At 76.3% G+C, this 57,671-nt stretch carries 6 protein-coding genes (2 of these 6 cut by a window edge); all 6 read left to right on the top strand.

The window, feature by feature from the left end; genetic code table 11:
- A protein-coding gene (locus OG989_RS19940) for a type I polyketide synthase (protein WP_327028047.1) crosses the window boundary here: on the top strand, positions 1-6,891 show its 3' portion. Its footprint begins 7,725 nt before the window's first position; 6,891 of the gene's 14,616 nt are visible here — the last part of the coding sequence; its start codon lies off the left edge, out of view; the stop codon is at positions 6,889-6,891.
- 41 nt (positions 6,892-6,932) lie between these two features.
- Complete coding sequence (locus OG989_RS19945) at positions 6,933-18,122, top strand: type I polyketide synthase (protein WP_327028048.1); 11,190 nt, start codon at positions 6,933-6,935, stop codon at positions 18,120-18,122.
- Between the two features lie 61 nt (positions 18,123-18,183).
- Complete coding sequence (locus tag OG989_RS19950; protein ID WP_327028049.1) at positions 18,184-32,310, top strand: type I polyketide synthase; 14,127 nt, start codon at positions 18,184-18,186, stop codon at positions 32,308-32,310.
- A gap of 47 nt (positions 32,311-32,357) precedes the next feature.
- Positions 32,358-43,304, top strand: coding sequence for a type I polyketide synthase (locus tag OG989_RS19955; protein WP_327028050.1), 10,947 nt, complete (start codon positions 32,358-32,360; stop codon positions 43,302-43,304).
- A 36-nt stretch (positions 43,305-43,340) separates the two neighbouring features.
- Positions 43,341-48,341, top strand: coding sequence for a type I polyketide synthase (locus OG989_RS19960; protein ID WP_327028051.1), 5,001 nt, complete (start codon positions 43,341-43,343; stop codon positions 48,339-48,341).
- A 49-nt stretch (positions 48,342-48,390) separates the two neighbouring features.
- Positions 48,391-57,671, top strand: partial view of a type I polyketide synthase gene (locus OG989_RS19965; RefSeq protein ID WP_327028052.1) — the 5' portion only. Its footprint extends 226 nt past the window's final position; 9,281 of the gene's 9,507 nt are visible here — the first part of the coding sequence; its start codon is at positions 48,391-48,393; the stop codon falls past the right edge of the window.

Below are 57,671 nucleotides of genomic sequence, written 5' to 3' on the forward strand. Positions count from 1 at the left end.
GGGCTGCACGTGCACGGCGTGCCCGTGGACTGGACGGCCGTCCTGGGCGCCCGCACCGGCCCGCCGGTGGAACTGCCGACGTACGCCTTCCAGCGCCAGCGGTACTGGCCGCAGGCGCAGGTCACGACCGGCCCCGCCCTTGCCGGCCAGGACGAGGCGGACCGGCACTTCTGGGAGGCCGTGGAACGCGCCGACCCGCAGGCGTTGGCCGCCGCCATGCGGATCGACGAGACGGCGGCCCGGTCCCTCGACCCCGCGCTGCCGCTGCTCTCCTCGTGGCGCCGACGCCGCCGCGACGAGTCCACGGTGGACTCGTGGCGCTACCGGGTGACCTGGAAGCCGGTGACCGTCGCGCCGGAGGCCACCCTGTCCGGCGCCTGGCTGCTGCTGGTGCCGGCGGACGGCGCCGCGCGCCCCCTGGTCGACGGCGTCGCCCGGGCCCTCACCGAGGGCGGGGCCGAGGTCGTCCGGATCGACGTGCCGGGGACGGACCGGCAGGCGCTGGCCGAGCGGCTGGCGCGCACCGGCGCCGTCGCCGGCGTGCTCTCCCTGCTCGGCCTGGACGACGTCGCGCACCCGACCCACCCGGTGGTGCCGGCGGGACTCGCCGGCACGTACGCCCTGGTCCAGGCCCTCGGCGACGCCGGGATCACCGCCCCCCTGTGGTGCGCCACCACCGGCGCGGTCTCCACCGGCCGGGCCGACCCGCTCGACCGCCCCCGCCAGGCGATGCTCTGGGGCCTCGGCCGGGTGGTCGCCCTCGAACACCCGGACCGCTGGGGCGGCCTCGTCGACCTGCCCACCGAGCTGGACCCCCGGGACCGGGGCCGCCTCGTGGCGGTGCTGGCCGGCGTCGACGCCGAGGACCAGCTGGCGCTGCGCCCCTCCGGGGTGTTCGCCCGGCGACTGGTCCGGGCCCGCGCCGAGCGCACCGCGACGGGGGACTGGCGTCCCGCCAGCGGCGCCGTCCTGGTCACCGGCGGCCTCGGGTCGATCGGGGCCCAGGTGGCGCGCTGGCTGGCCCGCGAGGGCGTCGGCGAGCTGGTGCTGACCGGCCGCCAGGGCCCCGCCACGCCCGGCGCCGACGAGCTGGCGGACGAACTGCGCGCCGCCGGCGCCACCGTCACCGTGGCCGCCTGCGACGTCGCCGACCCCGCCGCCGTGCGGGCCCTCGTCGAGCGGCTCGCCGGGCAGGGCACCCGCATCGGGGCCGTGTTCCACACCGCTGGCGTCGCCCACGCCGCACCGGTCGCGGCCACCGACGTGGCCGACCTCGCCGACGCCCTGCGGGCCAAGGTGGCCGGCGCGGTCAACCTCGACGAGGTGTGCGGCGACGAGCTGTCGGCGTTCGTGCTCTTCTCCTCCGGCGCGGGCGTCTGGGGCGGCGGACACCAGGGCGGCTACGCCGCGGCCAACGCCTTCCTCGACGCGCTCGCCGAGGACCGGCGCCGGCGCGGCCGGGCCGCCACCGCCGTCGCCTGGGGCGCCTGGGACGGCGGCGGCATGGTCGACGCCGAGGGCGCCGCCGACCAGATGTTCCGCTCGGGCGTGCGGGCCATGCGCCCCGACCTCGCGGTCTCCGTCCTGGCCGAGGCGTTGGACCACGGCGACACCACGCTCACCGTGGCGGACATCGCCTGGGACCGGTTCCTCCAGACCTACACGCTGGCCCGCCCCCGGCCGCTGATCGCCGACGTCCCGGAGGTGGCGCGGCTGCTCGCCGCCGGGCAGCGCGACGGCGACGGGCCCGACGCGGCCTCGCCGCTGCGCGGCCGGCTGGCCGGACTCGCCGCACCGGAACGGCGCCGCGTCCTGCTCGACCTCGTCCGGGTCCACGCGGCGGCGGTGCTGCGACTGTCCTCGCCGCAGGCGCTCGCGGCGGACCGGTCGTTCCGGGAGATCGGCTTCGACTCGCTCAGCGCCGTCGAGATGCGCAACCGGCTCGCCGAGGCGGTGGGGCTGAACCTGCCGGCGACCCTGGTCTTCGACCGCCCGACGCCCGACGCCCTCGCCGAGCACCTGGCGACCCGGCTCACCGGCGACGACACCCCGGCGGCCGAGCCCGTGCGGGCCGCCACCGCGCTGGACGAGCCGATCGCCATCGTCTCGATGAGCTGCCGCTACCCCGGCGGCGTCGCCGGCCCGGAGGACCTGTGGCGACTCGTCGCCGAGGGGCGCGACGGCATCGCGGAGTTCCCGGCCGACCGGGGCTGGGACCTAGCGGCGATCTACGACCCCGATCCCGACCGGCCCGGCACCTCGTACGTGCGGGAGGGCGGCTTCCTCACCGACGCCGCCGGCTTCGACGCCGCCCTGTTCGGCATCTCCCCGCGCGAGGCGATGGTGATGGACCCGCAGCAGCGGGTGCTGCTGGAGAGCGCCTGGGAGCTGTTCGAGCGGTCCGGCACCGCGCCGGCCGACATGCGGGAGACCAACACCGGCGTCTTCGTCGGCACCAACGGCCAGGACTACGCGACGCTGCTGATGGCCGCCCGGGTCGAGACCGAGGGCTACCAGGCCACCGGCAACGTCGCCGCCGTCATCAGCGGTCGGCTGGCATACCACTTCGGGTTGCAGGGCCCGGCCGTCAGCGTCGACACCGCCTGCTCGTCGTCGCTGGTGGCGCTGCACCTGGCCTGCCAGTCCCTGCGGCAGGGCGAGTGCGACGTCGCGGTCGCCGGCGGCGTGACGGTGATGGCCACCCCCGGCCCGTTCCTGGAGTTCGCTCGGCAGCGGGGGCTGGCCCTCGACGGCCGGTGCAAGTCGTTCGCCGGGGCCGCCGACGGCACCGGCTGGGGCGAGGGCGTCGGCCTGGTGATGTTGCAGCGGCTCTCCGACGCCCAGCGCGACGGCCGCCGGATCCTGGCCGTCGTGCGCGGCTCGGCGATGAACCAGGACGGCGCCAGCAACGGGCTGACCGCCCCCAACGGACCGGCGCAGGAGCGGGTGATCAGCCAGGCGCTGGCCAACGCGCGGCTGACCGCCGCCGACGTGGACGCCGTCGACGGGCACGGCACCGGCACCCGCCTCGGCGACCCCATCGAGGCGCAGGCGCTGCTGGCCACGTACGGGCGGAACCGGCCCGCCGACCGGCCGCTGCTGCTCGGCTCGGTCAAGTCGAACATCGGCCACACCCAGGCCGCCGCCGGCGTCTCCGGCGTGATCAAGATGGTGATGGCGCTCCAGCACGACCTGCTGCCGCCCACCCTGCACGTGGACGAGCCCTCGCCGCACGTGGACTGGTCGGCGGGCGCGGTCGCGCTGCTGACCGAGGCGCAGCCGTGGCCGGAGGCGGACCGGCCGCGCCGGGCCGGCGTGTCGTCGTTCGGGGTCAGCGGCACCAACGTGCACGTCATCCTCGAGCAGGCGCCCGCCGCCGCGCCGGCCGACACCCCGACGCCCCGGCCGGCCGACGGACCGCCGGTGCTGCCCTGGGTCGTCTCGGCCGACGCCGCCAGCGGCCTGCGGGCCCAGGCGGCCCGGCTGGCCGACTGGCTGCCGGGCACCGCGACGCCCGCCGCCGACGTGGCCCGGGGACTGGCCACCGGACGCTCCCCGCTGCGGCACCGCGCGGTGCTGCTCGCCGCGGACGCCGACGCCGCCCTCGCCGGCCTGCGGGCACTCGCCGCCGGCGAGGAGCACCCCGGACTCACCCGGGGCGTCGCCGAGCCCGGCGGCGCGCTGGCGGCGCTCTTCTCCGGCCAGGGCGCCCAGCACGCCGGGATGGGCCGTCGCCTGTACGAGACGTTCCCGGTCTTCGCCGCGACGGTCGACGAGACGTGCCAGCACCTGGACGCGTACCTGCCACGGCCGCTGCGCACGGTGCTCTTCGCCGAGCCCGGCACCGCCGAGGCCGACCTGCTCGACCAGACGGCCTTCACCCAGGCCGGGCTCTTCGCCGTCGAGGTGGCGCTGTTCCGGCTGCTCGAACACTGGGGGATCCGGCCCGACTTCGTGGCCGGGCACTCCGTCGGGGAGATCAGCGCGGCCCACGTGGCCGGGGTGCTCGACCTGCCCGACGCCTGCGCGCTCGTCGGCAACCGGGGCCGGCTGATGCAGGCCCTGCCCGCCGGCGGCGGGATGCTCGCCGTCGCCGCGCCCGAGGTCGACGTGCTGCGGGCGCTGGACGGCACGTCGGGACAGGTCGCCGTCGCCGCCGTGAACGGGCCGGCCGCCGTCGTCGTCGCCGGGGCGCAGGACGCGCTGACCGAGCTGGCCGACCACTTCGCCGGCCTCGGCGTGCGTACGAAGCGGCTGCGGGTCAGCCACGCCTTCCACAGCCCGCTGATGGAGCCGATGCTCGCCGACTTCGCGGCCGTGGCGGCGAGCCTGTCGTACGCCCCGCCGACGGTGCCGCTGGTGTCGAACCTGACCGGCGCGGTCATCGACGCCGAGCAGCTCTGCACCCCCGACTACTGGGTCCGGCACGTCCGCGAGGCGGTCCGCTTCGCCGACACCGTCACCCACCTGCACGCCCACGGGGTGACCCGGTTCCTGGAGATCGGGCCGGACACCGTGCTGACCGCCCTGACCGCCGACGCGCTGCCGGCGGACGCCCCGGTCATGGTGACCGGCGTGCAGCGGCCCGGCCAGGACGAGGTGGCCACCCTGCTCGGCGCGGTGGCCCGACTGCACTGCCACGGCGTGGCCGTCCGCTGGTCGCGGCTGCTGCCCGGCGTCGGCCCCGTGGACCTGCCCACGTACGCGTTCGACCACCAGCGGTTCTGGCCGACCCTCGACGCGGCGCCGGCGCACACCCCCGCCGCCGCGCCCGACGACGTCGACTCGGCGTTCTGGCGGGCCGTGGCGTCGGGCGACGGCGACGCGCTCGCCGGGCGGCTCGGCCTCGACGCGGACCGGCCGCTGCGCGAACTGCTGCCGGACCTGGACCGGTGGCGGCGCCAGCAGCAGGAGGACACCCTCGCCGGCGGCTGGCGCTACCGGGTCACCTGGCGTCCGCAGGCCCTCGCCCCGGGTGCCGTCGACGGCACGTGGACCCTGGTCCACAGCGGCACGGACCAGCCGGTCGTCGACCGGCTCGCCGAGCTCGTCACCGCCCGGGGCGGCACCGTGCGGCAGCTCGCCGTCGACCCGGCCACGACCGACCGCACGGCGCTCGCCGCGCAGCTGGCCGGCGCCGCGCCGACCCGGATCGTGTCGCTGCTCGCCCTCGACGAGCGACCGCAGCCCGACCGGCCCGCCGTGCCGCTGGGCCTGACCGCGAACCTCGCCCTGGTGCAGGCGGTCACGGACGCCCTGCCCCCGGTGCCACTCTGGCTGCTCACCCGGCAGGCCGTCGCCACCGCCGACGGCGACCCCGTCGTCCGCCCCGCCCAGGCCACCACGTGGGGCCTCGGCCTGGTGACCGCGCTGGAACACCCCCGGCACTGGGGTGGCCTGCTGGACCTGCCCGAGACCCTGACCCCGGCCGCCGCCGAGCACGTCCTGGCGGCGCTCACCGCCGCCGGGCACGAGGACCAGCTCGCGGTGCGCGACTCCGGGACGTACCTGCGCCGGCTGGCCCGCGCGCCCCGCGCCGAGGCGGCGGCCGACTGGCAGGCGCCGGGCACCGTCCTGGTCACCGGCGGCACGGGCGCCGTCGGCCGGTACGCCGCCGCCTGGCTCGCCCGGCACGGCGCGCGGCGACTGCTGCTGGTCAGCCGGCGCGGCGCGGCGGCCCCCGGCGCGGACGAGGCGGTGGCGGAACTGGCCGCGCTGGGCGCCGAGGCCCGGGTGCTGGCCTGCGACCTGGCCGACCGGGACGCGGTCGCCGAGCTGGTCCGTGGCCTGCGCGCCGACGGCGAGACCGTGCACGCGGTGGTGCACGCCGCCGGGGTGGGCCGGCTCAACCCGGTCGCCGCGGTGACCGGGGCGGAACTCGCCGACGTCGTCTCCGGCAAGATCGCCGGCGCCCGGCACCTCGACGAGTTCCTCGACCCGGAGCCGCTCGACCTGGTCGTGCACTTCTCCTCCATCGCGGCCGTCTGGGGCGTCGGCGACCACGGCGCGTACGCCGCCGGCAACGCCTTCCTGGACGCCTGGGCGCAGTCCCGGCCGGCCGGGGGTCCCCGGCACCTCTCGGTGAACTGGGGGCCGTGGGCCGGCGGCGGCATGGTGACCGACGCGCACGCGGCGGCCATGAGCCGGCGCGGGGTGTCCCTGCTGGACCGGGAACCGGCGATGGCCGCCCTGCGCGCCGGCCTCGACGGCGACGACACCGCCCTCACCGTCGCCGACATCGACTGGGACCGCTTCGCGCCGGTGTTCGCCTCCGCCCGGCCCCGGCCGCTGATCAGCGAGATCGCCGAGGTGGCCGCCCAGGCCGCGGCGGCGCGGGCCGACGCCGAGGACGGCGACCAGGTCGCCGGCGAGCTGCGCAAGCGGCTCGGCGAGCTGTCGCAGGCCGAACAGGCGCGGCTGCTGGTGGACCTCATCCGCACCGCCGCCGGCGAGGTCATCGGCCACGACAGCCCGTACGCCGTCGAGGCCGGCCGGCCCTTCCGGGACCTCGGCTTCGACTCGCTCACCGCCGTGGAGCTGCGGGGCCGGCTGGCCCGCTCGACGGGGCTGAGCCTGCCCAGCTCGGTGGTGTTCGACTACCCGACGCCGCAGGCGCTGGCCGAGCACCTGCGGGCCGAACTGCTCAGCGAGGCCTCGGTGGAGGCCCTGCCGACGCTGGCGGAGCTGGACCAGTTGGAGAGCGCCCTCGCGCTGCGCGACCCGGACGACATCGGCCGGGTGCGGATCACGATGCGGCTGCACAGCCTGCTCGAACGGCTCGGCACCGCCGAGGAACGCCGGGAGGAGACCGCCGAGGTCGCCGACCGGCTGCGGGTGGCCAGCAACCAGGAGCTGTTCGACCTCATCGACCAGGACCTCGGGCTCTCCTGAGCCGCCCGGGGACCTGTGGTGTCACGAGAAAGCGAGATGTCATGGCGGACGAAGAGCGGCTGCGCGAATACCTGACGCGGGTCGTCGCCGAACTTCAGCAGACCCGCCAACGGCTGCGCGAGGTCACCGCCGAGGAGTCCGAGCCGGTGGCGATCGTGGCGATGAGCTGCCGCTACCCGGGCGGCATCAGCTCGCCCGAACAGCTGTGGGAGTTCGTCTCGTCCGGCGGGGACGCCATCGGCGACTTCCCCATTGACCGGGGCTGGGACCTGGAGCGGCTCTACCACGCCGACCCGGACAACGCCGGCACCTCGTACACCACCTCCGGCGGGTTCCTGCACGACGCGGGGCGCTTCGACGCCGCGCTGTTCGGCATCTCGCCGCGCGAGGCGGTCGCCATGGACCCGCAGCAGCGGCTGCTGCTGGAGACCACCTGGGAGCTGTTCGAGCGGGCCGGCATCGCCCCGCTGTCGCTGCGCGGCAGCCGCTCCGGCGTCTTCGTCGGCACCTCCGGGCAGGACTACGCCGCCGTGCTGCACCGGGCCCCCGGCGTCGAGGGGTACGTGCTGACCGGCACCGCCGCCAGCGTGGTCTCCGGCCGGCTGGCGTACACGTTCGGCCTCGAAGGCCCGTCGGTCACCGTCGACACCGCCTGCTCGTCGGCGTCGGTCGCCATCCACCTCGCCTGCCAGGCGCTGCGTCAGCGGGAGTGCGGCCTCGCCCTGGCCGGCGGCGCGACCGTGCTGGCCACCCCCGGTCCGTTCGTCGAGTTCTCCCGGCAGCGCGGCCTCGCCGCCGACGGCCGGTGCAAGTCCTTCGCCGCGTCCGCCGACGGCACCGGCTGGTCCGAGGGCGTCGGCATGCTGCTGCTGGAACGGCTCAGCGACGCCCGCCGCAACGGCCACCCGGTGCTCGGCGTCATCCGCAGCTCGGCGGTCAACTCCGACGGCGCGTCCAACGGCCTGACCGCCCCCAACGGGCCGTCCCAGCAGCGGGTCATCCGGCAGGCCCTGGCCGGCGCGAAGCTCACCCCCGACCTGGTCGACGTGGTCGAGGCGCACGGCACCGGCACCACCCTCGGCGACCCGATCGAGGCCCAGGCCCTGCTCGCCACGTACGGCCGGGAGCGCGGCGACGCCGCGCCGCTGCTGCTCGGCTCCATCAAGTCCAACATCGGCCACACCCAGGCCGCCGCCGGCATCGCCGGGGTGATCAAGATGGTGGAGGCGATGCGGCACGGCGTCGTGCCGGCCACCCTGCACGTCGACGAGCCCACCCCGCACGTGGACTGGGCCACCGGCGCGGTCACCCTGGTCACCGAGGCCACGCCGTGGCCGGCCGTGGACCGGCCGCGCCGCGCCGCCGTCTCCTCCTTCGGCATGAGCGGCACCAACACCCACCTCATCCTCGAACAGCCCGAGCCGGCCCGCGCCGAGGCCGACCGGCCGGAGCCACCCGCGCCCGCGCCGGTGCTGCTCACCGGCCGCACCCGCGCCGCGCTGCGCCACCAGGCCGGGCGCTGGTCGCGGTACGTCGCCGACGACCCGGACGTGCGCCCGGCCGACGTCGCCTGGACCTCGGTGGTCTCCCGCTCGCCCCTGGAACACCGGGCGGTCGTCCTCGCCGACGACCGCGATGGCCTGCTCGCCGCCCTGCACGCCCTCGCCGACGACCGGCCCGCCCCCGGCCTGGTCACCGGTGCCGCCGCCGAACGCGGCGGGGTCGCGTTCCTCTTCTCCGGCCAGGGCGCCCAGCGCGCCGGCGCCGGCCGGGAGCTGTACGAGACATACCCCGTCTTCGCGGAGGCGCTCGACGAGGTCTGCGCCCACCTCGACCACCGGCTGCCCCGGCCGCTGAAGCCGCTGCTGCACGCCGAACCCGGCACCGACGAGGCGGCGCTGCTCGACCAGACCGTCTTCACCCAGGCCGCGCTCTTCGCCGTCGAGGTGGCGCTGCACCGGCTGCTCGGCTCCTGGGGCCTGGCCCCGGACATGGTCGCCGGGCACTCCGTCGGCGAGCTGACCGCCGCCCACGTCGCCGGCGTGCTCACCCTCGACGACGCCTGCGCCCTCGTCGCCGCCCGGGGCCGGCTCATGCAGGCCCTGCCCGCCGGCGGCGCGATGCTCGCCGTCGCCGCCGACGAGGCCCGGGTCGCCGAGTCGATCGCCGCGCTGACCGACCGGGTCGCCGTCGCGGCCGTCAACGCCCCCGGCGCCGTCGTCGTCTCCGGCGACGGCGCGGCCATCGACGAGCTGGCCGACCTCTGGACCGGCCGGGGGGTGAAGGTGCGGCGGCTGCGGGTCAGCCACGCCTTCCACAGCCCGCTGATGGAGCCGATGCTCGCCGAGTTCGCCGCCGTCGCCGCCGGCCTCGACCTGCGCGCCCCCACCCTGCCGGTGGTGTCCAACCTGACCGGCGAGCTGGCCGACCCGGCGCAGCTCACCGACCCGAACTACTGGGTGCGCCACGTCCGGGAGGCGGTCCGCTTCGCCGACGGCGTACGCACCCTGCGCGCCCACGGCGTCGGCACCTTCGTGGAGGTCGGCCCCGACGCCGTTCTCACCGCCGGCATCCAGGAGACCCTCGCCGAGGCCGAAGCCGGCGACGCCGCCCCCGCCGTGGTGGTGCCGGTGCTGCGCCGGGACCGCCCGGACCGTCGCGCCCTGCTCGCCGCCCTCGCCCAGCTCCACGTCGCCGGCACCCCGGTGCGCTGGGCGGACCTCCTCGCCGACCGGCCCGGCCGGCTCGTCGGCCTGCCCACCTACCCGTTCGAGCGGCAGCACTACTGGGTGCCGGCCGAGGCGCCCGCCGACGAGGCCACCGCCGGCGGAGCCGGCGCGCTCGACCGGCGGTTCTGGGCGGCCGTCGAACGCGCCGACCTCGACGCGCTGCGCGACACCCTCGCCGTCACCGACACCGCCGCCGCCGAGTCGCTGCGTACCCTGCTGCCCGTCCTCGCCGACTGGCGGCGGCAGCGGCAGGAACACTCGGTGCTCGACGGCTGGCGGTACCGGGCCGACTGGCAGGTGACCGGCGAACCCGCCCCCGCCCGGCTGGCCGGCACCTGGTTGCTGGCGCTGCCCGCCGGCGGCGCCGACGACCCGGCGGTGCAGACCGTCCGGGCCGCGCTGACCGACGCCGGCGCCGACGTGCTGCCGCTGACCGTGGAGCCGGACGCCGACCGGGCCGGCCTCGCGGCGTCCCTCGCCGGCACCGACCCCGCCGGCGTCGTCTCCCTGCTCGCCGCCGAGCCGCCCGCCGCCGACAGCACCGTCCTGCCCGGCCTGGCCGCCACCCTCGCGCTCGTGCAGGCGCTCGGCGACGCCGACCTGGCCGCGCCGCTGTGGCTGGTCACCCGGGGCGCGGTCGCCGCCGCCTCGTACGACCGGCTCACCGACCCGGCGCAGGCCGCCGTCTGGGGCCTCGGCCGGGTGGTCGGCGTCGAGGCCCCGCACCGCTGGGGCGGCCTGGTCGACCTGCCGCCGGAGCCCGACGACCGGGCCGCCACCCGGCTCGCCGCGATCCTCACCGGATCGACCGGCGAGGACCAGCTCGCGGTACGCGGCCCCGGCGTCTTCGCCCGCCGCCTCGTGCGCGCCGCCCTCGGCGACCGCCCGCCGGCGCGCCGGTTCACGCCCACCGGCACCGCACTGATCACCGGCGGCACCGGCGGACTCGGCGCCCGCGCCGCCCGCTGGCTCGCCGCCGCCGGAGCCGAGCACGTCGTGCTGGTCAGCCGGCGCGGACCCGACGCCCCCGGCGCCGCCGAGCTGGAGGCCGAGCTGACCGGCCTCGGGGCCCGGGTCACCGTCGCCGCCTGCGACATCGCCGACCGGGCCGCCCTTGCCGACCTGCTCGACCGGGTCGAGGCCGACGGCCCGCCCGTGCGCACCGTCCTGCACACCGCCGGCATCGCGCAGGCCACCCCGCTGGCGGAGGTCACCCCCGCCGAGCTGGCCGAGGTGACCGTCGGCAAGACCGCCGGCGCCGCCCACCTCGCCGACCTCCTCGCCGACCGGGAACTGGACGCCTTCGTCGTCTACTCGTCCATCGCCGCCACCTGGGGCAGCGGCGGGCAGGCCGGGTACGCGGCCGGCAACGCCTACCTCGACGCGCTGGTGCAGCGGCGGCGGGCCGAGGGCCGGGCCGGCACCGCCATCGCCTGGGGACCGTGGTCCGACGGCGGCATGCACGCGGCGGACGCCGAGCGCAACCTGCGCCGCCGGGGCCTGCCCGCCATGGACCCGACCGTCGCCATGGGCGCGTTGCAACAGGCCCTCGACCACGACGACGTCACCGTGACGGTGGCCGACGTGGACTGGGCCCGGTTCGCCCCCGCGTACGCCTCCGCCCGCCGCCGGCCACTGCTGGAGGGCGTACCGGAGGCGCGGGCCGCCCTCGACGGCGGCGTCGCGGTCGACGACGGCGACGAGGGCCCGGCGGCGACCCTGCGCCGGCGGCTCGCCGGGCTGGCCCCGGCCCGCCGCGAGGAGGCCGTCGCCGACCTGGTCCGGGAACTCGCCGCCGACGTGCTCGGCCACGACGGCGGGGCGGCGGCCATCCCGGCGACCACCGCGTTCCGGGACCTCGGCTTCGACTCGCTGACCGCGGTGGAGCTGCGCAACCGGCTCGTCGCCGCCACCGGGCAGGCGCTGCCCACCACCCTGGTCTTCGACCACCCCACCCCGGTCGTGCTGGCCCGGCTCCTGCTCACCGGCCTCTTCGGCACCGACGCCGACGCCGGGCCGGCCCCCGTCGCCGCCCCGGCCGCCGTCGACGACGACGAACCGGTGGCCATCGTCGCCATGGCCTGCCGCTACCCCGGGGGCGTCGACGACCCCGAGCGGCTGTGGCGCCTCGTCGCGGACGGCATGGACGCCATCGGCGACTTCCCGACCGACCGGGGCTGGGACCTCGACCGGCTCTACGACCCCGACCCGGCCAACCCCGGCACCACCTACACCGACAAGGGCGGCTTCCTCGACGGGGCGGCGGAGTTCGACCCGGGCTTCTTCGGGATCTCGCCGCGCGAGGCGGCGGCCATGGACCCGCAGCAGCGGTTGCTGCTGGAGGTCTCGTGGGAGGCGGTCGAGCGGGCAGGGGTTGAGCCTGGGGTCCTACGGGGTTCGCGAACAGGGGTGTTCGTGGGCACGAATGGTCAGGACTATGGGGCCCTGCTCATGGCTGCGGGGGAGCAGGCCGAAGGGTTCGGGGCCACGGGCAACGCCGCCAGTGTGGTGTCGGGTCGGGTGGCGTACGCGTTGGGGTTGGAGGGGCCGGCGGTGTCGGTGGACACGGCGTGTTCGTCGTCGTTGGTGGCGTTGCACCTGGCGGTGCAGTCGCTGCGGCGCGGCGAGTGCGACATGGCCCTCGCCGGCGGCGTCACGGTCATGGCCACCCCCGGCACCTTCTTCGAGTTCTCCCGGCAGCGTGGGCTGGCCGCCGACGGCCGGTGCAAGGCGTTCGCGGCGGCTGCGGACGGCACCGGCTGGGGCGAGGGCGTCGGCATGCTGCTGGTCGAGCGGCTGTCGGACGCCCGGCGCAACGGCCACCGCGTCCTGGCGATCGTGCGGGGCAGTGCCGTCAACCAGGACGGTGCCTCCAACGGGTTGACGGCGCCGAACGGCCCGTCGCAGCAGCGGGTGATCCGGCAGGCCCTCGCGGGTGCCCGGCTGGGCACCGCCGACGTGGACGTGGTCGAGGCGCACGGCACGGGCACGACGCTGGGCGACCCGATCGAGGCGCAGGCGCTGCTGGCCACGTACGGGCAGGGCCGCGAGGGGCACGAGCCGCTGCTGCTCGGCTCGATCAAGTCGAACCTCGGCCACACCCAGGCCGCCTCGGGCGTGGCGGGTGTGATCAAGATGGTGCTGGCGATGCGCGAGGGCGTGGTCCCCGCGACGCTGCACGTGGACGAGCCGTCCCCGCACATCGACTGGAACTCCGGCGCCGTCGAGTTGGCGATCGAGTCGCGCCCGTGGCCGGCGGTGGAGCGGCCGCGCCGGGCGGCGGTGTCCTCGTTCGGCATGTCCGGCACGAACGCCCACGTGATCATCGAGCAGGCCGACGAGCCGGAGGCTGTCGCCCCCGCCGTGGCCGGCCCCGGACTGGTGGCGTCGGGCGTCGTGGCGTGGCCGGTGTCGGCGCGGTCGAAGGCCGCACTGGCGGGCCAGGCGGCCCGGCTGGCGCAGTACGTGCGTGAGCGCGGCGAGGTCGATGCGGCGGCGGTGGGCTGGTCCCTCGCCGCCACCCGGTCGGTGTTCGACCAGCGGGCCGCCGTCGTCGGGTCGAGCCTGGAGGAGCTGCTGGCGGGGCTGGACGCGCTGGTGTCGGGGGCGCCGGCTGGCAACGTCGTCGCCGGCGCCGCCACGCCCCACGGTGCGGGTCCGGTGTTCGTGTTCCCGGGTCAGGGTGCGCAGTCGGCGCGGATGGCGGCCGGTCTGGTGGGCCGTACGCCGGTGTTCGATGCGCGGCTGGCGGAGTGTCAGCGGGCCCTCGCCCCGTACCTGGACGTGGACCTGATCTCGGTGCTCACCGGTGAGGACGAGTCGTGGTTGGCGCGGGTCGAGGTCGTGCAGCCGGTGCTGTGGGCTGTCGGCATGGCGCTCGCCGCCGTGTGGCAGCACGCCGGGGTCACCCCGGCGGCGGTGGTCGGTCACTCGCAGGGTGAGATCGGTGCGGCGTGCGTGGCCGGGATCCTCAGCATCGAGGACGCGGCGAAGGCCGTGGCGCTGCGGTCGCGGGCGCTGACCGTGCTGCGGGGCACCGGCACCATGGCCTCGGTCGACCTCTCCGCAGAGGCGGTCGCGGAGCGGCTCGGGGAGTTCCCCGGCGTGGGTGTCGCGGCGGTCAACGGCCCGTCCACGGTCGTGGTGTCGGGTCCGCCGCAGCCGGTTGCCGACCTGGTGGAAGCGTGCCAGGCCGACGGGGTGCGCGCCCGACTGATCCCCGTGGACTACGCGTCGCACTCGGCGGCGGTGCAGGAGGTCGCCGAGCGGTTGCGCGCCGACCTGGCCGACGTGGCCCCGCAGCCGGGCCACACCCGGCTCGTCTCCACGCTGACGGGGGACTGGGTGGACCCGGCGTCGATGACGGCCGGCTACTGGTACGACAACCTGCGGCAGACCGTCCAGTTCGACGCCGCCGTCCGGGTGGCGGTCGCCGCCGGGCACACCACGTTCGTCGAGATCTCCCCGCACCCGGTGCTGACGATGCCGGTCACGGCCATTCTCGATGACGCCGGTGCGAGCGGGCACACGCTGGGCAGCCTGCGTCGCGGTGACGACGACGCGACGCGGCTGCTGACGAACCTCGCCACCGCCCACACGATCGGCCTGCCCGTCGACCTGACGGCCGTGCTGGCCCGCACCGACGCCGTCGCGCTGCCCACGTACGCCTTCGCGCACGGACGCTTCTGGCTGGACGCCCCCGCGCACCGGGTACGCGACGTCGGCTCCGCCGGCCTCCAGGACACCGACCACCCGCTGCTCAGCGCGGCCGTACCCGTCGCCGACGACCAGACGGTGGTGCTGACCGGGCGGCTGTCGGTGCGTACCCACCCGTGGCTCGCCGACCACGCCGTCGGCGGGGCGGTCATCGTCCCCGGCACCGGCGTGGTCGACATGGTGGTCCGGGCCGGCGACGAGGTCGACGCCGGCCAGGTGGGCGACCTGACGCTGATCAACCCGCTGGTGCTCCCGCCGGCCGGCGCGGTGCAGGTGCAGGTACGCGTGGGCCCGCCCGGCGACGCCGGCGAGCGGAGCGTCACCGTGCACTCCCGCCCCGAGGAGGACGCCGACGCCGAGTGGACCCGGCACGCCGAGGGCCTGCTGCTGCCGCACCTGCCCGCCCCGACGGCCGTAGCGGGGCAGTGGCCGCCGGCCGACGCCGTCGAGGTCGACGCCGACCTGGACGCCTGGTACGCGCAGATGGCCGAGGGCGGCCTCGGCTACGGCCCCGCCTTCCGTGGCCTGCGCCGGGTGTGGCGCGGCGACGGCGAGGTCTACGCCGAGGTGGCCCTGCCCGAGGAGGCGACCGCCGACGCGTCCCGCTTCGGCCTGCACCCGGCCCTGTTCGACGCGGCCCTCCAGGCCAGCGGGATCACCGCCCTGCTCGGCGACGCGGCGGACACCTCCGGGGCGGGCTGGATGCCGTTCGCCTTCCGCTCGGTCGCCCTGCACGCCCACGGCGCCACCCGGCTGCGGGCGCGGCTGCGGTCGCTCGGCCCGGACACCGTCGCGGTCACCCTCGCCGACACCGCCGGCCAGCCGGTCGCCACCGTCGAGTCGCTGACGTTCCGCCCGGTCGCCGCGGGCCGGGCCGACGAGGCCGCCGCCCTGCGCCGCACCTCGGTGTTCCACCTGGACTGGACGCCGCTGACGGGCACCGACGCGGCGGCCGGGGAGGCCCGCTGGGCGCTGCTCGGCGACGACACCCTCGGCCTCGCCGACGCGCTCGCCGCCGCCGGGCACCCGGTGCGGACCCACGCCGACCTGGCAACGCTGGTCGCGGCGGTCGAGGAGTCCGGGGACGTACCCGATGTGGTGCTGGATCTGCGCTCCGGCGCGGAGACGGACCCGCAGCGGGCCGGCGCGGCCGCGCACGACGCGGCCCGCGACGCGCTCGCGCTGGTGCAGCAGTGGTTGGGCGAGCCCCGGCTGGAGCGGTCCCGGCTGGTGCTGCACACCCGGGGCGCGGTCGGCGCGGCCCCGGGCGAGGCCCCCCGCGACCTGGCCCGGGCGAGCCTGTGGGGGTTGGTGCGTTCGGCGCAGTCCGAGCACCCCGGCCGGTTCACGCTGCTCGACACCGACGACGCCGCCGCCTCCCGGGCGGCCGTCCCGGCGGCCGTCGCCTCCGGCGAGCCGCAGCTCGCGCTGCGCGACGGCGTGCCGCTGGTGCCCCGACTGGCCCGGGCCCGCGACGCCGGGGTGCTGCCGCTGCCCGCCGACGAGGTGCCGTGGCGCCTCGACGTCACCGAGAAGGGCACGCTGGAGAACCTGGCCCTGCTGCCCGGCCCCGAGGTTTCCGGGGAACTGCCGGCGGGCCACGTCCTGGTGGGGATGCGCGCCTCCGGGCTGAACTTCCGCGACGTGGTGCTGGCCCTCGGCATGGTCCCCGACCAGGAGGTGCTGGGCAACGAGGGCGCCGGCGTGGTGCTCGGCGTCGGGCCGGGGGTCACCGACCTCGCCCCCGGCGACCGGGTGATGGGCATCTTCTCCGGCTCGTTCTCCTCGGCGGCGGTCACCGACCGCCGGCTGCTCACCCGCATCCCCGACGGCTGGTCCTACACCGACGCCGCCGCCGTGCCCGTGGTCTTCCTGACCGCCTGGTACGGCCTGGTGGAGCTGGCCCGGCTGCGCGCCGGGGAGTCCGTGCTCGTCCACGCGGCGGCCGGCGGCGTCGGCATGGCCGCCGTGCAGATCGCCCGCCACCTCGGCGCGGAGGTCTACGGCACGGCCAGCCCCGGTAAGTGGCCGGCGCTGCGCGCCACCGGCTTCGACGACGCGCACCTCGCCTCCTCCCGCAGCCTCGACTTCGCCGGGGAGTTCCGCGACCGCACCGGCGGGCGGGGCGTCGACGTGGTGCTCAACGCGCTCAGCGGCGAGTACGTCGACGCGTCGCTGCGGCTGCTCGCCGACGGCGGCCGGTTCGTCGAGATGGGCAAGACCGACAAGCGGGACCCGCAGCGGGTCGCCGCCGACCACCCCGGAGTCAGCTACCAGGTCTTCGACCTCATCGAGGCCGGCCCGGAGAAGATCGGCGCGATGCTGGCCGAGCTGATGGCGCTCTTCGCCGCCGGTGCGCTGCGGCCCCTGCCCCGGCGCACCTGGGACGTCCGGCGTGCCCCCGAGGCGTTCCGCTTCCTCAGTCAGGCCCGGCACGTCGGCAAGCTCGCCCTGAGCGTCCCGCAGGTGCCCCGGCTCGACGGCACGGTCCTGGTCTCCGGGGCGACCGGCACCCTCGGGGCGCTGCTCTGCCGGCACCTGGTCACCGCGCACGACGCCCGGCAACTGCTCCTGGTCAGCCGGCGCGGCCCGGACGCCGAGGGCGCCGACGAGCTGCTCGCCGACCTCAAGGCGCTCGGCGCGGACGTGTCGATCGTCGCCGCCGACCTGGCCGACCCGGACGCCGTGGCGGACGTGCTCTCCATGGTGGACCGGCGGCACCCGCTGCGCGCCGTCGTGCACGCCGCCGGCGTCCTCGACGACGCGACCGTCGAGTCGCTCACCCCCGACCGCCTCGACGCGGTGCTGCGGCCCAAGGTCGACGTGGCCTGGAACCTGCACCGGGCGACCCTCGGTCACGAGCTGAGCGCGTTCGTGCTCTTCTCCGCCGCTGCCGGCGTGTTCGGCGGCCCCGGCCAGGGCAACTACGCCGCCGGCAACGCGTTCCTCGACGCCCTCGCCGAGCACCGGCGGGCCCTCGGCCTGCCGGCCGTCGCGCTGGCCTGGGGCCGCTGGGCGCAGGCCAGCGGCATGACCGGGCACCTCGACTCGGCCGACATCCGCCGGCTCGACCGGGGTGGCATGGCCGCGCTGTCCAACGAGGAGGGCCTCGCCCTGTTCGACGCGGCCTGGCGCTCCGAGCGGGCGACGCTGATGCCCGCGAAGATCATCACTGGGGTGGCCGCGCCCGGTGCGCCCGTGCACCCGCTGCTGGCGAACCTGGTCCGCGCCGCCGGCCGCCGGGCCGCGGCCGGTGAGGCCGCCGACGGGCAGGCGTACGCCGAGACGCTGCGCGCCCTGCCCGCCGACAAGCGGGTACGCGCCCTGCGCGACCTGGTGCTGGCGCACGTGGCGGTCGTCCTCGGCCACGGCGACCCGGCCGGCATCGAGCCGACCCGGGCGTTCCGGGAACTCGGCTTCGACTCGCTCACCGCCGTCGAGCTGCGCAACCGGCTCGGCGCGGCCACCGGGCTGCGGCTGCCGGCGACGCTGGTCTTCGACAACCCGACGCCCGAGGCGCTCGCCACCCACCTGGCCGGTCAGTTCGCCCCGGCGACCCCGGCGGGCGAGGCGTCGACGGCCGGCCGGGAACTGGACCGGCTGGAGGCGGCGCTCGTCGGGCTCGACCCGACCGACGACGAGTTCCGCAAGATCACCGACCGGCTGCACGGCCTGCTGGGCCGGCTGACCGAGCGGCAGGCGGACGCGGACGGCGACGACGACCTGGAGTCGGCCACCGCCGAGAACATCTTCGACCTGATCGACCGCGAGCTGGAGACGTCGTGACCACCAGCCGCAACGACATCAGCCGCAACGACATCGGCATGCCGAGTGAGGTAGGTCCACGGTGAGCAACGAGGACGAGAAGTACGTCGAGTACCTGAAGCGTACGACCTCGGAGCTGCGGCGTACCCGGCGGCGGCTGCGCGAGCTGGAGACCCGGGACTCCGAGCCCATCGCCATCGTCGCGATGAGCTGCCGCTACCCGGGCGGGGTCGACAGTCCCGAGGCGCTGTGGCAGCTCGTGCACGACGGCGGCGACGGGATCGGGCCGTTCCCCGCCGACCGGGGCTGGGACCTGGAGAACCTCTTCCACCCCGACCCCGACCACCCGGGCACCAGCTACGTGCGCGAGGGCGGCTTCGTCTACGCCGCCGCCGACTTCGACGCCGACCTGTTCGGCATCTCGCCCCGCGAGGCAGTCGCCATGGACCCGCAGCAGCGGCTGCTGCTGGAGACCTCCTGGGAGGCGTTCGAGCGGGCCGGGCTGCCGCTGCCGGCCGTACGGGGCAGCCGTACCGGCGTCTTCGTCGGGGCGTCCTCGCACGGCTACGACGGCATGATGGCGCAGGCCGAGAACGGCGAGGGGCACCTGCTCACCGGCAACGCCACAAGCGTCATCTCCGGCCGCGTCGCGTACACCCTCGGGCTGGAGGGCCCGGCGGTCACCGTCGACACCGCCTGCTCGTCCTCGCTGGTCGCCGTCCACCTGGCCGCCCAGGCACTGCGCAACGGCGACTGCGAGCTGGCCCTGGCCGGCGGCGTGACGGTGATGCCCACCCCGGCGGTCTTCGTCGGCTTCAGCCGGCAGCGCGGCCTCGCCGCCGACGGCCGATGCAAGGCGTTCGCCGCCGGCGCGGATGGCACCTCGTGGTCCGAGGGCATCGGCATGCTGCTGCTCACCCGGCTCTCCGACGCGCAGCGGCACGGCTACCCGGTGCTGGCCGTGGTGCGGGGCAGCGCCGTCAACCAGGACGGCGCGTCCAACGGTCTCAGCGCCCCGCACGGCCCGTCCCAGGTCCGCGTGATCCGCCAGGCCCTCGCCAACGCCCGGCTCACGCCCGAGCAGGTCGACGTGGTCGAGGCGCACGGCACCGGCACCCGGCTCGGCGACCCGATCGAGGCGCAGGCCCTGCTCAGTACGTACGGGCAGGACCGGGACGAGGCCGCGCCGCTGCTGCTCGGGTCGGTCAAGTCGAACATCGGGCACACCCAGGCCGCCGCCGGTGTCGCCGGCGTGATCAAGATGGTGATGGCGATGCGGCACGGCGTGGTGCCGCCGACCCTGCACGTCGACGAGCCGTCCCCGCACATCGACTGGACCGCCGGGGCGGTCACCCTCGCCACCGCCGCCACGCCCTGGCCGGCCGTGGACCGGCCGCGCCGGGCCGCCGTGTCGTCGTTCGGCGTCTCCGGCACCAACGCGCACACCATCATCGAGCAGGCCCCGGCTCCCGCCGAGACCGAGACCGAAATTGAGCCGAGGGTCCCGGCGGCCCGCACCGTGGCCCCCGTGCTGCTCTCCGCCCGCTCCGACGCCGCGCTCGCCGCGCAGGCCGGCCGCTGGGCCACCCGCTTCGCCGCCGACGACACCCTGCGCCCGCTCGACGTGGCCTTCTCGTCGGTCACCTCCCGCTCCACCCTGGACCGGCGCGCCGTGCTGTCGGCGACCGACCGCGACGACCTCCTGGCCGGGCTGCGCGCCCTCGCCGCCGGGGAACCGGCCGGCACCGTCGTGCTCGGCGCCGGGTCGCCGCGCGGCCAGCTCGCGGTGCTCTTCTCCGGCCAGGGCGCGCAGCGCGCCGGCATGGGCCGGGAGCTGTACGCCGAGTTCCCCGTCTTCGCCGCAGCCCTCGACGAGGTGTGCGGGTACCTGGACCGGGCCCTGCCGCGCCCGCTGCGCGAGGTGCTCTTCGCCGCCGAGGGCTCGGCCGACGCCGAGCTGCTGGACCGGACCGTGTTCACGCAGGCCGGCCTGTTCGCCGTCGAGGTGGCGCTGTTCCGCCTCGTCGAGTCGTTCGGCATCGCCCCCGACCTGGTCGCCGGCCACTCGATCGGCGAGGTCACGGCCGCGCACGTGGCCGGGGTGCTGTCGCTGGAGCACGCCTGCGCGCTGGTGGCGGCGCGGGGCCGGCTGATGCAGGCGCTGCCCACGGGCGGCGGGATGCTCGCCGTCGCGGCCACCGAGGCCGACGTCCTCGCCACGCTCGACGGCCTGGCCGACGTGGGGATCGCGGCGGTGAACGGGCCGACGTCGGTCGTGGTCTCCGGTGCCGTCGAGGCCCTGGACGAGGTGGAGCGCGTCTGGAAGGACCGGGGCGTACGCACGCGCCGGCTCACGGTCAGCCACGCGTTCCACAGCCCGCTGATGGAGCCGATGCTCGCCAGGTTCCGCGCGGTGCTCGACAAGCTCACCTTCGCCGCGCCGGCGCTGCCGGTGGTGTCGAACGTGACCGGGGCGCTCGCCGACGCCGACGAGATCCGCACCGCCGACTACTGGGTGCGCCACGTGCGGGAGGCCGTCCGCTTCGCCGACGGAATCGCCGCGCTGCGTGCCGCCGGGGCGGACACGTTCCTGGAGGTCGGGCCGCGCAGCGTACTGACCGCGATGGTCGGCGACGCCCTGCCGGACGGGGACGGCGTGCTCGCCGTGCCGGCGCAGCGCGGGGACCGGCCCGAGGCCCACGGGCTGCTGGCCGGGCTGGCCGAGCTGCACGTGCGCGGGGTGGCCGTGGACTGGCAGCCGTGGTTCGCCGACACCGGCGCGTGGCGGGTGGACCTGCCCACGTACGCGTTCCAGCACCAGCGCTACTGGCCCGAGATCGGCGGCACCGCCGGAGCGACCGCGCCGACCGACACGGCCGAGGGGGACTTCTGGGCGGCCGTGGAGCGCGGCGACCTGACCGGGGTCGCCGCCCACCTGGCCGTGCAGGACGACCCCGCGGCGGTCGAGGCCCTCGCCCCGGCCGTACCGGTGCTCTCGTCGTGGCGACGGGCCCGGCAGCGCGACGCCGTGGTGGACGGCTGGACGTACCGGGTCGAGTGGGAGCCTGTCCGCCCCGCCGCCGCGCCGGCGCTGACCGGCCGCTGGCTGGTCGTCACCGCCGACGCCGACGACGCCGGGGTGGCCGGCACGCTGACCGGCGCCGGCGCCCACGTCGACACCCTCACCGTCGCCCTCGGCGCCGACCGCGCCGAGCTGACCGGGCTGCTGCGCGGCCACGGCGACCAGGGCTGGGCCGGGGTGCTCTGCGTGCTGCCCGCGACCGACCGGGCGCTGCCGGATGCCCCGGCCGTCTCCGTCGGCGCCGCGCTGCTGCTCACCCTCACCCAGGCGCTCGCCGACGCCGGCCTGCCCGGCCGGCTCTGGTGCCTCACCCGGGGCGCCGTCCGCGTCGGCGGCGAGACCGTCGCCGACCCGTGGCCCGCCCTGGCCTGGGGCCTGGGCCGGGTCGTCGCCCTCGAACAGCCGGACCGCTGGGGCGGCCTGGTCGACCTGCCCGCCCGCGTCGACCGGACCGCCGCCGACGCGCTGCTCGCCGTCCTCGCCGACGCCGGGCACGACCAGGTGGCGATCCGCCCGCAGGGCATCCTCGGCCGGCGGCTGGTGCCGGCCGCGCCTCCCGCCGGGTCGGGTTGGCGGCCCGCCGGGACGGTGCTGGTGACCGGTGGTACGGGTGCCCTGGGTCGGCACGTGGCGCGCTGGTTGCTGGCCAACGGGGCCGCCGAGGTGGTGCTGGCCTCGCGGCGGGGTCCGGCGGCGCCGGGCGCGGCCGAGCTGGTGGCCGAGCTGGGTGCGGTGCGGGTGGTGGCGTGCGACGTCACCGACCGGGCGGCGGTCGACGCTCTCGTGGCGGACCTGCCCGGGCTGACCGCCGTGGTGCACACCGCCGGCGTGGTCGACGACGGCGTCCTCGACGGGCTCGACCTGGGCCGGATGCAGGCCGTCCTCGACGGCAAGGTCCGCGCCGCCCGCGTGCTGCACGAGGCCACCGCCCACCGCGACCTCGACGCGTTCGTGCTCTTCTCCTCCCTCGCCGGGGTCATCGGCAGCGCCGGACAGGGCAACTACGCGGCGGCCAACGCCTACCTCGACGCGTTCGCGGCCTGGCGACGCGACCAGGGCCTGCCCGCCACCGCCATCGCCTGGGGCGCCTGGGCCGAGGACGGCATGGCCGCGGCGCTGACCGCCCGGCTCGCCCGGGGCGGCGTCGACGCGCTCCCCGTCGCCGAGGCCGTCACCGCCCTCGGCCGGCTGGTCAACACCGCCGAGCCGGCCGTCACCGTCGCCGACGTCGACTGGGGACGCCTCGCCGCCTCCTGGGGCCGCCCGACGCCACTGATCGCCGCCCTGCCCGGGGTGCCCGCCGTGCCCACCGGTCCGGCCCGCGCCGTGGTGGTCGGCCGGTCCCTGCCGCAGCTCGCCGACCTCGTGCGCACCCAGGCCGCCGTCGTGCTCGGCTACCCGGCCGGCCAGCCGCTGCCCGAGCGCACCTTCCGCGACCTCGGCTTCGACTCGCTCACCGCCGTCGAGCTGCGCAACCGGCTCACCGCCGAGACCGGCATGACGCTGCCCGCCACGCTGGTCTTCGACCACCCCACGGTCGCCGAACTCGCCGCGCACCTGCACGGCCTCACCGCCGGGCACACCACCGGCGAGGTGGTCGCCGACGGCACGGGCCGCGACCGCGAGCCGATCGCCATCGTCGCGATGAGCTGCCGCTTCCCCGGCGGGGTCACCTCGCCCGAGCAGCTCTGGGACCTGCTGGCCACCGGCACCGACGCGTTGAGCCTGATGCCCGGCGAGCGCGGCTGGAACCTCGCCGAGCTGTACCACCCCGACCCCGAGCACCTCGGCACCAGCTACGTCCGGGAGGGCGGCTTCGTCGCCGGGGCCGGCGAGTTCGACCCGGCGTTCTTCGGCATCAGCCCCCGCGAGGCCCTCGCCATGGACCCGCAGCAGCGGCTGCTGCTGGAGGCCACCTGGGAGGCGTTCGAGCGGGCCCGGATCGACCCGACCGCGCTGCGCGGCAGCCGCACCGGCGTGTACGTCGGCACCAACGGCCAGGACTACGGCTCGCTGCTGATGGCCGCCGGGGACGTCGACGAGAACTACCTCGCCACCGGCACCTCCGCCAGCGTCATCTCCGGCCGGCTGGCGTACACCTTCGGGCTGCACGGCCCGGCGGTCACCGTCGACACCGCCTGCTCGTCGTCGCTGGTCGCGATGCACCTGGCCGCGCAGGCCCTCCGCACGGGCGAGTGCGACCTCGCCCTGGCCGGCGGCGCCACCGTGATGGCCACCCCCGGCATCTTCGTCGGCTTCTCCCGCCAGCGCGGCCTCGCCGCCGACGGCCGGTGCAAGCCGTTCGCCGGGGCCGCCGACGGCACCGGCTGGGGCGAGGGCGTCGGCCTGCTGGTGCTCCAGCGCCTCTCCGACGCGCGCCGCGACGGCAACCCGGTCCTCGCCGTGCTGCGCGGCAGCGCCGTCAACCAGGACGGCGCCTCCAACGGCCTCACCGCCCCCAACGGCCCCGCCCAACAGCGGGTGATCCGGCAGGCCCTCGCCAACGCCGGGCTCACCGCCGACCAGGTGGACGCCGTCGAGGCGCACGGCACCGGCACCACCCTCGGCGACCCGATCGAGGCGCAGGCGCTCATCGCCACCTACGGGCAGGACCGCCCCGCCGACCGGCCGCTCTGGCTCGGCTCGATCAAGTCGAACATCGGGCACACCCAGGCCGCCGCCGGCGTCGCCGGGGTGATGAAGATGGTCCTGGCCATGCGGCACGGGGTGCTGCCGCCCACCCTGCACGTGGACGAGCCCACCCCGCACGTCGACTGGAGCGCCGGCAGCGTCGAGCTGCTCACCTCCGCCCGCCCATGGGAGCCGGCCGACGGCGTACGCCGCGCCGCCGTCTCCTCGTTCGGCATCAGCGGCACCAACGTGCACACCATCCTCGAACAGGCCCCCGCCGACGAGCCCGAGTCCGAGCCGGCGGCCGACGCGCCGACCGGGGAGCTGCCCTGGGTGCTCTCCGGGCGCACCGTCGACGCCCTCACCGCCCGCACCCGGGACCTGCTCGACCACCTCGACACCGTCGACGACGAGGTGCTCGCCGACGTCGGCTGGTCGCTGGCCGCCACCCGCGCCGCCCACGACCACCGGGCCGTCGTCTTCGCCGCCGACCGCGACGACCTGGCCGCGTCCCTCGACGCGCTCGCCGCCGGCCGGCCCACCCCGCAGACCGTCACCCGCGCCCCCGGCACGCCGGGCGAGGTCGCCTTCGTCTTCCCGGGCCAGGGCTCCCAGTGGGTCGGGATGGCCGCCGAACTGCTCGACACCGCCCCGGTCTTCGCGGAGAAGTTCGCCGCCTGCGCCGAGGCGCTGCGCCCGTACGTCGACTGGTCGCCGACCGACGTGGTGCGCGGCGCGCCCGACGCCCCGTCGCTGGAGCGCGTCGACGTCGTGCAGCCCACCCTGTTCGCGGTCAGCGTCTCGCTCGCCGCGCTCTGGGAGTCGTACGGGGTGCGCCCCTCCGCCGTCGTCGGCCACTCGCAGGGCGAGATCGCCGCCGCGCACGTCGCCGGCGGCCTCACCCTGGACGACGCGGCGGCCGTGGTGGCCCTGCGCAGCCGGATCATCGCCGGCATCGCCGGGGACGGCGGCATGGTCTCGGTCGCCACCACCGCCGACGAGGCCACCGCGACGATCACCCGCTGGGCCGGCCGGGTCGCCCTGGCCGCCGTCAACGGACCCACCTCCGTCGTGGTCTCCGGCGACAGCGCCGCACTCGACGAGCTGGTCGCCCACTACGAGTCCCGCGAGGTGCGGGTGCGCCGCGTCCCCGTGGACTACGCCTCCCACTCCGCCCACGTCGAGCAGCTGCGCGAGCAGCTCCTGGAACTGCTCGCCGGGCTGCGGCCCCGCACCGGCGAGGTCCGGTTCCGCTCCACCGTCGAGGGGGACTGGCTCGACACCGCCGCCCTCGACGCCGACTACTGGTACCGCAACCTGCGGCAGACCGTCTGCTTCGACGACGCGGTGCGCAGCCTCGTCGCCGCCGGCTACCAGACCTTCGTCGAGGTCAGCGCCCACCCGGTGCTGACCATGGCCGTGCAGGAGAGCGTCGAGCTGGCCGCCGCCGACCCGGACGCGGTCACCGTCACCGGCAGCCTGCGCCGGGGCGAGGGCGGCCTCGGCCGCTTCCTGCGCGCCCTGGCCGAGGTCTGGGCCGGGGGTACGGCGGTGGACTGGCGGCCCGCCTTCACCGGCCTCGCCGGCCGCCGCCTCGACCTGCCCACGTACCCGTTCCAGCGGCAGCTCTACTGGCCGCAGCCGTCCGCCGCGCCCGCCCCGGCCGCCGGCGTCGCCGGCCCGGTGCAGGACGACGAGGTCGACGCCCGGTTCTGGGCGGCCGTCGAGGCGGAGGACCTGACCGCGCTCACCGCCGAACTTGCCGCCGCGACCGACTCGGAGCCTGTGCCGGACGCCGCGTTCGCGGACGTGCTGCCGGTCCTCGCCGCCTGGCGTCGCCGGCACCGCGACCAGGCCACCGTGGACTCCTGGCGGTACCGGGACAGCTGGACACCCGTCGCCCCCGACGCCGCGGGCGAGCCCGCCGTCACCGGCACCTGGTGGCTGCTCACCGGCCCCGACGACACTGGCGCTGCCGAGGCCGCCTTCTGCGCCGAGGCGTTGCGGCGGCACGGCGGCACCGTCGTACCGCTGGCGCTGGACGCCGACCGCACGGACCGCGCGGCGCTCGCCGTCCGGCTGCGCGACCTCGCCGACTGCGGCACGCCCGCCGGGATCCTGTCGCTGCTGCCGCTCGACGAGACGCCCGCCCCGGCGCACCCGTCGGTGCCGGTCGGCTTCGCCGGCACCGTGACCCTGGTGCAGGCGCTCGGCGACGCCGGCGTCCGCGCGCCGCTGTGGTGCCTCACCCGGGGTGCCGTCGCCACCGGCCCGGCCGACCCGCTGCCGCACCCGCTCCAGCAGCTCACCTGGGGCTTCGGCCGGGTCGCCGCACTCGAGCACCCGGACCGCTGGGGCGGCCTCGTCGACCTTCCCGACGAGCTCGACGACGCGGCCGGCCGCCGGCTGGTCCGCGTCCTCGCCGGCGCCGACGGGGAGGACCAGGTCGCGCTGCGGTGGGCCGGCGCCTTCGGCCGGCGACTGCTGCACGCCCCGCTCGGCGACGCCCCCGCCCCGCGCACCTGGCGGCCCTCCGGCACCGCCCTGGTCACCGGCGGCACCGGCGCGCTCGGCGGACACATGGCCCGCTGGCTCGCCGCCAACGGCGCGGCGCACCTGGTGCTGGTCAGCCGGCGCGGCCGGCAGGCCGAGGGCATCGCCGACCTCGAGGCCGAGCTGGTCGGACTGGGCGCCCGGGTCACCGTCGCCGCCTGCGACGCCGCCGACCGGTCGGCGCTCGCCGCCGTCCTCGCCGACCTGCCGCCCGAGCACCCGCTGACCACCGTCGTGCACACCGCCGCCGTGCTCGACGACTCGGTGATCAACTCGCTGACCCTGGAGCAGGTCGACTACGCGCTGAGCGCGAAGGTCACCACCGCGCTGAACCTGCACGAGCTGACCCGCGAGCTGGACCTCGACGCGTTCATCCTGTTCTCCTCGATGGCCGGCACCGTCGGCAGCTCCGGCGTGGGCAACTACGCCCCCGGCAACGCGTTCCTCAACGCCCTCGCCGAGCACCGGCGGGCCCTCGGCCTGCCCGCCACCTCCATCGGCTGGGGCGCCTGGGGCGGCGGCGGCATGGCCGACGGCGAGTTCGGCCAGATGCTGCACCGCCACGGCGCACCCGAGATGCCCCCGCGCCTCGCCGTCGCGGCCCTGCACCAGGCCGTGGAGCACGACGAGACCTTCCTGACCATCTCGAACATCGCCTGGGACCGGTTCTTCGTCGCGTTCACCGCCACCCGGCCCGGTCCGCTGATCTCGGAGATCCCCGAGGCGCAGCGGTTGCAGGCCACCAAGGGCCTCGCCGAGACGAAGGATACCGACGAGGCCGGCCCCGCCGGCGCGTTCACCCGGATGAGCGCCGCCGAGCGCCAGCAGGCGCTGCTCGACCTGGTCCGCGACCAGGCGGCCATGGTCCTCAAGTACGCCGACGGCCAGGCCGTCGACCCGCACCACGCGTTTCGGGACCTCGGCTTCGACTCGGTGACGGCGGTGGAGCTGCGCAACCGGCTCGCCACCGCCACCTCGCTGCGGCTGCCGGTGACCCTGGTCTTCGACTACCCGTCGCCGACCGCGCTCGCCCGGCACCTGCACGAGGAGCTGGGCGGCGAGGCCGCCGTGGCCGTCGAGGCCGCCCCGGTGACGCTCGGCGACGACGAGCCGGTGGCCATCGTCGCCATGTCCTGCCGCTTCCCCGGCGGGGCGCACGACCCGGAGCGGTTCTGGCAGATGCTGCACGCCGGCCGTGACGCCGTGTCCGACCTACCCGGCGATCGGGGTTGGGACGTCGAGCGGCTCTACGACCCCGACCCCTATTCCACCGGCACCTCCTACGTCCGCAGCGGCGCCTTCCTCTACGAGGCGGCGGAGTTTGATGCCGGTTTCTTCGGGATTTCCCCCCGCGAGGCGTTGGCGATGGATCCGCAGCAGCGGTTGCTGCTGGAGGTTTCGTGGGAGGCGGTCGAGCGGGCAGGGGTTGAGCCTGGGGTCCTTCGGGGTTCGCGAACAGGGGTGTTCGTGGGCACGAATGGTCAGGACTATGGGGCCCTGCTGATGGTGGCGGGGGACGAGGTGGAGGGCTTCGCGGGCACGGGCAACGCCGCGAGTGTGGTGTCGGGTCGGGTGGCGTACGCGTTGGGGTTGGAGGGGCCGGCGGTGTCGGTGGACACGGCGTGTTCGTCGTCGTTGGTGGCGTTGCACCTGGCGGTGCAGTCGCTGCGGCGCGGCGAGTGCGACCTCGCCCTCGCCGGCGGCGTGACCGTGATGTCGACCCCCGGGCTGTTCGTGGAGTTCTCCCGGCAGCGTGGCCTGGCCGCCGACGGCCGGTGCAAGGCGTTCGCCGCGGGCGCCGACGGCACCGGCTGGGGCGAGGGCGTGGGCATGCTGCTGGTCGAGCGCCTGTCGGACGCCCGGCGCAACGGCCACGAGGTGCTGGCGATCGTGCGGGGCAGCGCCGTCAACCAGGACGGTGCCTCCAACGGTCTGACCGCCCCGAACGGCCCCTCCCAGCAGCGGGTGATCCGGCAGGCCCTCGCGTCGGCGCGGCTCTCCACGGCCGACGTGGACGTGGTCGAGGCGCACGGCACCGGCACGACGCTCGGCGACCCGATCGAGGCGCAGGCCCTGCTGGCCACGTACGGGCAGGAGCGCGACGCGCCGCTGCTGCTGGGGTCGGTCAAGTCGAACATCGGCCACACCCAGGCCGCCGCCGGCGTCGCCGGCGTGATCAAGATGGTGCTGGCGATGCGCGAGGGCGTGGTCCCCGCGACGCTGCACGTGGACGAGCCGTCCCCGCACATCGACTGGAACTCCGGCGCCGTCGAGCTGGCGATCGAGTCGCGGCCGTGGCCGGCCGTAAACCGGGCGCGCCGGTCGGCGGTGTCCTCGTTCGGCATCTCCGGCACGAACGCCCACGTCATCATCGAACTGCCCGAGGACCTCCCCGCCGAGAGCGCGGAGCCCGACGGCGAGGCCGCCGAGGGGCGCAGCCCGGGGCTCGTGGCCTCCGACGTCGTCGTCTGGACGGTGTCGGGGCGGTCGAAGGGCGCGCTGGCCGGTCAGGCCGCCCGCCTGGCCCAGCACGTCCGCGCGCACGCCGACCTCGACGCGGCGGCGGTGGGCTGGTCCCTCGCCGCCACCCGGTCGACGTTCGACCACCGGGCCGCCGTCGTCGGGGCCACCGTGGCCGAGCTGCTGGCCGGGCTCGACGCCCTGTCCGCCGGCGCGCCGGCCGGGAACCTCGTCACGGGTACGGCCTCCGGAACCGGTGCGGTGTTCGTGTTCCCGGGTCAGGGTGCGCAGTCGGCGCGGATGGCGGCCGGTCTGGTGGGTCGTACGCCGGTGTTCGACGCGAAGTTGGCCGAGTGCCAGCGGGCCCTCGCCCCGTATCTCGATGTCGATCTCGTGTCGGTCTTGACCGGTGACGACGAGTCGTGGCTGGAGCGGGTCGAGGTCGTGCAGCCGGTGCTGTGGGCCGTGGGTATGGCCCTCGCCGCCGTGTGGCAGCACGCCGGTGTGGTTCCGGCTGCGGTGGTCGGTCACTCGCAGGGCGAGATCGGTGCCGCGTGCGTGGCCGGGATCCTCAGCCTGGACGACGCGGCGAAGGCCGTGGCGCTGCGCTCCCGGGCGCTGACGGTCCTGCGGGGCACCGGCACCATGGCCTCGGTCGACCTCTCCGCCGAGGCGGTCGCCGAGCGGCTGCCGGCGTTCCCGGGTGTCGGGGTGGCGGCGGTGAACGGCCCGTCCACGGTCGTGGTCTCGGGTCCGCCGCAGCCGGTCGCCGACCTGGTGGAGTCGTGCCAGGCCGAAGGTGTGCGGGCCCGGTTGATCCCGGTGGACTACGCGTCGCACTCGGCGGCGGTGCAGGAGGTCGCCGAGCAGTTGCGCGCCGATCTGGCCGACGTGACTCCGCGACAGGGCCACGTCCGACTCGTCTCCACGCTCACCGGGAACTGGGTCGACCCGTCCTCGATGACGGCGGACTACTGGTACGACAACCTGCGGCAGACCGTCCAGTTCGAGGCCGCCGTGCGGGTGGCCGTCGAGGCGGGTCACACGACGTTCGTGGAGATCAGCCCGCATCCGGTGCTGACGATGCCGGTGACGGCGATCCTGGACGACGCGGGCGCGACCGGGCACACCCTGGGCAGCCTGCGCCGCGGTGACGACGACGCGACGCGGTTGCTGACGAACCTGGCCACCGCCCACACGATCGGCCTGCCGGTCGACCTGGGCACGGTCCTCGCCGGGACCGACGTCGTGGCGCTGCCCACGTACGCCTTCGACCGGAGCCGCTTCTGGCCGACCGCGGTGACCGGGCAGGGCGACACCGAGGAGACCCCGAGCGGCGTCGACTCCGCGTTCTGGGCGGCCGTGGAACGCGAGGACCTGGCCGCGCTCGCGGAACTCACCGAGCAGGAGGCGGCGGAGTCCCTGGAACGGCTGGGCGCCGCCCTGCCGGTGCTCGCCTCCTGGCGGCGGCAGCAGCGCAACCGGTCCAGCCTCGACGACCTGCGGTACCGCAGCGTCTGGCAGCCGTACACCGGGACGCCGGTCAGCTTCCTGCCCGGCGCCTGGTGGGTCGTCGCCGACGAGCGGCACCCGGAGGAGGGCGAGGCCGCGGTGGTCGAGCTGACCCGCCGGGGCGCCGACGTCCGACTGGTGCTCGTGCCGGAGAACCTGACCGACCGGGCCGCCCTCACCGCGCACCTGAGCGGTGCCGTCCGCACCCCCGACGGCGTACCGGCTCCGGTGGACGGGGTGCTGTCGCTGCTCGCCCTCGCCGACGGCGCGGTCGACGACACCCAGCCGGTGCCGCCCTTCCTCGCCCGCTCGCTGGCGCTGATCCAGACGCTCGGGGACCTCGATGTCGCCGCGCCGCTGTGGTGCGTCACCCGGGGCGCCGCCGGCACCACCCGCAGCGGCGCGCCCGGCCGGCCGGAGCAGTCGCTGCTCTGGGGCCTCGGCCGGGTCGTGGCCCTCGAACACCCCGAGCGGTGGGGCGGCCTGGTCGACGTGCCGGCCACCCTGGACGACCACGGCTGGGACCTGCTCTGCGCCGCGCTCGCCGGCCTCGACGGCGAGGACCAGCTCGCGGTCGACGGCGCCACCATCCTCGTCCGCCGGCTGGTGCGGGCACCCGGCGGTGAGGCGGCCACCGACGAGGCCGGCTACCCGGGCACGACCCTGGTCACCGGCGGCACCGGCGCGCTCGGCGCGGAGGTGGCCCGCTGGCTGGCCGCCCGGGGCGCCGAGCACCTGATGCTGGTGAGCCGCCGCGGCGCGGACGCCCCCGGCGTCGCCGAACTCGTCCGCGAGCTGACCGGGGCGGGCACCCGGGTGACCGTCGCGGCCTGCGACGTGGCCGACCGGGCGGCGCTGGCGAAGCTGCTCGACGAGGTACCCGCCGACGCGCCGCTGACCAGCGTGGTGCACGCGGCCGGCGTGCTGGAGGACGGGGTGCTCGACGGGCTCACCGCCGACCGCCTCGCCACCGTCCTGCGGCCCAAGGTGCTCGGCGCCCTGCACCTGCACGAGCTGACCGTCGGGCGGGAACTGCGCGCGTTCGTGCTGTTCTCCGCGCTGGCCGGTCAGCTCGGCGCCGCCGGTCAGGGCAGCTACGCCGCGGCCAACGCCTACCTCGACGCCCTCGCCGAGCAGCGGCACCGGCAGGGCCTGCCGGCCACGTCGGTCGCCTGGGGCCCCTGGGCGGCCGGCGGGATGGCCGCCACCGACCAGGCCGTGGAGGAGCGCCGCCGCCGCACCGGCGTGGCCCGCCTCGACACGGAAGCCGCGCTCACGGCGCTCGCGCAGTGCGTCGCGCGGGGCGAGCCGGCGACGATGGTGGCCGGCATCGACTGGGCCCGCTACGTGCCCGGGTTCGTGGCCGTGCGGCCCAGCCCGCTCATCGCGGGCGTGGCCGAGGCGCGCCGGGCCGTCGCCGAGCGGGCCGAGGACACCGGCGTCTCCGCGGAGTCCCTGGCCGCCCTGCTCGCCGGGCAGACCGACGCCGAACGACGCAAGACCCTGCTGGAGCTGGTACGCGGGCAGGCCGCCGCGGTGCTCGGCCACGCCTCGATGGACGCCGTCGAGCCGGACCGGGCGTTCCGGGAACTCGGCTTCGACTCGCTGACCGCCGTGGAGCTGCGCAACCGGCTCACCGCGGCGACCGGCGTCCGGCTGCCCGCCACGGTCGTCTTCGACTACCCGACCGCCGCAGGGCTGGCCGAGTACGTGCGGGCCGCGATCGTCGACGGCGGCGTGGTCGGGGTCGCACCGGTCTTCGGTGAGCTGGACAGGTTGGAAGCGGCGCTCTCCGGCTCGGCGCCGGACCGCAGCGCCAGAATTCGGATCACCGAGCGGCTGCGGGCGCTGCTGGCCTCCCTCAACGAGGCCGACGCGCCGGCGGACGGCGACACCGTCGCCGAGAAGCTCCAGGACGCGACGCCGGACGAGGTCTTCGACTTCATCGACCGCGAGCTGGGGATGTCCTGACGTGATCGCTGCTGCGACGACGGGTCAACACAAGGAGTGCGCGGTCCATGGCTGACGAGGCGAAGCTTCTCGACTACCTCAAGCGGGTCACCGCTGACCTGCACCAGGTGCGCCAGCGCCTGCGCGAGGTGGAGGCCGGTGAACAGGAACCGGTCGCCATCGTCTCCATGAGCTGCCGCTTCCCCGGCGGGGTGCGGTCGCCCGAGGACCTGTGGGAGGTCGTCGCGTCCGGCCGGGACGTCGTCTCCGACTTCCCGGAGGACCGCGGCTGGGACCTCGGGTCGCTCTACGACAGCGACCCCGAGCAGAGCGGCACCTCGTACACGCGGCAGGGCGGCTTCGTCCACGACCTGGCCGACTTCGACCCGGGCTTCTTCGCGATCTCCCCCCGGGAGGCGCTGGCGATGGACCCGCAGCAGCGCTGGCTGCTGGAGACCTCGTGGGAGGCCCTGGAGCGGGCCGGCATCGACCCGCACTCGCTGCGCGGCAGCCGCACCGGTGTCTTCGCCGGCAGCACCGGCCAGGACTACGGCACCGTGCTGATGGGCGCCGCGCAGGGCCTCGAAGGGCACCTGATGACCGGCAACGCCGGCAGCGTGGTCTCCGGCCGGATCGCCTACACCTTCGGGCTGGAGGGGCCGGCGGTCACCATCGACACCGCCTGCTCGTCGTCCCTGGTCGCCCTGCACCTGGCGGGGCAGGCGCTGCGGCAGCGGGAGTGCACCCTGGCCATCGTCGCCGGGGTCACCGCCATGTGCACCCCGGCCGCCTTCGTCGAGTTCTCCCGGCAGCGCGGTCTCGCCGCCGACGGCCGGTGCAAGGCGTTCGCCGCCGCCGCCGACGGGACCGGCTGGTCCGAGGGCGTCGGCGTCCTGGTGCTGGAGCGGCTGTCGGACGCGCAGCGCAACGGCCACCCGATCCTCGCCGTGGTGCGGGGCAGCGCGGTGAACCAGGACGGCGCCTCCAACGGCCTGAGTGCCCCGAACGGGCCGTCGCAGCAGCGGGTGATCCAGCAGGCCCTGGCCAACGCCGGTCTCGCCGCCGGCGGCGTGGACGTGGTGGAGGCGCACGGCACCGGCACCCGGCTCGGCGACCCCATCGAGGCGCAGGCGCTGCTCGCCACGTACGGGCAGGACCGGGGGGACTCGGCGCCGCTGCTGCTCGGGTCGGTCAAGTCGAACATCGGTCACGCCCAGGCCGCCGCCGGTGTCGCCGGTGTGATCAAGATGGTCATGGCGATGCGGCACGGCGTCGTGCCGCCCACCCTGCACGTGGACGAGCCGACGCCCGAGGTCGACTGGTCGGCCGGCGAGGTGTCGCTGGTGACCGAGGCGACGCCGTGGCCGGCGGCGGGCCGCCCGCGCCGCTCGGCGGTCTCCTCGTTCGGGGTGTCCGGCACCAACGCGCACACCATCCTGGAGCAGGCCCCGGCGCCCCAGCAGTCCCCGTCGGCCGCCGCCGCGCCTGTGGTCGAGCGGCCGGTCGTGCCGGTGCCGGTGTCGGCCCGGGACGCGGCCGGCCTCGCCGCGCAGGCGGGCCGCTGGGCGGCCCGGATCGCCGCCGACGAGACCCTGCGGCCCCTGGACGTGGCGTTCTCGTCGGTCACCTCCCGCTCCACCCTGGACCACCGGGCCGTGGTCTCCGCGACGGGCCGCGACGACCTGCTGGCCGGGCTGCGCGCCCTCGCCGCCGGGGAGCCGTCGGGCGCGGTCGTCACGGGTCAGGCCGGCGGCCGGGGAACGCTGGCGGTGCTCTTCTCCGGCCAGGGCGCGCAGCGCGCCGGCATGGGCCGGGAGTTGTACGCCGAGTTCCCGGTCTTCGCCGCCGCGCTGGACGAGGTGTGCGCGCAGCTCGACCCGCTGCTGCCGCGCCCGCTGAAGGACGTGCTGTTCGCTCCGGAGGGTTCCGCCGAGGCGGAGCTGCTGGACCAGACCGTGTTCACCCAGGCCGGGCTGTTCGCGGTCGAGGTGGCGCTGTTCCGGCTCGTCGGCTCGTACGGCGTGGTGCCGGACTTCGTGGGCGGCCACTCGATCGGCGAGGTCGCCGCCGCGCACGTGGCCGGGGTGCTGTCCCTGGCGGACGCGGCGGCGCTGGTGGCGGCGCGGGGCCGGCTGATGCAGGCGCTGCCCACGGGCGGCGGGATGCTCGCCGTCGCGGCGGCCGAGGCCGACGTGCTCGCCACGCTCGACGGCCTAGCCGACGTGGGAGTAGCGGCCGTGAACGGGCCGACCTCGGTGGTCGTCTCCGGCGCCGTCGAGGCCCTCGACGAGGTGGAGCGGCTCTGGAAGGACCGAGGCGCACGCACGCGTCGGCTCACGGTCAGCCATGCGTTCCACAGTCCGCTGATGGAGCCGATGCTCGCCGAGTTCCGGGCCGTCCTGGCCGGGCTGACCTTCGCCGCGCCGACGTTGCCGATCGTGTCGAACGTGACCGGGGCGCTCGCCGACGCCGACGAGATCCGCACCGCCGACTACTGGGTGCGCCACGTCCGGCAGGCCGTCCGCTACGCCGACGGGGTCACCGCGCTGCGCGCCGCCGGGGCGGACACGTTCCTGGAGATCGGGCCGCAGAGCGTACTGACCGCGATGGCGGCGGACATCCTGCCCGGCGACGACGGCGTGCTGGCCGTCGCCGTGCAGCGCAAGGACCGGCCCGCCGTGCACGGGCTGCTGGCCGGGCTGGCCGAGCTGCACGCGCACGGGGTGGCCGTCGACTGGCAGCCGTGGTTCGCCGACACCGGCGCCCGGCGGGTGGACCTGCCCACGTACGCGTTCCAGCACCAGCGCTACTGGCCCGAGGCGGGCGCCGGGTGGACCGGCGACGTCACCGCGTTCGGCCTGCGGCCCGCGCAACACCCCCTGCTCGGGGCCGCCGTCGGCGTCGCGCACGCCGAGGGCTTCCTGTTCACCGGGCGGCTGGCCCGGCGTACCCACCCGTGGATCTCCGACCACGTCGTCTTCGACACCGTGCTGCTGCCCGGCACCGGCTTCGTCGAACTCGCCCTCCAGGCCGGCGCGCACGTCGGCGCCGACCACGTCCGCGAACTCACCCTGGAATCGCCGCTGATCCTGCCGGAGACCGGGGGCGTCGACATCCAGCTCTGGATCGGCCCGGCGGACGAGACCGGCTGCCGGTCCGTGTCGCTGCACTCCGCCCAGGACGGCGAGCCGGACGAGGGCGAGCGGGCCTGGACCCGCAACGCCAGCGGAGTGTTGGCCAGCGGCCCGGCCGTGCCGAGCGGCCCCGCCGGCTGGTCCGACCTGACCACCTGGCCCCCGCCGGGCGCGACCGAGGTCGGCACCGACGACCTCTACCTGAACCTCGCCGCCCAGGGCTACGACTACGGCCCGTCGTTCATCGCCCTGCGCTCCGCCTGGCGGCGCGGCGACGACCTCTTCGCCGAGCTGGCGCTGCCCGAGGCCCCCGCGGCGGAGGCCGGCGGGTACGGCCTGCACCCGGCCCTGCTCGACGCGGCGCTGCACACCCTCGGCCTGACCACGCCGGCCGGGGAGCCGTCCGGGGCGGACATGCCCCCGGGGTACGGCCGGCTGCCGTTCTCCTGGAACGACGTCGCCCTGCACGGCGCCGGGGCCGCGGCGGCCCGCGTCCGGGTCTCGCACACCGGCCCCGACAGCATCTCGCTGCTGCTCACCGACGTCACCGGCGCGCCCGTCATCTCCGTCGGCTCCCTGGTCCTGCGGCCGGTCTCCGCCGACCAGCTCCGCACCGCCGGGGGCGGCGGCGCCGAGTCGCTGTTCAGGGTCGAGTGGGCCCCGCTCGCGCTGCCCGCCGGCCCGTCCACCGTCGACTGGGCGGTCATCGGCGACGCGGCGGCGCTCACCGACGCGGTCGCCGCCACCGGTACGACCGTGGCGGCGTACGCCGACCTGTCCGCCCTGGCCACGGCGATGGACGACGGGACGGGCGCGCCCGGCGTGCTGGTCGTGCCGTTCCTCGACCCGCCCGCGTCGGCGGACGTGCCCGGGGCCGTCGCCGAGGTGACCCACCGGGCGCTCGCCGTGCTCCAGCAGTTCCTCGCCGAGGAGCGCTACGCGGACTCCCGGCTGGTGGTGCTGACCTCGGGCGCGGTCGCCAACGAATGGGACACCGACCTGACCGACCTGGCCGGCGCCGCCGTGATCGGCCTGCTCCGCTCCGCCCAGTCGGAGAACCCCGACCGGTTCGTGCTGGTCGACGTCGACGACATCGCCGGCTGCGCCGCCGCGCTCGTCCCGGCCGTCGCCACCGACGAGCCGCAGGTCGTGATCCGCGCGGGCGTCGCCGCCGGCGCCCGGCTCACCCGGGTCCCCGCCCCGAGCGAGCCGCCGGCCGCCCCGTTCGACGGGAACGGCACCGTCCTGATCACCGGCGCCACCGGCACCCTCGGCCAGCTCATGAGCCGGCACCTGGTGGACACGTACGGCGTCCGGCACCTGATCCTCACCAGCCGGCGCGGCCGCGCCGCCGGGGGCGTCGCGGAGCTCTGCGCCGAGTTGGAGTCGCTCGGCGTGAGCGTCACCGTCGCCGCCTGCGACGTCGCCGACCGCGCCGCCGTGGCCGAGCTGCTGGCCGGCATCCCGGCGGAGCACCCGCTCACCGCCGTCATCCACGCCGCCGGCGTCCGCGACGACGGCGTCATCTCCTCGCTCACCCCCGAGCGGATGGACGGCGTGCTGCGGCCCAAGGTCGACGCCGCGTGGCACCTGCACGAGCTGACCGCCGACCTCGATCTGAAGGCGTTCGTCTCGTACTCCTCGCTCGCCGCCACCGCAGGCGGCCCGGGCCAGGGCAACTACGCCGCCGCCAACGCGTTCCTCGACGGGCTGGCCCAGCACCGCAAGGCGCGCGGCCTCGCCGCCCTCACCCTCGCCTGGGGCCTCTGGGCCGACCGCAGCGGCATGACCACCGAGCTGGACGACGTCCACCTCAACCGGATCTCCCGCTCCGGCGTCGCCGCCATGGAGGCCGAGGAGGGGCTCGCCCTCTTCGACGCGGCCTGCCGCACCACCGACGCCGCGCTCGTCCCGGCCCGGCTGGACCTCGCCGCGATGAAGGTGCAGTTCGCCGGCGGGAGCATCCCGCCGCTGTACCGGGCGCTGATCCGCATGCCCGCCCGCGCCGCCGCGGCCACCACCGGCGCCTCGCTGGTGCAGCAGCTCGCCGGGCTCGGCGACGCCGAGCGGGCCGCCGCGCTGGTCGAGATCGTCCGCGGCCAGGCCGCCGCCGTGCTCGGCTACCCCGACCCGGCGGCCATCGAGCCGCGCCGGGCGTTCAGCGAGTTCGGCTTCGACTCGCTCACCGCCGTCGAGATGCGCAACCGGCTCAACAACGCCTTCGGGATGCGGCTGCCGGCCACCCTCGTCTTCGACTACCCGACCCCGCACGACCTGGCAGCCTTCCTGGGTACGGAGATCGCCGGCACCCCGGTCCCCGTGCGACCCACGACGACCGCCGTGCCGGTCGGCGACGACGAGCCCCTCGCGATCATCGGCATGGCCTGCCGGCTGCCCGGCGGCGTGTGGTCGCCCGACGACCTGTGGCGGCTGGTGGTCGACGGCGTCGACGCGATCAGCGACCTGCCGACCGACCGGGGCTGGGACCTCGACAGCCTCTACAGCCCCGACCCCGACGCCCCCGGCACCTTCTACGCCCGCGGCGGCGGCTTCCTCAGCGGCGTCGACCGCTTCGACCCCGGCTTCTTCGGCATCTCGCCCCGCGAGGCCCTGGCCATGGACCCGCAGCAGCGGCTGCTGCTGGAGACCACCTGGGAGTCCTTCGAGTCCGCCGGCATCGATCCGACCGACGTACGGGGCAGCAGCACCGGCGTCTTCGTCGGCACCAGCGGCCAGGACTACGGCTCGCTGCTCGCGTACTCGCCGGAGGCCGCCGAGGGCTACATGCTGACCGGGATGACCAGCAGCGTCATCTCCGGGCGGGTGGCGTACACGTTCGGGCTGGAAGGGCCGGCGGTGTCGCTGGACACCGCCTGCTCGTCCTCCCTCGTCGCGCTGCACTGGGCCGGTCAGGCGCTGCGGCGCGGTGAGTGCGACATGGCCCTCGCCGGCGGCGTCATGGTGATGGCCACCCCGACCGCGTTCGTCGAGTTCTCCCGGCAGCGCGGCCTCGCCGCCGACGGCCGGTGCAAGTCCTTCGCCGCGTCCGCCGACGGCACCGGTTGGTCCGAGGGCGTCGGCATGCTGCTCGTGCAGCGGCTCTCCGACGCCCGCCGGCAGGGCCGCACCGTGTACGCGGTGGTGCGCGGCTCCGCGATCAACCAGGACGGCGCCTCCAACGGGCTGACCGCCCCGAACGGCCCCTCGCAGCAGCGGGTGATCCGCCAGGCCCTCGCGTCGGCCCGCCTGACGACCGCCGACGTGGACGTGGTCGAGGCGCACGGCACGGGCACGACCCTCGGTGACCCGATCGAGGCGCAGGCCCTGCTCGCCACGTACGGGCGGGAGCGGCCCGCCGACCGGCCGCTGCTGCTCGGCTCGATCAAGTCGAACATCGGCCACGCCCAGGCCGCCGCCGGTGTCGCCGGCGTGATCAAGATGGTGCAGGCCATCCGGCACGGCCTCGTCCCGGCGACGCTGCACGTGGACGAGCCGTCCCCGCACATCGACTGGACCTCCGGCGCGGTGGAGCTGGCGACGGAGTCGCGGCCGTGGCCGGCGGTGGACCGGCCGCGCCGGGCGGCGGTGTCCTCGTTCGGCATCTCCGGCACCAACGCCCACGTGATCATCGAGCAGGCCGACGAGCCGCAGGCCGTGGCTCCGGCCGAGCCCGGACCCGGGCTCGTGACCTCCGACGCGGTGCTGTGGTCGCTGTCGGGGCGGTCGAAGGCCGCACTGGCGGGCCAGGCTGCCCGCCTGGCGGAGTACGTGCGTGAGCGCGGCGAGGTCGATGCGGCGGCGGTGGGCTGGTCCCTCGCCGCCACCCGGTCGGTGTTCGACCAGCGGGCCGCCGTCGTCGGGTCGAGCCTGGAGGAGCTGCTGGCGGGGCTGGACGCGCTGGCGTCGGGGGCGCCGGCTGGCAACGTCGTCGCCGGCACCGCCACGCCCCACGGTGCGGGTCCGGTGTTCGTGTTCCCGGGTCAGGGCGCGCAGTCGGCGCGGATGGCGGCCGGTCTCGTCGGTCGTACGCCGGTGTTCGACGCGCGGCTGGCGGAGTGCCAGCGGGCCCTCGCCCCGTATCTCGATGTCGATCTCGTGTCGGTGCTCACCGGTGAGGACGAGTCGTGGCTGGCGCGGGTCGAGGTCGTGCAGCCGGTGCTGTGGGCTGTCGGCATGGCGCTCGCCGCCGTGTGGCAGCACGCCGGGGTGGCCCCGGCGGCGGTGGTCGGTCACTCGCAGGGCGAGATCGGCGCGGCCTGCGTGGCCGGCATCCTCAGCATCGAGGACGCGGCGAAGGCCGTGGCGCTGCGCTCGCGGGCGCTGACGGTGCTGCGGGGCACGGGGACGATGGCGTCGGTGGACCTGTCGGCAGAGGCGGTGGCCGAGCGGCTGCCGGCGTTCCCGGGCGTCGGGGTGGCGGCGGTCAACGGCCCGTCCACCGTCGTGGTCTCCGGTCCGCCGCAGCCGGTCGCCGACCTGGTCGAGGCGTGCCAGGCCGAAGGTGTGCGCGCCCGACTGATCCCCGTGGACTACGCGTCGCATTCGGCGGCGGTGCAGGAGGTCGCCGAGCGGTTGCGCGCAGACCTCGCCGACGTGACCCCGCAGGCCGGCCACACCCGGCTGGTGTCGACGCTGACGGGGGACTGGGTGGACCCGGCGTCGATGACCGCGGACTACTGGTACGACAACCTGCGGCAGACCGTCCAGTTCGACGCCGCCGTCCGCGTCGCGGTCGCCGCCGGGCACACCACGTTCGTCGAGATCTCCCCGCATCCGGTGCTGACGATGCCGGTGACGGCGATCCTGGACGACGCCGGCGCGAGCGGGCACACCCTGGGCAGCCTGCGTCGCGGTGACGACGACGCGACGCGGCTGCTGACGAACCTCGCCACCGCCCACACGATCGGCCTGCCCGTCGACCTGGGCACGGTCCTCGCCGGGACCGACGTCGTGGCGCTGCCCACGTACGCCTTCGACCACCAGCGGTACTGGGTCGAGCCGCCGCTGCACCGGGCGCAGGACGTCAGCTCCGCCGGCCTCCAGGACGCCGGACACCCGCTGCTCAGCGCCACGCTGACCTTCCCCGACAGCGAGCGGATGGTCTTCACCGGGCGGCTGTCGGTGCGTACCCACCCGTGGCTCGGCGAGCACCGGGTGATGGACAACATCCTGCTGCCCGGCACCGCCTTCGTCGAGCTGGCCACGTACGCCGGTGAGCAGGCCGGCTGCCCGACGGTGGAGGAGCTGACCCTGCTCGCCCCGCTCGTCCTGCCCGAACTCGGCGCGCTCCAGGTGCAGCTGATGGTCGGCGACCGGGACGACGACGGGCGGCGCACCGTCCAGCTCTACTCCCGGCCCTACCGGGACGGCTCCGACGAGATCCTGGCCGACGTCGCCTGGACCTGCCACGCCACCGGCCTGCTCGGTCCGCAGCCGGGCGACGCCGCGCCCGCCTTCGACCTGGGGGTGTGGCCGCCGCCCGGCGCGACGCGCGTCGAGGCCGACGACTTCTACTCCGGCATCGAGGCGACCGTCTTCGGGTACGGCCCGGCGTTCCGTGGCCTGCGCGCCGCGTGGACCCGCGACGACGAGGTCTTCGCCGAGGTCGAACTGCCCGCCGACCACCACGCCGAGGCCGGCCGCTTCGGGGTGCACCCGGCACTGCTGGACGGCGCGTTGCAGGCCATGTCGATCGGCGGCTTCCTCGGCCGGATGGGCGACGGCGCCGACGCCACCGTGCCCCGCCTGCCGTTCGCCTGGACCGGGGTGTCCCTGCTCGCCGCCGGGGCCACCGCCCTGCGCGTACGCGTCGCCGCCGCCGGCGAGGTCGGCGTCTCCTTCCAGGTGGCCGACGCCACCGGCGCCCCGGTGCTGCACGTCGACTCGCTGATCATGCGCCGGGTCTCCGGCGACTCGCTCGGCGCGGCCCGCTCCGGCCGGCACGAGTCGCTGTTCCAGGTGGACTGGCCGGCGCTGCCGGTGCCCACCGGCCCCGTGCCGGCCGCCACCCGCTGGGTGGCACTCGGCGACGACCTGGCGCTCAGCGCCGCCTGCGAGGCGGCCGGCGCCCGGGTGCGTACCGACGTCGGCCTCGACTCGCTGGGCGACCTGCTCGCCGGGGGTGAGCCGGCGCCCGAGGCGGTGATCGTGCCGATCGGCGACGCCGGGGACCCGACGGACCCGGCGCTGGCCGGGCAGGCGCGGGCCACCACGCACCGTACCCTCGCCGCGTTGCGGACCTGGCTCGCCGACGACCGGTTCGCCGAGTCCCGGCTGGTGCTGGTCACCCGCGACGCGGTCGCGGCGGGCGAGCAGCAGGTGGTCAACCTGCGCCAGGCCCCGGTCTGGGGTCTGCTGCGCACCGCCCAGCTCGAACACCCGGGCCGGTGCCAGCTCGTCGACCTCGACGACACCCCGGACAGCGCCACCGCGCTGGCCGCCGCGATCGCCTCCGGCGAGCCGCAGCTCGCCGTGCGGGCCGGGCAGGTGCGCACGCCACGGCTCGGGCGGGTCCCGGCCGGCGTGGAGCCGCTGCCCGGCGGGATCGACCCGGACGGCACCGTGCTGATCACCGGCGGCACGGGCGTGCTGGGCCGCATCCTGGCCCGCCACCTCGCCACCACCCACGGCGTGCGGCACCTGCTGCTGGCCGGGCGGCGCGGCGCGGCGGCCGAGGGGATCGACGACCTCGTCACCGAACTCGCCGGCGCCGGTACGGAGGTGACCGTCGCGGCCTGCGACGCCGCCGACCCCGACGCCCTGTCGGCACTGCTGGCCGGGGTGCCCGCCGCGCACCCGCTCACCGCCGTGGTGCACGCCGCCGGTGTCCTCGACGACGGCGTGCTGGAGTCGATGACGCCCGAACGGGTGGACGCGGTCGCCGTGCCGAAGATCGACGCGGCGTGGCACCTGCACCGCCTCACGGCCGACGCGAACCTCGCGGCCTTCGTCCTCTTCTCCTCGGCGGCGGCCACCCTGGGCAGCGCCGGCCAGTCCAACTACGCCGCGTCGAACGCCTTCCTCGACGCCCTCGCGGCGCACCGCCGGGCCCGCGGGCTCGCCGGCATCTCGCTCGCGTGGGGCCTCTGGGAGCAGGCCAGCGGCATGACCGGCCACCTCGGCGACGACGACGTGCGGCGGATGGCCGAGCAGGGCGCCGCCGGCCTCGCCACCGAGCAGGCGCTGAACCTCTTCGACGCCGCCTGGCGGCTCGACGCGGCGGCCGTCGTGCCGATGCGCCTGGACGTCGGGACGCTGCGCGGGCAGGCCGAGGCCGGCACCCTCGCGCCGATGCTCCGGGCCCTGGTCCGGGTGCCGCTGCGGCGCTCCGTCGACGCCACCGGCGCCCGCTCCGGCGGGGTGCAGCTCAGCCAGCGGCTCGCCGGCCTGGCCGGCCCGGAGCGGCTCAAGGTGGTGCTCGACGTGGTACGGGCGAACATCGCCGCCGTCCTCGGCCACGCCGGCGCCGACGCCGTCGACCCGAACCGGCTCTTCACCGACCTGGGCTTCGACTCGCTCACCGCCGTCGACCTGCGCAACCGGCTCAACGGCCTGTCCGGGCTGCGGCTGCCGGCGACGCTGGTCTTCGACTACCCGACGCCGACCGCGCTCGCCGAGAAGCTGACCAGCGAGATCGCCGCCGACGCGGCGCCCTCCACGCAGCCCCTCTTCCAGGGCATCGACACGGTGGAGAGCCTGCTCAACGCCATCCCGCTCGACCCGGCGGCCCGGGCCCGCTTCACCGCCCGGATGCAGGACCTGCTCGCCAAGGCGTCCGACCTGGCGGCCGGACCCGCCGCCGAACCGGACCGGCCCGACCTCGACTCGGCCAGCGACGACGAGATCTTCGACTTCATCAGCAAAGAGTTTGGAATCTCCTGAGATGACCAACCTTCCAATCGAGGCAGGTGCCCCCCGATGAGCGATGACAAGCTGCGGTACTTCCTCAAGCGGGTCACCGCCGACCTGCACGAGACCAAGCGCAAGCTGCAGACCGTCGAGGCGCGCGACCAGGAACCCCTGGCCATCGTCTCGATGAGCTGCCGCTTCCCCGGTGGGGTCCGGTCGCCGGAAGCCCTGTGGGACCTCGTCGCCGACGGCCGGGACGCGCTCACCGAGTTCCCGGACGACCGGGGCTGGGACCTGGAAGCGCTCTACGACCCCGACCCCAACAAGCCGGGCAAGAGCTACACGCGCATCGGCGGGTTCCTCGACGGCGCCGGTGACTTCGACCCGTCCCTGTTCGGGATCTCGCCGCGTGAGGCCCTCGCCATGGACCCGCAGCAGCGGCTGCTGCTGGAGACGTCCTGGGAGGCCGTCGAGCGGGCCGGCATCGACCCGCTGTCGCTGCGCGGCAGCTCCACCGGTGTCTTCGTCGGGCTGAGCACCTCGAACTACGGCATGGGTCTGCCGAACGTGCCCGAGGGCGTCGACATGTACATCGGCACCGGCAACACCACAAGCGTCGCGTCCGGCCGGATCTCGTTCACCCTCGGCCTCAACGGCCCCGCCGTCACCGTCGACACCGCCTGCTCCTCCTCGCTGGTGGCCCTGCACCTCGCCGTGAACGCGCTGCGCCGCGGCGAGTGCGACCTGGCCATCGCCGGCGGCGTCACCGTGATGGTCACCCCCGGCGTGTTCGTCGTCTTCTCCCGGCAGCGCGGCATGTCCGTCGACGGCCGGTGCAGGGCCTTCGCGGCCGGCGCGGACGGCACCGGCTGGGGCGAGGGCGGCGGCGTGCTCGTCGTGGAGCGGCTGGCCGACGCCGAGCGCAACGGCCACCCGATCCTCGCCGTGATCCGGGGCAGCGCCCTCAACCAGGACGGCGCGTCCAACGGGCTCACCGCCCCGAACGGCCCCTCCCAGCAGCGGGTCATCCGCCAGGCCCTCGCCAACGCCCGGCTCGGCACCGCCGACGTCGACATGGTCGAGGCGCACGGCACCGGCACCACCCTCGGCGACCCCATCGAGGCGCAGGCGCTCATCGCCACGTACGGGCAGGACCGTCCCGCCGACCGGCCGCTGTGGCTGGGCTCGGTCAAGTCGAACATCGGCCACACCCAGAGCGCCGCCGGCGTCGCCGGGCTGGTCAAGATGGTGATGGCGCTGCGCAACGGCGTCATGCCGGAGACCCTGCACGTCGACGAGCCGTCCCCGCACGTGGACTGGACCGCCGGGGCGGTCTCCCTGCTCACCGAGTCCAAGCCGTGGCCGGAGCTGGACCGCCCCCGCCGCGGCGGCGTCTCCTCGTTCGGCGTGAGCGGCACCAACGCCCACGTGATCCTGGAGGAGTACCGGCCGCGCGTCGCCGAACCGGCGTCCGTGGACGGCGACGAGGCCGTCGAGGCCACCGCCGTCGAGCCCGCGCGTCGCCCCGGCCTGGTCGCCTCGGACGTGACCCTCTGGCCGGTGTCGGCCCGGTCGCGCTCCGCCCTCGCCGGGCAGGCCGCCCGGCTCGCGCGGCACGTGCGCGAGCACGGCGACCTCGCCCCGGCGGCCGTCGGCTGGTCGCTGGCCACCACCCGGTCGACGTTCGACCACCGCGCCGCCGTGGCGGGCCTCGGCACCGACGAGCTGCTCGCCGGGCTGGACGCCCTCGCCGCCGGCCACCCGGCCGGCAACCTCGTCACCGGTACGGTCACCAGCGCCGGCACCGGCCCCGTCTTCGTCTTCCCGGGCCAGGGCGCGCAGTCGGCGCGGATGGCCGCCGGCCTGGTGGGCCGGACGCCGGTGTTCGACGCGAAGCTGGCCGAGTGCCAGCGGGCCCTCGCCCCGTACCTGGACGTGGACCTCGTGTCGGTGCTCACCGGCGACGACGAGTCGTGGCTGGAGCGGGTCGAGGTCGTGCAGCCCGTGCTGTGGGCCGTCGGCATCGCCCTCGCGGCCGTGTGGCGCGCGGCGGGCGTCGTCCCGGACGCGGTCGTCGGCCACTCGCAGGGCGAGATCGGCGCGGCCTGTGTCGCCGGCATCCTCAGCATCGAGGACGCGGCGAAGGCCGTCGCGTTGCGCTCGCGGGCGCTGACCGTGCTGCGCGGCACCGGCACGATGGCGTCGGTGGACCTGTCGGCCGACGCGGTCGCCGAGCGGCTGCCGGCCTTCCCGGGCGTCGGCGTCGCGGCGGTCAACGGCCCCTCCACCGTCGTGGTCTCCGGCCCGCCGCAGCCCGTCGCCGACCTCGTGGCGGCGTGCCAGGCCGAGGGCCTGCGCGCCCGGCTCATCCCCGTGGACTACGCCTCCCACTCCGAGGCCGTGCAGCAGGTCGCCGAGCAGCTCCGCGCGGACCTGGCCGACGTCACCCCGCAGGCCGGCCACACCCGCCTGGTCTCCACGCTCACCGGGGACTGGGTCGACCCGACCTCGATGACCGCGGACTACTGGTACGACAACCTGCGCCGCACCGTGCGGTTCGACGCCGCCGTCCGGACGGCGATCGCCGCCGGGCACACCACGTTCGTGGAGATCAGCCCGCACCCGGTGCTGACGATGCCGGTCACGGCGATCCTCGACGACACCGGCGTCACCGGGCACACCCTGGGCAGCCTGCGCCGCGGCGACGACGACGCGACCCGGCTGCTGACCAACCTCGCCACCGCGTACGCCATCGGCCTGCCCGTCGACCTGACGAACGTCCTCGCCGAGACCGAGGTGGCGCCGCTGCCCACGTACGCCTTCGACCACCAGCGGTTCTGGCTGGACGGCAGCGGCGGCCCCGACCTGCAGAGCCTGCTCCAGGGCGCGGCCGGCGGCGACCCCAGCGACACGAGCTTCTGGGCGGCCGTGGAACGCGGGGACGTCACCGCCCTCGCCGAGACCATCGCCACCGAGGACACCCCGGCCCACGAGGTCCTCGACGCGCTGCTGCCGGCCCTGCCGCTGCTCACCTCCTGGCGCCGGCAGCGGCGCCGCCAGTCCGACATCGACAGCTGGCGCTACCAGGACACCTGGAAGCCGCTGACCGGCGTCGCCAACCGGGGCATGAGCGGCACCTGGGTCGTCGTGCTCCCCACCGGCGACATCATCGAGCCCTGGCAGGACGCCTGCGTCGAGGCGTTCACGGCGGCCGGCGCGACGCTCGTCCCGGTGCCCGTCTCCACCCCCGACGTCGACCGCGACCAGTTCGGCAAGCTGCTTCAGGAGGCGCTCGCCGCCGCGCCGGGTGGCGACGACGCCGCCGCCGAGGTGACCGGCGTGGTCTCGCTGCTCGCGTTCGACGAGCTGGCCCACCCGCTGCACCCGTCGGTGCCCGGCGGCTTCGCCGCCACCGTCGCGCTCTTCCAGGCCCTCGGCGACCTCGGCCTGCGCGCCCCGATGTGGAGCGTCACCTCCGGCGCCGCGTCGGTCGGCATGGCCGACCTGCTGCGCTCCCCGGTGCAGTCGCTGGTCTGGGGCTTCGGCCGGGTCGCCGCGCTGGAGCACCCGCAGCGCTGGGGCGGTCTCGTGGACCTGCCGGAGGCCGTCGACGAGCGCTGCGCCGACCTGCTGGTCGCGGCCCTCACCGCCGCCGGCGAGGAGGACCAGATCGCGGTACGCCCCGGCGGCCTGCTCGCCCGCCGGCTCACCCGGGTCCCGCTCGGCGAGAGCCAGCCCGCGAACCCGTGGCAGCCGTACGGCACGGCGCTGGTCACCGGCGGCACCGGCGCGCTCGGTGGGCACGCCGCCCGCTGGCTGGCCCGCAGCGGCGTGGAGAACATCGTGGTCGTCAGCCGGCGGGGCATGGCCGCGCCGGGCGCGCAGCAGCTCGTCGACGACCTCACCGAGCTGGGCGCCCAGGCGACCGTCGTCGAGTGCGACGCCTCCGACCGGGACGCCCTGGCCGACCTGATCGACGCGATCCCCGCCGAGTACCCGCTCACCACGGTCGTGCACGCCTCCGCCGTGCTCGACGACGCCATGATCAACGACATCCGGCCGGAGCAGATCGAGCGGGTGCTCCAGGCCAAGGTCGACGTCGCGTACAACCTGCACGAGCTGACCCTCGACCACGAGCTGTCGGCGTTCATCATGTTCTCGTCCTTCGCCGGCAGCGTGGCCAGCTCCGGCGTCGGCAACTACGCCCCGAGCAACGCGTTCCTCGACGCCCTCGCCCAGCACCGGCGTGGCCTCGGCCTGACCGCCACCTCCATCGCCTGGGGGGCGTGGGCCGGCGGCGGCATGGCCGACGGGCCGCTCGGCGAGCTGCTGCACCGCCACGGCGTGCCCGAGATGACCCCCGAGGCGGCCATCGCCGCGCTGCACCAGGCCGTGGACCACGGCGAGGCGTTCCTGACCATCGCCGACATCGCCTGGGAACGGTTCTCCGTCGCCTTCACCGCCACCCGGCCCGGCCCGCTGATCAGCGACCTGCCGGACGTGCGGCGCCTCGTCACGGCCGAGCAGGTGGCCAGCGTGGAGGCCGGCGACGGCCCGGAGACGTTGCAGGACCGGCTCGCCGGCCTGCCCGCCGCCGAGCGGCTCGCCGTGCTGCTCGGCCTGGTCCGCAGCCAGGTCGCCGCCGTGCTCAACTACCCGTCCGCCGAGTCGGTGGACGAGCACCGGGCGTTCCGGGAGCTGGGCTTCGACTCCGTCACCGCCGTCGAGCTGCGCAACCGACTCGGCTCGGCCACCGGCGTGGCCCTGCCGGTCACCCTGGTCTTCGACTACCCGACCCCGACGACCCTGGCGGAGTACCTCTTCGCCGAGGTCGCCCACGACGACGTGGTCACCCCGACCGCCCTCCTCGACGATCTGGACCGGATCGCCGACAGCCTCGACGTGGTGGCGCGGGACGAGGCGGCCCGGGTGCGGGCCACCGTACGCCTGCAGGCGATGCTGTCCCGGCTCGCCCAGGACAGCGGTGGCGCCGACATCGGCCGGCACCTCGACGACGCCACCGACGACGAGTTGTTCGCGATGGTCGACAAGGACCTCGGCATCTCCTGACCTTCCAGCTCCAGCTCTCTCCCGTCCCTTTCGAGGAAGCGGCACTCCGATGGCCAACGAAGACAAGCTCCGCGACTACCTCAAGCGGGTCATGGCTGATCTCCACGACACCCGCCGCCGGCTCAGTGAGGCACAGTCCCAGGAACTGGAGCCGGTGGCGATCGTGGCGATGAGCTGCCGGTTGCCGGGCGGGGTGCGCAACCCCGACGACCTGTGGGAGCTGTTGCGGGACGGCCGGGACGCGGTCACGCCCTTCCCCGACGACCGGGGCTGGGACCTGGAGCGCCTCTACCACCCCGACCCCGACCACCCGGGCACCTCGTACGCCCGGGAGGGCGGGTTCGTCGACGGGGCCGGGGACTTCGACTCCGCCTTCTTCGGCATCTCGCCCCGCGAGGCGCTGACCATGGACCCCCAGCAGCGGTTGCTGCTGGAGACGTCCTGGGAGGCGGTCGAGGCCGCCGGGATCGACCCGGCCTCGCTGCGCGGCAGCCGGACCGGGGTGTTCGTCGGCACCAACGGACAGGACTACGGCACCCTGCTCATGATGTCGCCCGACGGCGACGAGGGGCACTCGATGACCGGGGGCGCGGCGGCCGTCGCGTCGGGCCGGGTGTCGTACACCCTCGGGCTCGAAGGGCCGGCCGTCTCCATCGACACGGCCTGCTCGTCGTCGCTGGTGGCACTGCACCTCGCGGTGCAGGCGCTGCGGGCGGGGGAGTGCGACCTGGCGCTGGCTGGCGGGGTGACCGTGATGGCCACCCCGGGCCTCTACATCGGATCCAGCCGGCAGCGCGCCCTCTCCACCGACGGGCGGTGCAGGTCGTTCGCCGCCAGCGCCGACGGCGCCGGGTTCTCCGAGGGCGTCGGCTGGCTGCTGGTCGAGCGGCTGTCAGACGCCCGCCGCAACGGCCACCACGTCCTCGCGGTGGTCCGCGGCACGGCCGTCAACCAGGACGGCGCGTCGAACGGGCTGACCGCCCCGAACGGGCCGGCGCAGCAGCGGGTGATCAGCCAGGCCCTCGCCTCCGCCCGGCTCTCCACCGCCGACGTCGACGTCGTGGAGGCGCACGGCACCGGCACCAAGCTGGGCGACCCGATCGAGGCGCAGGCGCTCATCGCCACGTACGGGCAGGACCGGGGGGAGGCCCCGCCGCTGCTGCTCGGCTCGGTGAAGTCGAACATCGGCCACGCCCAGGCCGCCGCCGGCGTGGCCGGGGTGATCAAGCTGGTGCTCGCCATCCGGCACGGCGTCGTCCCGGCGACGCTGCACGTCGACGCCCCGTCCCCGCACATCGACTGGACGGCCGGCGCGGTGGAACTGGCCACCGAGGCCCGGCCGTGGCCCGAGACGGGCCGGGCGCGGCGGGGCGCCGTCTCCTCGTTCGGCATCTCCGGCACCAACGCGCACGTGATCATCGAGCAGCCGGACGAGTCGGCCGAGGAGCACCGCTCCGACTCCGCCCCCGGGCTGGTCGCGGCCGACGCGCTCCTCTGGCCGGTGTCGGCCCGGTCGAAGGCCGCCCTGGCCGGGCAGGCCGCCCGGCTCGCGTCGCACCTGCGACAGCGCGACGGGCTGGAGCCGGCCGCGGTGGGCTGGTCCCTGGCGGCCACCCGCTCGACGTTCGACCACCGCGCCGCCGTGGTCGGCTCGACCGCCGACGAGCTGCTGGCGGGGCTGGACGCGGTCGCGGCCGGCCTGCCCGCCGGGAACGTGGTCAACGGTGTGGCGTCGGGCCCCGGCGCGGGCCCCGTCTTCGTCTTTCCCGGTCAGGGCGCGCAGTCGGCGCGGATGGCCGCCGGTCTGGTCGGCCGGACGCCGGTGTTCGACGCGAAGCTGGCCGAGTGCCAGCGGGCCCTCGACCCGTACCTCGCCGTCGACGTGGTGTCGGTGCTGACCGGCGACGACGAGTCGTGGCTGGAGCGGGTCGAGGTCGTGCAGCCGGTGCTGTGGGCCGTGGGAATGGCCCTCGCCGCGGTGTGGCAGCACGCGGGGGTGACCCCGGCCGCGGTCATCGGTCACTCGCAGGGCGAGATCGGCGCGGCGTGCGTGGCCGGCATCCTCAGCCTGGAGGACGCCGCGAAGGCGGTGGCGCTGCGCTCCCGCGCCCTGACTGTGCTGCGCGGCACCGGGACGATGGCGTCGGTGGACCTGTCGGCCGACGCGGTCGCCGAGCGACTGCCGGCCTTCCCCGGCGTCGGGGTGGCGGCGGTCAACGGACCGTCCACCGTCGTGGTCTCCGGCCCGCCGCAGCACGTCGCCGACCTGGTGCAGGCGTGCCAGGCCCAGGGGGTCCGGGCCCGGTTGATCCCCGTGGACTACGCGTCGCACTCGCCCGCCGTGCAGGAGGTCGCCGAGCAGCTGCGCGCCGACCTGGCCGACGTGACGCCGCAGGTCGGCCACACCCGCCTGGTCTCCACGCTCACCGGGGACTGGGCCGACCCGATCTCCATGGGCGCGGACTACTGGTACGACAACCTGCGTCGGACGGTGCTCTTCGACACGGCGGTGCGGGTGGCCGTCGCCGCCGGGCACACCACGTTCGTGGAGATCAGCCCGCACCCCGTGCTGACGATGCCGGTCACGGCGATCCTCGACGACACCGGCGTCACCGGTAACACCCTGGGCAGCCTGCGTCGCGACGACGACGACGCGACCCGGCTGCTGACCAACCTCGCCGCGGCGCACGCCATCGGCCTGCCCGTCGACCTGACGAAGGTCCTGCCCGCCGCGCCCACCGTCGACCTGCCCACGTACGCCTTCGACCACCACCGGTACTGGCCCGCCCCGCCGGCCTTCCTCGCCGCGCCCGACGGCGAGCCGGACCTCGACCGGTGGCGCTACCGGGTCACCTGGCAGGCCGTGCCCGACCTGCCGCTGACCTGGCTCGCCGGCACCTGGCTCGTCCCGGTGCCCGCGGCGCTGGCCGGGGACCCCCTGGTCGCCGACGTGCTGTCGGCGCTCGGCAACTTCGGCGCGGACGTCGTACCCGTGGAACTGGACGCCACCGACGACCCGGCGGCGCTGGCCGAACCGCTGCGCGCCGCGCTCGCCGGCCCGGACGGACCCGTCGCCGTGCTCTCCCTGCTGGGCCTGGACGAGCGGGCGCACCCGGAGCACCCGGCGACCTCGCTGGCCGTCTCGGGCACCGCCCTGCTGGTGCAGGCGCTCGGGGCGCTCGGCGTCGAGGCGCCGCTGTGGTGCGCGACCCGGGGAGCCGTCGCGGTCAGCGCCGACGACCCGGCGCCGAGCCCCGTCGCCGCCGCCGTCTGGGGGCTCGGCCGCGCGGTCGCCCTCGAACACCCCGCCCGCTGGGGCGGCCTGCTCGACCTGCCGCACACCCTCGACGCGCAGGCCGGCGCCCTGCTCTGCGCGGCGCTCGGCGCCAACGGCGAGGACCAGTTCGGCGGTGGCGCCGACCAGTTCGGCGACGACGACGGCGCGGAGCAGTTCGGCGGCGACGAGGACCAGCTCGCCGTGCGCGGGTCCGGGGTCTTCGTCCGCCGGCTCACCCGGCTCACCGAACCCGAGCCGACCGCGTCCGGCGACGCCGTCGACGACACCTGGCGGATGCGCGGCACCGTGCTGATCACCGGCGGCACCGGCGGGCTGGGCGGGCACCTGGCCCGCTGGGCGGCCCGCACCGGCGCCGCGCACGTCCTGCTGGCCAGCCGGCGCGGCCCGGACGCCCCGGGCGCCGCCGAGCTGGAGGCGGAGCTGACCGACCTCGGCGTACGGGTCACCGTGGCCCGCTGCGACGTCGCCGACCGGGCGCAGGTGGCCGACCTGCTTGCCGCCGTACCCGCCGACGCCCCGGTGACCGCCGTGCTGCACACCGCCGCCGTCCTCGACGACGGGATCGTCGACACCGTCACCCCGCAGCGCCTGCACACCGTCGCCGCGCCCAAGTGCGCCGCTGCCGTCCACCTGGACGAGCTGACCCGGGACCTCGACCTGGACGCCTTCGTGCTCTTCTCCTCGGTCGCCGGCACCACCGGCAACGCCGGGCAGGGCGCGTACGGGGCGGCGAACGCGTTCCTCGACGCCCTCGCCGAGCGGCGCCGGGCCGAGGGCCTGCCCGCACTCTCGGTGGCCTGGGGCGCGTGGAGCGGGGCCGGCCTGCCCGCCGACAACGAACGCGCCCAGCAGCGACTGCGCCGGGGCGGCATGCTCGGCATGGACCCGGACCTGGCCGTCGAGGCCCTCGCCCGGGCGCTGCGGCGCGGCGAGGCCACGACCCTGATCGCCGACATCGACTGGGCCCGGTTCGCCCCCGCGTTCACCCTGGTCCGGCCCAGCCCGCTGATCGGCGACCTCGCCGAGGTGCGCGAGGCGACGCGGCCGGACCCGCAGGAGGCCGCCGAGGAGGCGACGGACGTACCGTCGGCCCTGGCGCGGCGGCTCGCCGGGCTCGCCGCGGCGGAGCGCGCCGCGACGCTGCTGGAGCTGGTCCGCCAGTGCGCGGCGACCGCGCTCGGCTACGGCGCGGCCGACGACATCCCGGCCACCCTGCCCTTCCGCGACCTCGGCCTGGACTCGCTGACCGCCGTGGACATGCGCAACTTCCTGGCCACCGCCACCGACCTGCGGCTGCCCGCGACGCTCGCCTTCGACTACCCGAACCCGACGGCGCTCGCCGCGCACCTCGACGAACTGCTCACCGGGGCCACCCCGGACGTGGCCACCCCCGCCCCGGCCGCGCCGGCCGACGACGACGAGCCGATCGCCATCGTGGCGATGAGCTGCCGCCTGCCCGGCGGGGCGGACACCCCGGAGCAGCTGTGGCAGCTCCTCGCCGGCGGCGGCGACGCGATCGGCGAGTTCCCCACCGACCGGGGCTGGGACCTCGACCGGCTCTTCGACTCCGACCCGGAGAAGGAGGGCACCAGCTACGCCCGCGAGGGCGGATTCGTCACCGGGGCCGCCGACTTCGACGCCGGCTTCTTCGGCATCAGCCCCCGCGAGGCCCTGGCCATGGACCCGCAGCAGCGGCTCCTGCTGGAGGCGTCCTGGGAGGCGATCGAGCGGGCGGGGATCGACCCGCACGCGCTGCGCGGCAGCCCCACCGGCGTCTTCGTCGGCACCAACTACCAGGACTACCGGAACCTGATGTTCAGCGCCGAGGGCGCCGAGGGGCACCTGATGACCGGCAACGCCGGCAGCGTGCTCTCCGGCCGGGTGTCGTACACCCTCGGACTGGAGGGGCCCGCCGTCTCGGTCGACACCGCCTGCTCGTCGTCGCTGGTCGCGCTGCACTGGGCCTGCCAGGCGCTGCGCCGCTCGGAGTGCTCCCTCGCCCTCGTCGGCGGCGTCACCGTCATGTCCACCCCCGGGGTGTTCGTCGGCTTCAGCCGGCAGCGGGGGCTCGCCCCGGACAGCCGGGTCAAGGCGTTCGCCTCCGCCGCCGACGGCACCAGCTGGGGCGAGGGCCTCGGCCTGCTGCTCGTCGAGCGGCTCTCCGACGCCCGCCGCAACGGCCACCCCGTGCTCGCCGTGATCAAGGGCAGCGCCGTCAACCAGGACGGCGCCTCCAACGGCCTGACCGCTCCGAACGGGCCGTCGCAGCAGCGGGTGATCCGGCAGGCGCTCGCCAACGCCGGCCTCACCCCGGCCGACGTGGACGCCGTCGAGGCGCACGGCACCGGCACCAAGCTCGGCGACCCCATCGAGGCGCAGGCCCTGCTCGCCACGTACGGCCAGCGGCCCGCCGACCAGCCGCTCTGGCTCGGCTCGATCAAGTCCAACATCGGGCACACGCAGGCCGCCGCCGGCGTCGCCGGGATCATCAAGATGGTGCTGGCGCTGCGGCACGGCTACCTGCCGCAGACCCTGCACGTCGACGAGCCGACCGACCAGGTGGACTGGTCCGTCGGCGCGGTCGAGCTGCTCGGCGAGGGCCGCCCGTGGCCGGTCACCGACCACCCGCGCCGCGCGGCCGTCTCCTCGTTCGGCATCAGCGGCACCAACGCGCACACCATCCTGGAGCAGGCCCCGGAGCCAGCCGTCGTCGAGCCGCCGACGGGGGATCCGGCCGGGCTGCCGGTGGTGCCGGTGCTGCTGTCGGGACGTACGGCGGTCGCGCTGGCCGCCCAGGCGGACCGCTGGGCCGAGCAGCTCACCGGGCTGGAGGCCCCCCGGACGGTCGACGTGGGCTGGTCGTCGGCGGTCTCCCGGGCCACCCTGGAGCACCGGGCCGTCGTGCTGGCCACCGACCGGATCGCGCTGGGCGCCGGGCTGCGCGCCCTCGGCGCCGGTGAGGACTCGCCGCTGGTGGTCACCGGCGTGGCCGCGTCCCGGCCGAAGGTGGCGTACCTGTTCTCCGGGCAGGGGGCGCAGCGGGCCGGGATGGGTCGCGAGCTGGCCGAGGCGTTCCCGGTCTTCGCCGCCGCGCTCGACGAGGCCTGCGGCGCACTCGACCCGCACCTGCCCCGCCCGCTGAAGCCGCTGCTCTTCGCCGAGCCGGACACCCCCGAGGCCGAGGCGCTGGACCGGACCGAGTTCACCCAGCCGGCGCTCTTCGCCGTGGAGGTGGCGCTGTTCCGGCTGTTCGAGGCGTGGGGGGTGCGCCCCGACTCGGTCGCCGGGCACTCCATCGGCGAGTTCGCCGCGGCCCACGCCGCCGGGGTGCTCTCCCTGGCCGACGCCGCCGAGCTGGTCGCCGCCCGGGGCCGGCTGATGCAGGCGCTGCCGGCCGGCGGGGCGATGCTCGCCATCGCCGCCACCGAGGCCGAGGTGACCGCCGGGCTCGGCGACCGCGCCGACCGGGTCTCCGTCGCCGCCGTCAACGGTCCCGCCGCCGTCGTGGTGTCCGGGGCCGGCGACGCCGTCGAGGAACTGGCCGCCGAGTGGACCGCGCGGGGCGTCCGGATCCGGCGGCTGACGGTCAGCCACGCGTTCCACAGCCCGCTGATGGAACCGGTGCTCGACGACCTCGCCGCCGTCGCCGGACGGCTGCGGTACCAGGACCCGACCATTCCGATGATCTCCACCGTCACCGGCGCGCCGGTCGACGCGGCGGAGATCGGCACGCCGGAGTACTGGGTGCGGCACGCCCGCGACGCCGTGCGCTTCGCCGACGCCGTCGCGGCGCTGCGGGAGCGCAACGTCACCGGCTACGTCGAGATCGGCCCGGACGGGGTGCTCACCGCCCTCGCCCAGGCCGTCCTGGCCGAGGACGCCCCGAGCGGCGGCCGGGCCCCGCTGGTCGTACCCGCCCTGCGCCGGGACCGCTCCGAGCCGACCACCCTGCTGCGGGCGGTCGCCGCGCTGCACACCCACGGCGTCTCCCCGGACTGGTTCGCCCTCTACGCGGGCACCGGCGCGCAGCGGGTCGACCTGCCCACCTACACGTTCGACCGGCAGCGCTACTGGCCGGAGCCGCCGCCGTGGGCCAGCCTGGCGGCCGAGGACGACCGCACCGACGTCGAGCGCCGCTTCTGGGCGGCCGTCGAGGCCGAGGACCTCGAGTCGCTGGCCCGCGACCTGGACGTGGACCGCGACCAGCCGTTCGGGACGGTGCTGCCCGCGCTCTCCGCGTGGCGGCGGCGCGGCCGGGAACGGTCCCTGGTCGATGGCAGCCGGTACCGGGTCGTCTGGGAGCCCATCGAGGAGACCCCGGAGGAGCAGGATCCCGGCCGCTGGCTGGTGCTGCTGCCCGCCGACCGGGCCGACGACCCCGACCTGAACTCCTGCACCTGGGCCCTGGGCACCGACGTGACCATCGTGCCCGTGGACACCGGCGCGGACCCCGACGAGCTGTGCGGCGGATTCGCCGACGTGCTCACCGAGGCACTCGGCGAGGACGGGGGGCCGCTGTCGATCCTCTCCTTCCTCGGCCTGGACGACGCCCCGCACGCCGAGCACCCGGCGCTGCCGCGTGGCCTCGCCGCGACCGTGCACCTGCTCCAGCAGCTCGTCGACCTCGACGCCCCGGCCCGGCTCTGGTCCGTCACCCAGGGCGCCGTCGGGGTCGGCGACGGCGACGTACCGGCCAACCCGCGGCAGGCGATGCTGTGGGGCCTGGGCCGGGTGGCCGCGCTGGAACAGCCCGTCCGCTGGGCCGGTCTGGTCGACCTGCCCACCGACCTCGAGCCCTGGACGGCGATGCGGCTCGGCGGCATCCTCACCGGCGGCGGCGTGGAGGACCAGCTCGCCGTCCGCGAGTCCGGGGTGCTGGTGCGGCGGCTCGTCCCGGCCGTCACCGACGGGGAGCCCGCGCCGTGGCAGCCCCGGGGCACGGTGCTGATCACCGGCGGCACCGGCGCGCTCGGCGGGCACGTGGCCCGCTGGGTGGCCGGCGCCGGCGCGGAACGGGTGGTGCTGACCAGCCGGCGCGGCACCGACACCCCCGGCGCCGCCGAGCTGCTCGCCGAGCTGACCGGCCTCGGGGTGGACTGCCGGGTCGCCCGCTGCGACGCCGCCGACCGGAACGCGGTGGCCGAGCTCCTGGCCGACCTCGGGCGGGAGGGCCCGCCGCTGCGCGCGGTGGTGCACGCCGCGGGGGTCAGCGAGGTGGTGCCGCTGGCCGACACCACCCTGGAGGACCTGGCGTACGTCATCGCCCCGAAGCTGTCCGGCGCCGAGCACCTCGACGAGCTGCTCGACGGCGTCGACCTGGACGCGTTCGTGCTCTTCTCGTCCATCTCGGCGGTGTGGGGCAGCGGCGGGCAGGGCGCGTACGCGGCCGGCAACGCCTACCTGGACGCGCTCGCCGAGCGGCGCCGGGGCCGGGGCCTGGCGGCCACCTCCGTCGCCTGGGGACCGTGGACCGAGTCCGGCATGTACACCGAGGGCGCGGCGGAGCAGCTGCGCCGCCGCGGCCTGCGGGTGATGCCGCCGGGCGTGGCGATGGCCGGGCTGCGGCACGCCCTGGCCGTCGGCGACACCTGCGTCACCGTCGCCGACGTCGAGTGGGCCACCTTCGCGCCGCTGTTCACCTCGCTGCGGCCCAGCCCGCTGCTGGCCGACCTGCCGGCCGTACGCGAGCTGGCCGTCACCCCCGCCGACGCGCCGGACGCCTCCGCGCCCGTCGCCCGGGACCTGCTCGCCGAGTTGCGGGCGCTGCCCGGCGACGAGCGGCGGGCCGCGCTGCTGGAGATGGTGCGCGTCGACGCGGCGAAGGTGCTCGGCCACTCCTCCGGCGACGTGATCGAGACGGACCGGGGCTTCCTGGACCTCGGCTTCGACTCGCTCACCGCCGTGGAGCTGCGCAACCTGCTCACCGCGGCCACCGGGCACGACCTGCCCACCACGGTCGTCTTCGACTACCCGACGCCGGCCGGCCTGGCCGACCACCTGTACGAGGAGCTCTTCGCCGACGGCGACGGGGA

Source organism: Micromonospora sp. NBC_01740 (assembly GCF_035920365.1).
Lineage (GTDB): Bacteria > Actinomycetota > Actinomycetes > Mycobacteriales > Micromonosporaceae > Micromonospora > Micromonospora reichwaldensis.

Excerpts from the sequence above, each read along its gene's own strand:
- OG989_RS19960 (WP_327028051.1), top strand. The coding sequence starts at position 43,341 with ATGAGCGATGACAAGCTGCGGTACTTCCTCAAGCGGGTCACCGCCGAC.
- OG989_RS19955 (WP_327028050.1), top strand. The coding sequence starts at position 32,358 with ATGGCTGACGAGGCGAAGCTTCTCGACTACCTCAAGCGGGTCACCGCT.
- OG989_RS19945 (WP_327028048.1), top strand. The coding sequence starts at position 6,933 with ATGGCGGACGAAGAGCGGCTGCGCGAATACCTGACGCGGGTCGTCGCC.